This window comes from Nocardia sp. NPDC051832 (assembly GCF_040681285.1).
In the GTDB taxonomy this organism is placed as follows: Bacteria; Actinomycetota; Actinomycetes; order Mycobacteriales; family Mycobacteriaceae; genus Nocardia.
In genome coordinates this window covers 2,004,018-2,058,381 of sequence record NZ_JBFAYL010000001.1, presented here as the reverse complement: position 1 = coordinate 2,058,381, position 54,364 = coordinate 2,004,018, and the positions used below count along the sequence as shown (strand labels likewise).

At 68.2% G+C, this 54,364-nt stretch carries 60 protein-coding genes and 1 pseudogene (2 of these 61 only partly in view); 33 read left to right on the top strand and 28 right to left on the bottom strand.

Going from position 1 to position 54,364, the window contains the following annotated elements:
- The 5 genes from AB0M14_RS09190 to AB0M14_RS09170 form a co-directional block, all read left to right on the top strand.
- Positions 1-917: the 3' portion of an MlaD family protein gene (locus AB0M14_RS09190; RefSeq protein WP_364990907.1), read on the top strand. The gene continues 166 nt to the left of window position 1, outside the view; only the last 917 of its 1,083 coding nucleotides appear in the window; its start codon lies off the left edge, out of view; the stop codon is at positions 915-917.
- Positions 914-1,876, top strand: a complete 963-nt coding sequence (locus AB0M14_RS09185) for an MlaD family protein (RefSeq protein ID WP_364990905.1) — start codon at positions 914-916, stop codon at positions 1,874-1,876. Before AB0M14_RS09190 ends, AB0M14_RS09185 begins: the two co-directional genes overlap by 4 nt.
- A 188-nt stretch (positions 1,877-2,064) precedes the next feature.
- Positions 2,065-2,754 carry a hypothetical protein gene (locus AB0M14_RS09180; RefSeq protein ID WP_364990902.1) on the top strand — a complete coding sequence of 230 codons (690 nt, stop codon included), beginning with the start codon at positions 2,065-2,067 and terminating at the stop codon, positions 2,752-2,754.
- A gap of 8 nt (positions 2,755-2,762) precedes the next feature.
- Positions 2,763-3,011 carry a hypothetical protein gene (locus tag AB0M14_RS09175; protein WP_364990900.1) on the top strand — a complete coding sequence of 83 codons (249 nt, stop codon included), beginning with the start codon at positions 2,763-2,765 and terminating at the stop codon, positions 3,009-3,011.
- 448 nt (positions 3,012-3,459) lie between these two features.
- Positions 3,460-4,479 (top strand): DUF418 domain-containing protein, encoded by a 1,020-nt coding sequence (locus AB0M14_RS09170; protein ID WP_364990897.1) that lies wholly within the window; start codon positions 3,460-3,462, stop codon positions 4,477-4,479.
- A 6-nt stretch (positions 4,480-4,485) separates the two neighbouring features.
- On the opposite strand, the gene AB0M14_RS09165 is transcribed toward AB0M14_RS09170, so the two are convergent.
- The gene (locus AB0M14_RS09165; RefSeq protein ID WP_364990894.1) at positions 4,486-5,652 is read right to left on the bottom strand and encodes a cytochrome P450; all 1,167 of its coding nucleotides are present in this window, start codon (positions 5,650-5,652) and stop codon (positions 4,486-4,488) included.
- Between the two features lie 146 nt (positions 5,653-5,798).
- On the opposite strand from AB0M14_RS09165, the gene AB0M14_RS09160 reads away from it, so the two are divergent.
- From AB0M14_RS09160 to AB0M14_RS09145, 4 genes are all read left to right on the top strand, one after another.
- A complete protein-coding gene (locus AB0M14_RS09160; protein ID WP_364990891.1) occupies positions 5,799-7,379 on the top strand; it encodes a Na+/H+ antiporter in 1,581 nt (526 codons plus the stop codon).
- A 104-nt stretch (positions 7,380-7,483) separates the two neighbouring features.
- Entirely contained in the window at positions 7,484-7,885 is a 402-nt protein-coding gene (locus AB0M14_RS09155; protein ID WP_364990888.1) for a hypothetical protein, read from the top strand.
- A gap of 36 nt (positions 7,886-7,921) precedes the next feature.
- Entirely contained in the window at positions 7,922-8,077 is a 156-nt protein-coding gene (locus tag AB0M14_RS09150; RefSeq protein ID WP_364990884.1) for a DUF6131 family protein, read from the top strand.
- Positions 8,078-8,088: 11 nt separating this feature from the next.
- A complete protein-coding gene (locus AB0M14_RS09145) occupies positions 8,089-8,298 on the top strand; it encodes a CsbD family protein (protein ID WP_364990881.1) in 210 nt (69 codons plus the stop codon).
- Positions 8,299-8,369: 71 nt separating this feature from the next.
- On the opposite strand, the gene AB0M14_RS09140 is transcribed toward AB0M14_RS09145, so the two are convergent.
- The 7 genes from AB0M14_RS09140 to AB0M14_RS09110 form a co-directional block, all read right to left on the bottom strand.
- Entirely contained in the window at positions 8,370-9,047 is a 678-nt protein-coding gene (locus tag AB0M14_RS09140) for a phosphoribosyltransferase family protein (RefSeq protein ID WP_364990879.1), read from the bottom strand.
- A gap of 125 nt (positions 9,048-9,172) precedes the next feature.
- Complete coding sequence (locus AB0M14_RS09135) at positions 9,173-9,880, bottom strand: phosphoribosyltransferase family protein (RefSeq protein ID WP_364990876.1); 708 nt, start codon at positions 9,878-9,880, stop codon at positions 9,173-9,175.
- A 109-nt stretch (positions 9,881-9,989) separates the two neighbouring features.
- Entirely contained in the window at positions 9,990-10,763 is a 774-nt protein-coding gene (locus AB0M14_RS09130; RefSeq protein WP_364990873.1) for a GAF and ANTAR domain-containing protein, read from the bottom strand.
- Between the two features lie 168 nt (positions 10,764-10,931).
- Positions 10,932-11,654: a VIT family protein gene (locus AB0M14_RS09125; RefSeq protein WP_364990870.1), complete on the bottom strand. Its 723-nt coding sequence runs from the start codon at positions 11,652-11,654 to the stop codon at positions 10,932-10,934.
- 18 nt (positions 11,655-11,672) lie between these two features.
- A complete protein-coding gene (locus AB0M14_RS09120; protein ID WP_364990867.1) occupies positions 11,673-13,265 on the bottom strand; it encodes a GMC family oxidoreductase in 1,593 nt (530 codons plus the stop codon).
- A 214-nt stretch (positions 13,266-13,479) separates the two neighbouring features.
- Complete coding sequence (locus tag AB0M14_RS09115) at positions 13,480-14,016, bottom strand: YdcF family protein (RefSeq protein ID WP_364990865.1); 537 nt, start codon at positions 14,014-14,016, stop codon at positions 13,480-13,482.
- Between the two features lie 31 nt (positions 14,017-14,047).
- Positions 14,048-14,416, bottom strand: a complete 369-nt coding sequence (locus AB0M14_RS09110; RefSeq protein ID WP_364990862.1) for a hypothetical protein — start codon at positions 14,414-14,416, stop codon at positions 14,048-14,050.
- Positions 14,417-14,582: 166 nt separating this feature from the next.
- On the opposite strand from AB0M14_RS09110, the gene AB0M14_RS09105 reads away from it, so the two are divergent.
- On the top strand, positions 14,583-15,290 hold the full coding sequence (locus tag AB0M14_RS09105; RefSeq protein ID WP_364990859.1) for a hypothetical protein: 708 nt from the start codon (positions 14,583-14,585) through the stop codon (positions 15,288-15,290).
- On the opposite strand, the gene AB0M14_RS09100 is transcribed toward AB0M14_RS09105, so the two are convergent.
- Positions 15,287-16,288, bottom strand: a complete 1,002-nt coding sequence (locus AB0M14_RS09100; protein WP_364990856.1) for an AraC family transcriptional regulator — start codon at positions 16,286-16,288, stop codon at positions 15,287-15,289. The genes AB0M14_RS09105 and AB0M14_RS09100 overlap by 4 nt on opposite strands.
- A 69-nt stretch (positions 16,289-16,357) precedes the next feature.
- On the opposite strand from AB0M14_RS09100, the gene AB0M14_RS09095 reads away from it, so the two are divergent.
- Both AB0M14_RS09095 and AB0M14_RS09090 read left to right on the top strand, forming a co-directional pair.
- Positions 16,358-17,815, top strand: coding sequence for an NAD(P)/FAD-dependent oxidoreductase (locus tag AB0M14_RS09095; RefSeq protein ID WP_364990853.1), 1,458 nt, complete (start codon positions 16,358-16,360; stop codon positions 17,813-17,815).
- A gap of 105 nt (positions 17,816-17,920) precedes the next feature.
- Complete coding sequence (locus AB0M14_RS09090) at positions 17,921-18,334, top strand: nitroreductase family deazaflavin-dependent oxidoreductase (RefSeq protein WP_364990851.1); 414 nt, start codon at positions 17,921-17,923, stop codon at positions 18,332-18,334.
- On the opposite strand, the gene AB0M14_RS09085 is transcribed toward AB0M14_RS09090, so the two are convergent.
- Genes AB0M14_RS09085 through AB0M14_RS09050 form a run of 8 tightly spaced genes read right to left on the bottom strand, consistent with a single transcriptional unit; the run spans position 18,318 to position 26,676 of the window.
- The gene (locus tag AB0M14_RS09085; RefSeq protein ID WP_364990849.1) at positions 18,318-18,815 is read right to left on the bottom strand and encodes a hypothetical protein; all 498 of its coding nucleotides are present in this window, start codon (positions 18,813-18,815) and stop codon (positions 18,318-18,320) included. The genes AB0M14_RS09090 and AB0M14_RS09085 overlap by 17 nt on opposite strands.
- A gap of 53 nt (positions 18,816-18,868) precedes the next feature.
- A complete protein-coding gene (locus AB0M14_RS09080) occupies positions 18,869-19,879 on the bottom strand; it encodes a MerR family transcriptional regulator (protein WP_364990846.1) in 1,011 nt (336 codons plus the stop codon).
- A 48-nt stretch (positions 19,880-19,927) separates the two neighbouring features.
- Positions 19,928-21,217, bottom strand: a complete 1,290-nt coding sequence (locus tag AB0M14_RS09075; RefSeq protein ID WP_364990842.1) for an ABC transporter permease — start codon at positions 21,215-21,217, stop codon at positions 19,928-19,930.
- A complete protein-coding gene (locus AB0M14_RS09070) occupies positions 21,214-22,473 on the bottom strand; it encodes an ABC transporter permease (protein WP_364990841.1) in 1,260 nt (419 codons plus the stop codon). Before AB0M14_RS09070 ends, AB0M14_RS09075 begins: the two co-directional genes overlap by 4 nt.
- A complete protein-coding gene (locus tag AB0M14_RS09065; protein ID WP_364990838.1) occupies positions 22,470-23,987 on the bottom strand; it encodes an ABC transporter ATP-binding protein in 1,518 nt (505 codons plus the stop codon). Before AB0M14_RS09065 ends, AB0M14_RS09070 begins: the two co-directional genes overlap by 4 nt.
- Positions 23,988-23,990: 3 nt before the next feature.
- Positions 23,991-25,091 carry a BMP family ABC transporter substrate-binding protein gene (locus AB0M14_RS09060; RefSeq protein WP_364990835.1) on the bottom strand — a complete coding sequence of 367 codons (1,101 nt, stop codon included), beginning with the start codon at positions 25,089-25,091 and terminating at the stop codon, positions 23,991-23,993.
- Positions 25,092-25,144: 53 nt separating this feature from the next.
- A complete protein-coding gene (locus AB0M14_RS09055; protein WP_364990833.1) occupies positions 25,145-25,810 on the bottom strand; it encodes a phosphoribosylanthranilate isomerase in 666 nt (221 codons plus the stop codon).
- 32 nt (positions 25,811-25,842) lie between these two features.
- Complete coding sequence (locus AB0M14_RS09050) at positions 25,843-26,676, bottom strand: SMP-30/gluconolactonase/LRE family protein (protein WP_364990830.1); 834 nt, start codon at positions 26,674-26,676, stop codon at positions 25,843-25,845.
- Between the two features lie 349 nt (positions 26,677-27,025).
- Between AB0M14_RS09050 and AB0M14_RS09045 the strand changes: the two genes are divergently transcribed.
- The 4 genes from AB0M14_RS09045 (at position 27,026) to AB0M14_RS09030 (ending at position 31,406) form a co-directional block, all read left to right on the top strand.
- Positions 27,026-28,102, top strand: a complete 1,077-nt coding sequence (locus AB0M14_RS09045) for a substrate-binding domain-containing protein (RefSeq protein ID WP_364990827.1) — start codon at positions 27,026-27,028, stop codon at positions 28,100-28,102.
- A 73-nt stretch (positions 28,103-28,175) separates the two neighbouring features.
- Positions 28,176-28,949, top strand: a complete 774-nt coding sequence (locus AB0M14_RS09040; RefSeq protein WP_364990825.1) for an ATP-binding cassette domain-containing protein — start codon at positions 28,176-28,178, stop codon at positions 28,947-28,949.
- The gene (locus AB0M14_RS09035; protein ID WP_364990822.1) at positions 28,946-30,184 is read left to right on the top strand and encodes an ABC transporter permease; all 1,239 of its coding nucleotides are present in this window, start codon (positions 28,946-28,948) and stop codon (positions 30,182-30,184) included. The genes AB0M14_RS09040 and AB0M14_RS09035 overlap by 4 nt, the downstream gene beginning before the upstream one ends.
- A 40-nt stretch (positions 30,185-30,224) precedes the next feature.
- Positions 30,225-31,406 (top strand): ROK family protein, encoded by a 1,182-nt coding sequence (locus tag AB0M14_RS09030; RefSeq protein WP_364990820.1) that lies wholly within the window; start codon positions 30,225-30,227, stop codon positions 31,404-31,406.
- Here AB0M14_RS09030 and AB0M14_RS09025 read toward each other — a convergent pair.
- Positions 31,363-32,271: a bile acid:sodium symporter family protein gene (locus tag AB0M14_RS09025; RefSeq protein ID WP_364990817.1), complete on the bottom strand. Its 909-nt coding sequence runs from the start codon at positions 32,269-32,271 to the stop codon at positions 31,363-31,365. The genes AB0M14_RS09030 and AB0M14_RS09025 overlap by 44 nt on opposite strands.
- A 243-nt stretch (positions 32,272-32,514) precedes the next feature.
- On the opposite strand from AB0M14_RS09025, the gene AB0M14_RS09020 reads away from it, so the two are divergent.
- Positions 32,515-32,904: a hypothetical protein gene (locus tag AB0M14_RS09020; protein WP_364990814.1), complete on the top strand. Its 390-nt coding sequence runs from the start codon at positions 32,515-32,517 to the stop codon at positions 32,902-32,904.
- On the opposite strand, the gene AB0M14_RS09015 is transcribed toward AB0M14_RS09020, so the two are convergent.
- Entirely contained in the window at positions 32,901-33,395 is a 495-nt protein-coding gene (locus AB0M14_RS09015; protein ID WP_364990811.1) for a CGNR zinc finger domain-containing protein, read from the bottom strand. The two genes, AB0M14_RS09020 and AB0M14_RS09015, sit on opposite strands and share 4 nt — an antisense overlap.
- A 25-nt stretch (positions 33,396-33,420) precedes the next feature.
- Between AB0M14_RS09015 and AB0M14_RS09010 the strand changes: the two genes are divergently transcribed.
- Positions 33,421-33,588 (top strand): hypothetical protein, encoded by a 168-nt coding sequence (locus AB0M14_RS09010; protein ID WP_364990809.1) that lies wholly within the window; start codon positions 33,421-33,423, stop codon positions 33,586-33,588.
- On the opposite strand, the gene AB0M14_RS09005 is transcribed toward AB0M14_RS09010, so the two are convergent.
- Complete coding sequence (locus AB0M14_RS09005) at positions 33,585-34,865, bottom strand: sensor domain-containing diguanylate cyclase (RefSeq protein WP_364990806.1); 1,281 nt, start codon at positions 34,863-34,865, stop codon at positions 33,585-33,587. The two genes, AB0M14_RS09010 and AB0M14_RS09005, sit on opposite strands and share 4 nt — an antisense overlap.
- Before the next feature lie 35 nt (positions 34,866-34,900).
- Positions 34,901-35,710, bottom strand: a complete 810-nt coding sequence (locus AB0M14_RS09000; protein ID WP_364990803.1) for an SAM-dependent methyltransferase — start codon at positions 35,708-35,710, stop codon at positions 34,901-34,903.
- A 329-nt stretch (positions 35,711-36,039) separates the two neighbouring features.
- On the opposite strand from AB0M14_RS09000, the gene AB0M14_RS08995 reads away from it, so the two are divergent.
- Together AB0M14_RS08995 and AB0M14_RS08990 are read left to right on the top strand one after the other, a co-directional pair.
- A complete protein-coding gene (locus AB0M14_RS08995; RefSeq protein WP_364990799.1) occupies positions 36,040-36,948 on the top strand; it encodes a cation diffusion facilitator family transporter in 909 nt (302 codons plus the stop codon).
- 107 nt (positions 36,949-37,055) lie between these two features.
- Complete coding sequence (locus tag AB0M14_RS08990; RefSeq protein WP_364990796.1) at positions 37,056-37,439, top strand: hypothetical protein; 384 nt, start codon at positions 37,056-37,058, stop codon at positions 37,437-37,439.
- Between the two features lie 4 nt (positions 37,440-37,443).
- Here AB0M14_RS08990 and AB0M14_RS08985 read toward each other — a convergent pair whose 3' ends face one another.
- A complete protein-coding gene (locus AB0M14_RS08985; protein ID WP_364990793.1) occupies positions 37,444-38,106 on the bottom strand; it encodes a TetR/AcrR family transcriptional regulator in 663 nt (220 codons plus the stop codon).
- A 101-nt stretch (positions 38,107-38,207) separates the two neighbouring features.
- Here AB0M14_RS08985 and AB0M14_RS08980 point away from each other — a divergent pair, with 101 nt between their 5' ends.
- Together AB0M14_RS08980 and AB0M14_RS08975 are read left to right on the top strand one after the other, a co-directional pair.
- Positions 38,208-39,671: a cytochrome P450 gene (locus AB0M14_RS08980; protein ID WP_364990790.1), complete on the top strand. Its 1,464-nt coding sequence runs from the start codon at positions 38,208-38,210 to the stop codon at positions 39,669-39,671.
- Positions 39,668-39,859 (top strand): ferredoxin, encoded by a 192-nt coding sequence (locus AB0M14_RS08975; RefSeq protein ID WP_364990788.1) that lies wholly within the window; start codon positions 39,668-39,670, stop codon positions 39,857-39,859. The genes AB0M14_RS08980 and AB0M14_RS08975 overlap by 4 nt, the downstream gene beginning before the upstream one ends.
- Positions 39,860-39,867: 8 nt before the next feature.
- On the opposite strand, the gene AB0M14_RS08970 is transcribed toward AB0M14_RS08975, so the two are convergent.
- Entirely contained in the window at positions 39,868-40,518 is a 651-nt protein-coding gene (locus AB0M14_RS08970) for a TetR/AcrR family transcriptional regulator (protein WP_364990785.1), read from the bottom strand.
- A 52-nt stretch (positions 40,519-40,570) separates the two neighbouring features.
- On the opposite strand from AB0M14_RS08970, the gene AB0M14_RS08965 reads away from it, so the two are divergent.
- From AB0M14_RS08965 to AB0M14_RS08950, 4 genes are all read left to right on the top strand, one after another.
- Positions 40,571-41,587, top strand: a complete 1,017-nt coding sequence (locus AB0M14_RS08965; RefSeq protein ID WP_364990782.1) for an oxygenase MpaB family protein — start codon at positions 40,571-40,573, stop codon at positions 41,585-41,587.
- 3 nt (positions 41,588-41,590) lie between these two features.
- A complete protein-coding gene (locus tag AB0M14_RS08960; protein ID WP_364990780.1) occupies positions 41,591-42,925 on the top strand; it encodes an oxygenase MpaB family protein in 1,335 nt (444 codons plus the stop codon).
- Positions 42,925-43,173 carry a 2Fe-2S iron-sulfur cluster binding domain-containing protein gene (locus AB0M14_RS08955; RefSeq protein ID WP_364990777.1) on the top strand — a complete coding sequence of 83 codons (249 nt, stop codon included), beginning with the start codon at positions 42,925-42,927 and terminating at the stop codon, positions 43,171-43,173. The genes AB0M14_RS08960 and AB0M14_RS08955 overlap by 1 nt, the downstream gene beginning before the upstream one ends.
- A gap of 77 nt (positions 43,174-43,250) precedes the next feature.
- A complete protein-coding gene (locus AB0M14_RS08950) occupies positions 43,251-44,516 on the top strand; it encodes a hypothetical protein (protein WP_364990774.1) in 1,266 nt (421 codons plus the stop codon).
- On the opposite strand, the gene AB0M14_RS08945 is transcribed toward AB0M14_RS08950, so the two are convergent.
- Positions 44,517-44,837, bottom strand: coding sequence for a DUF5994 family protein (locus AB0M14_RS08945; RefSeq protein WP_364990772.1), 321 nt, complete (start codon positions 44,835-44,837; stop codon positions 44,517-44,519).
- 213 nt (positions 44,838-45,050) lie between these two features.
- Between AB0M14_RS08945 and AB0M14_RS08940 the strand changes: the two genes are divergently transcribed.
- On the top strand, positions 45,051-45,305 hold the full coding sequence (locus AB0M14_RS08940) for a hypothetical protein (protein WP_364990769.1): 255 nt from the start codon (positions 45,051-45,053) through the stop codon (positions 45,303-45,305).
- A 64-nt stretch (positions 45,306-45,369) separates the two neighbouring features.
- Positions 45,370-46,296 carry a phosphatidylinositol mannoside acyltransferase gene (locus tag AB0M14_RS08935; protein WP_364990766.1) on the top strand — a complete coding sequence of 309 codons (927 nt, stop codon included), beginning with the start codon at positions 45,370-45,372 and terminating at the stop codon, positions 46,294-46,296.
- 20 nt (positions 46,297-46,316) lie between these two features.
- Here the strand turns inward: AB0M14_RS08935 and AB0M14_RS08930 are convergent, their stop codons facing one another.
- Entirely contained in the window at positions 46,317-47,150 is an 834-nt protein-coding gene (locus AB0M14_RS08930) for a DUF72 domain-containing protein (protein WP_364990764.1), read from the bottom strand.
- A gap of 308 nt (positions 47,151-47,458) precedes the next feature.
- Here AB0M14_RS08930 and AB0M14_RS08925 point away from each other — a divergent pair, with 308 nt between their 5' ends.
- The 3 genes and pseudogenes from AB0M14_RS08925 (at position 47,459) to AB0M14_RS08915 (ending at position 49,133) form a co-directional block, all read left to right on the top strand.
- The gene (locus AB0M14_RS08925) at positions 47,459-48,124 is read left to right on the top strand and encodes a PAS and ANTAR domain-containing protein (protein ID WP_364991426.1); all 666 of its coding nucleotides are present in this window, start codon (positions 47,459-47,461) and stop codon (positions 48,122-48,124) included.
- Between the two features lie 53 nt (positions 48,125-48,177).
- Positions 48,178-48,462 (top strand): annotated as a pseudogene (locus AB0M14_RS08920) (ANTAR domain-containing protein); the annotation flags it as partial.
- The gene (locus tag AB0M14_RS08915; RefSeq protein WP_364990762.1) at positions 48,459-49,133 is read left to right on the top strand and encodes a S1 family peptidase; all 675 of its coding nucleotides are present in this window, start codon (positions 48,459-48,461) and stop codon (positions 49,131-49,133) included. The pseudogene AB0M14_RS08920 and the gene AB0M14_RS08915, both read left to right, overlap by 4 nt.
- A gap of 51 nt (positions 49,134-49,184) precedes the next feature.
- On the opposite strand, the gene AB0M14_RS08910 is transcribed toward AB0M14_RS08915, so the two are convergent.
- Positions 49,185-49,418: a CsbD family protein gene (locus AB0M14_RS08910; RefSeq protein ID WP_364990759.1), complete on the bottom strand. Its 234-nt coding sequence runs from the start codon at positions 49,416-49,418 to the stop codon at positions 49,185-49,187.
- A gap of 170 nt (positions 49,419-49,588) precedes the next feature.
- On the bottom strand, positions 49,589-50,617 hold the full coding sequence (locus AB0M14_RS08905) for a crotonase/enoyl-CoA hydratase family protein (RefSeq protein ID WP_364990756.1): 1,029 nt from the start codon (positions 50,615-50,617) through the stop codon (positions 49,589-49,591).
- Between the two features lie 75 nt (positions 50,618-50,692).
- On the opposite strand from AB0M14_RS08905, the gene AB0M14_RS08900 reads away from it, so the two are divergent.
- Positions 50,693-52,324 carry an acyl-CoA dehydrogenase family protein gene (locus AB0M14_RS08900; protein WP_364990754.1) on the top strand — a complete coding sequence of 544 codons (1,632 nt, stop codon included), beginning with the start codon at positions 50,693-50,695 and terminating at the stop codon, positions 52,322-52,324.
- 21 nt (positions 52,325-52,345) lie between these two features.
- Here the strand turns inward: AB0M14_RS08900 and AB0M14_RS08895 are convergent, their stop codons facing one another.
- Positions 52,346-53,062: a PaaX family transcriptional regulator C-terminal domain-containing protein gene (locus AB0M14_RS08895; RefSeq protein ID WP_364990751.1), complete on the bottom strand. Its 717-nt coding sequence runs from the start codon at positions 53,060-53,062 to the stop codon at positions 52,346-52,348.
- A gap of 552 nt (positions 53,063-53,614) precedes the next feature.
- Between AB0M14_RS08895 and AB0M14_RS08890 the strand changes: the two genes are divergently transcribed.
- Positions 53,615-54,364, top strand: the 5' end (the start) of a protein-coding gene (locus AB0M14_RS08890) for a hypothetical protein (RefSeq protein WP_364990748.1). 924 nt of this gene lie beyond the right edge of the window; only the first 750 of its 1,674 coding nucleotides appear in the window; its start codon is at positions 53,615-53,617; its stop codon lies beyond the right edge, outside the window.

The following is a 54,364-nucleotide window of genomic DNA, read 5'->3' as shown; positions in this document are numbered from 1 at the left end:
AGTTCGCGAATGTGCTGAATCTGCCTGCGCGGGCGAAGGTTATCGCCAACGGTGCGCAGGTCGGCACGGTCGACAAGGTCACCGTGGTGCCGGCCGACAAGGCCCCCGCCGGCCGCGGCGGTTACGTGGTGGTCGACGCCGACATCTCGAAGTCGGTGCGGCTGCCCTCGAGCACCCTCGCCGAGCTGCGGCAGAACACCGTGCTCGGTGACATCCACATCGCCTTGACCACGCCCCCGGACGGTTTCGGCGAGCTCCTGGGCTCCGAGGCCGTCATCGATCTGGCGCACAGCCGCCCGCCGGTGCAGCTCGAGGACACCATGGCCGCCATGGCGTTCTTCGTGCAGGGCGGCGCCATCGGTCAGTTGCAGGACATCATCAATCGGTTCAATTCCGTGCTGCCGCAGGACCCGCGGGAGACTGCGCGGATCTCCCAGGTGATGGGCGCCGACGCCGCCGACCTGGCCGCGAACCTTGACGAGGTCGACAAGGCGCTGGCCGGCCTGAGCACCAATGCCCAGGTGCTGCACGACATCCGGCCCGAACTCGACAACATCCTCAGCGCCGAGTCGGTGCAGCGGGTGAACGCGGCCACGCAGTCGATCGACGGCGTCACCAAGATCTTCGGCGCGCTCGGCCCGGTCGGTGATTCGCTGGTGTGGCTGGCGCCGCTGGCGCGGTCCGGCGACGCCGCGGCCCGTGCCCTCGTGCCGCTGGCCACCGGCGGTCCGCTCGATCTGCGGTCGCCCTCGAACCTGGCCATGCTCGTCGCGTTCTTGCGGGACAAGGTGATTCCGTTCGCCGAACGCGGACCCAAGGTGAATATCACCGGGGTGCAGGTGAATTCGCAGGCCACCGACGCCGAACAGGTGGACCGGATGGTGCAGGCGCTGCGGATGATCGGAGCTGTGCGATGAAGATCAAGCCGGGTTCGCTGGCCTCGCTGGCCGGCATCGCCACCATCCTCGTGCTCGGCGCGGCCTACCTCACCTTCGGTGTGGTGCGCTACGACCCGTTCGCCGACTACACCAATGCCTCGATGGTGCTGAAGAATTCGGGCGGCCTCGGCGTCGGCTCGCCGATCCTGCTCACCGGCATTCCGGTCGGCAAGGTGACCTCGGTCGACAGCACCGCCGCCGGTGTCGAGGTCGGGTTCCGGGTCGACGGCGCGCAACGGCTGCCCACCGACAGTGTGGTCACCATCGAGCATCTCTCCGCGCTCGGCGAGCCGTACGTGCAGTTCGTCCCCAAGCGGGACGGCGGACCGTACCTGCGCGACGGGCAGCGCTTGGACACCGCCGACGTGCGCACGCCGCTGTCCATCGCCGAGGTGGCGCGGATGGTCACCAAGACCATGAACCAGCTCGACCCCGGTGTGGTCGATTCGCTGGTACAGACCATGAGCAAGTCGCTGACCGGCACCGAAGCGGTCATGCCGGAGCTGGCGCGTTCCGGTGACCTGCTGGCCTCCACCATCATGACCCGCTCGCCCAAGATCGCCGAGCTGCTGAACAGCTTCCAATTCGCGGCCAAGGACATCGATTGGGCGAATCCGGCGCTGTCGGACGCGGCGCCGAATTTCGTGGAATTCGGGAAGGTGCTCGATGGGCTGGTCGAGGCGGTGGGCCGGTTGGTCGCGAGCGGAAATGCCCCGGACATGTATCTCGAGGGCAATGGCCTGGTGCCGTTCCTGGAGCAGATCACCCAGTGGCTCAACGAGGTCGGCCCGGAATTGAAGTCGCTGATTCCCGGACTGCGACCGCTCGCCGACGCGGTCACCTCGAGTGCGCCGGCCATCGATCTGAGCACGCTGATTTCGCAGGCGTTGCAGGGCACCGACGACGACTCGGTCAAGCTGCGGGTCGCCGTCAAGTAAGCCCGGCTTCTGACGACGCGGCCGTCACCGAGATTTCAGCTAATAATTAGACAACTCAATTGCGCAGCTTTGAACTGCGAAAATATAGCGTGTTAAAGGTTGCTGAGATTCCAGCAAACTTCCGGTAGCCTCCCTGGGGATCAGCTATTCGTGACGGTGTTCCCTGTTTCCACAGTGAAGGCGGTGCGATGGTGGAGTCCGAAGGCGACCCCGGACCGAGAGACGACCGGCGCGATAACACTCGCGTGCTGTCGATCGCGGCCGCGCTGGCGGCCGGTGCCGCCGTGGTCGTCTCTGTCGCCATGACGATGCGCTCGGAGGACCCCGCGGAGAACGCCGCGCGGCCCGCGCAGATCTCCACCGCCTACTCCGCCACCCCCGTTCCCGGCTCGCCGACCGTCGCGCCGCCTCCGGCCCCGCCGTTCCCCGCCCGCCAGATCGGCGACGACTGCTCGGCCGGTGGTGTGCAAGCCCGCTGGGAAATGCAGAACGGCAACTGGAACTGCACCGCCCAGAAACGTGGACCGAACGGAAAGCCGGTGGGGGAGGACTGCTCCCAGCGTGGCGTCGCCAAACGCTGGCGTTTCCTGCCCGACGGCAGCTTCGCCTGCACCCCGCCGCTCCCGGCCGAACCGGCCAACGGGGTGCCGGCCGCGCCGCCGCCACCCGCTCCGGTCCCCGGTCCGCCGCCGCCCCCGCCGGAACCGGTGGCGCCGGAACCTGTCCCCGAACCGCAGTACATCCCGGAATACGCACCGCCGCCGCCTCCGCCGCCCGAACCGGCCTACGAGGCGCCGGTCGAGCCGCCACCGCCGCCGCCGCCGCCGATGTTCCCGCTAGAGCTACCTCCCCTACCCTTCCTTCCCCCGCCGAGGTGACCGGACGCATGGCAGACCTATCGAGTGAACCCCGGAGCGCGCTCCGGCAGGTCCTCATCGCACTGCTGCTTTTCCTACTATGGCGGGCGGGGCGCCTGTGCCACGCCCCGCCGCCGCCGTTGCCCGACCCCGCCGCCCGGCTGCCTCGCCGCACCAGCGCCCACCCCTGGCAGCACCGCTTGCACGCACCGCACGCGGACCTCGACGACCTGCGACCGCCCGCGCCGACCCGGGCCTGCCGCCACATCCCGCGCTGAGCCGCGCATCGGTCACCCCGCGCGGGACGCGAACACGCTGACTGACGGTGACGCCTGGACTCGGTCCCGAAAATAGGTGGACGCGGCTGGGATCGTTGAAGGGTGATCTATGTTCCGGAGTTCTGCGTATGGCGGCTGGTCCGAATGGCGGGTGACCCGGGCCTCCTGGCCTCCTGGGCAGCCCGTTGAACCCGATGTGGTGGCGTCGCTTCTCGGCCAAGAAGCCCGAACGCCGCATTACCCGCCCGGCCCCCACCCCGTGGGGCAACCACCTCCGCCCCAACCCCACCGCCACCCGACCACCCAACCGGCCGGCTACCCGCTACATTCGCCGCCGTTGGTGACGAACTCCTGCCATTCCGGTGCGTCCCTCAATGGTGGGCGGGAGATGTGCGACATCGGCGGGCAAATGCGGCGGCGACCGGCCGCCAGTCGATAGCGTGATGCTATGGCGGCTGATCGCGACGGCTGGATGCGGATCCCTGAGCTGGATGCGGTGCGGGGGTTCGCGGTGGGTGGGGCGGTGATCGCGCAGACGTGGCAGGTGACCGGGGTGCCGGGCACGATCGCGCCCGGGGTGTGGGATCCGATGCGGCGGCTGCTGGGGGTGCTGGCGGAAGGGTGTTTCCTGCCGATTTTCGCTGTGCTGTTCGGGCTGACCTTCGCCATGGTCGCCGACACCGCCGCCGCGCGTGGGGAGCGAGCGTGGCTGGTCTCGGCGCGCCGGGTCGCGGCGCTGGGGGTACTCGGATTGCTGCACCAGCTGTTTCAGCCGGGCGAGGCGCTGTTGCCCTATGCGCTGGTGGGATTGGTGGTGCTGCTGCCGGCCGCTGCGCTGCCGCGGTGGGGCGTGCTGCTGGTCGGACTCGCGGCCACGGTCGGGGCGGCGTTGACGCTCGGCGATGGATTCGGGCTTGTTCCTGGGCTTTTCCTGCTCGGGATGGCGGGGGCGCGGTACGGAGTCGTCGAATCGCTGCGCGCGCGACCGTGGTTGGTGGCGCTGGTGTTCGCGCTGGCCTTGCCCGCGGCGGTGCTGGCGGGGGAGTGGGAGTTCCGGACGCCTTACCTCGACATGGCCAGCTCGGCGCCCGCCGTCGCGGGTGTCCTCGGCGGGCTGGTCTACGCGACGGGCCTGCTTCTGCTGCTGCGCACCGGTTTCGGCGCGCCGGTCGGCGAGGTGCTGCGCCCGATGGGCCGGATGGCACTGAGCAACTATCTCGGTGCGACGGTCCTGATCCTGGCGGCCGACGCCCTGCTGCGGCTTTCGGACGCGAACAGCTATGGGGCGCTGCTGCTGCTGGCCATGGTGATCATCGTGACCCAGGCGGTCGTCAGCACCGTGTGGTTGCGGTGGCTGCGCTACGGGCCGGTGGAGTGGCTGTGGCGATGCGTGACCTGGTGGGAGTGGGTGCCGGTCTGGCAGCGTCCGCCGCGCTCGGCGAGCCTGGGCCTGCCGCACCTCGGTTAGCGCTGGTCAAGCCAGCCGGACCGGCAGGGTGAGGGGGCCCCGGTGCCGGAAACCGGAGCGCCACGGGATTTCCGACGGCTCGGTGCGCACCGTGGCCGCGGGCCAGCGCGTGCAGACGTGATCGAGGGTCGCCGCGGCGATGGTGCGGAGCAGAGCGGTGCCGAGGCAGGAGTGCGGTCCATGGCCCAGGCTCAGGTGCGGGTTGCGTTTGCGGCCCAGGTCCAGGGTGCCGGGTGCGTCGAACTCGGCCGGGTCGTGGTTGGCCGCGGCCAGGCAGAACAGTACGGTTTGACCGGCCCGGATGGTGTAATCGCCCACGTGCAGGTCGGTGCCGGCGAAGCGCGGAGTCGCCAGCACCTGCGGGGACAGATAGCGCAGCAATTCGTCGACGGCGCGCATGGGTGCGGTGCGCAGCAGGGGGATCTGCTCGGGGTGGGTGAGCAGGGTGAGCAGCGCGCCCGCCACCAGGTCGGCCAGCACCTCGTACCAGACGAACAGCAGATAGAAGAGCACACCCTGTAATTCGCCGGCGCTCAGTGCGCCTTGCTGGTGGGCGGCGACGAGCCGCCCGAGCACGGTGTCGGTGTCACGAGTGCGCTCGATCGTGCCGGTGACGATCGAACCCATCGCCCGCAAGGTCTCGCGCGCTTGCCGCAGCGGCTGACCGGCCGCGGGCAGCAGCGTCGAATTCGCCCATGCCAGCAGTGCTTCGCGGTCCGGGCCGGCCAGGCCGAGGAGTTCGCCGAGCACCGCGGCGGGCAGCGGGACGGCGAGCCGTTCGACCAGATCGACGGTGTCCGCCGAATCCAGGTCTTTCAGCAGCGATTCGAGCAGCTGCGGTGCGCGCCCGGCCCATTCGTCCAGGCCGCGCGGCGACAGTTCCGCGGTGATCACCCGCCGGAGCCGGGCGTGCTGCTCGGGTTCGCTGTCGAAGAGGACGCCGAAGGCCGGCGGCACCGCGAATCCGCGATAATCCCGCGCGCCCGCGTATTCGGTGCTGGTGGCCAGCCGCCGGTCGAGCAGGCCCGCCCGCACGTCGGCGTACCCCGTGACCAGCCAGGCCGGGGGGCCGTCGGGTGTGCGCACCCGATGCACGCCGCCCGTACGGCGCAGCCGATCCAGCACCGGCCATGGATCCGCCGCGAACCCGCTGTCGAAGATCTCCAGCACCATGCCCCCATTCCCGTTGTCTGCCAATAGGTCTCGCCCCCGACCGGTGCGCACCAAACTACCCCGCCCGCGCCGAACCGGCACGTACCCGAGGTGTCGTCGGCGCGGCTGGGTGGAAAACGGGGCTGAGCACCGCAGACTGGTCGGTCATGGACCAGTTGGTGCTGATGCTCACGCTGCTGTTCGCGACGATTCTGGCCGAGCCGCTGGCGCGGCGGATCGGGGTCGCGGCACCGGTCCTGATGACACTCTTCGGCTGCGCGGTGGCGCTGATTCCGATGGCGCCGCGCATCCACCTCCCACCGGATCTGATTCTGCCGCTGGTGTTGCCGCCGCTGCTGTACGCGGCCGCCCGCCGGACCTCCTGGCAGCAGTTCGCCGAGAACTGGGGGCCGATCGCGCTGCGTGCGGTCGGGTTGGTGGCGGCGACGGCGGTCGCGGTGGCCGCGGTGTTCCATCGGTGGTATCCGGGGGTGCCGATCGCGGCGGCGATCGTGCTGGGTGCGATTGTCGCACCGCCGGATCCGGTCGCGGCGACGGCGCTGGCGAGCCGGCTGGGATTGCCCCGCCGCTTGGTGGTCGTGCTCGACGGGGAGGGGCTGTTCAACGACGCCACCGCCATCGTCATCTACAGCGCGGCCGTCCAGGCGGTGCTGACCGGGCACTTCTCCACCGCGCACGCCGCGGGCGAGTTCGTGGTCTCCGCCGTCGTCGCCGTGCTGGTGGGCCTCGTATTGGGCTGGGCGGGCACCAAATTGACCGCGTATCTGGCGGAGGCGTCCTGGCAGGTGGCGCTCAGTCTGCTGTTGCCCTTCGCCGCTTATGGTTTCGCCGAAGCGTGGCACGGGTCGGGGGTGCTCGCGGTGCTGGTGTGCGCTCTGTATCTGACCGACGCCGTCACCGATATCGGCGATCGGGACTACCGGCTGGTCGGGGATTCGTTCTGGGAGATCACCGAAATGCTGCTGGCCGGTTTCGCTTTCGGCCTGATCGGGCTGGAGCTGGGCACGGTGCTGGAGGCCACCGGCCACGATTGGCCGCGGCTGCTCGGTGTCGCGGGCGCGGTGATCACGGTGGTGGTGCTGCTGCGGCTGGTGTGGCTGATGGCCACCTGGGCGCTCGGCCAGGGCTGGTGGCGGCGCTTGGACGCGGACGAGCCCTATACCTGGCGGGAAACCATCGTCACCTGGTGGGCGGGCATGCGCGGGGTCGCCAGTGTGGCGCTGGCACTGGCTATTCCGCTGCTCACCGAACCCGGCGCGCCGTTCCCCGGGCGCACCGAGATCCTGTTCACGGCGTTCGCGGTGGTCCTGTTCACGCTGCTGGTGCAGGGGCCGACCCTGCCGCTGGTGGTGCGGCTGACCGGCGTGCACGCCGACACCAAAGCCGAACGGGAGCTCGAACGGCAACTGTGGGATCGGGTGATGCGCGCGCAGCTGACCAAGCTGAAAGAGCTTGCCGCGAGCGAGAATCTGCCGGATGAGCTCTATGAGGGATTGCGCGAGCAGTTCCGTCAGCGCATGGCGCGCGCCGATCCGCAGGCCGCCGACGAAGAGGACGCCCGGGCCCAGGCGATGCAGGACATGCAGTTGATGCGGAAGGTGCGGGAGGAGATCGTCGACGCGGGCCGGCACGAGGCGCTGGCCGCCCGCCGGGAACCGGGCATGCCGCCGGACGTGGTGGATCGGGTGACCCGCCGCCTGGATCTGGGGCGGGCCAAACCCGTCTAGCGCCGTGCGTGCTCGAAAAACAGCTGGTCCAAACGTTGTTTGGGTTGGTATTTGCCGGGAATAGCTTCCTGTGTAATGCACACTCCAGCAACCACGGGATTGTCATGATCATTCTCATCGGGCTGCTCGTCCTGATCGCGGCGGTCATCGTCGGCGCCGCCGGCGTTGCGGCGAACAGCGGCGAATTCGACGCGGCCACCGGAAAATTCGAAGTTTTCGATTACAGCTTCACCGCGTCGGCCGGTGAACTGTTTCTCTACGGCATGGTCGTCGGGGCCGTCGGAATGCTCGGACTAGCGCTGCTGCTGGCCGGAGGCTGGCGTGCATCCTCGCGGAGCCGGGCCACGCGCCGGGAATTGCGGCAGACACGCCGCGAAGTGGCGGCCGCACAGCGGGCCACACAGCCGCAACCTGCGGCCAAGCCATCGACCGAGACGAAGCCGGTGTGGAGCATGAACCGCTTCATGCCCAAGTCACGCGGTTCGGTGGACGTCACAAAAGCCTGACGATCAACGTTCGATCGTCGAGAAAGGGATAGCACCATGATTGTTCTCGGACTGGTTCTTCTGGTAGTCGGCTGGCTGCTCGGAATTCCATTGCTCACCACGGCAGGCATCATTGTTTTGATCATCGGCCTGGTGCTGATGATCGCCGGCTCGGTCGGCCGTCCGGTCGGCGGCCGCCGCCACTATTACTAAAAGGTTGTGCGATGTCAGGGTTTAACGACCGTCCCCAGGGCTCCGGCCCGCGACGGGAAAATCGGTTCCAGCATCAAATCCAGGCGACCACAGGCAAACTCAAGAAATTCCTCGGACAGGCGACGAACAACCGCCGCCTCGAGGCGGAGGGGCGCCGAGATCAGTCCCGCGGCAACCTCAAGCGTGCCGTGGACAAACTGAGGGATGCCTTCAAACGCTGACCTGGTCGCAACGATGCCGGCCGACGGGCACCGGGCCCGTCGGCCGGCATCGGCGTATGCGGCTCGAGCGGCTACGAGACCGGGTCGATTTGCGGGAGGGTGGCCGGCGGGATGGGTGGGATGGATCGGGCCAGCAGGTCGAGAACGGTGGCGTCGGTGACATCCTCGAAGCGCTGGTACCACTGGGCGATGGAGTGGAACATAGCGGGGGTTTCCAGGCAGACGACATTGTCGGCGGCGCGGCTGAGGCTGCGGATGGCACGCGGGGAGCCGACCGGGACGGCGAGAACGACGCGATCGGCGCCGCGGGAGCGGGCGACCTCGATCGCCGCGCGGGCAGTGGCGCCGGTGGCCACGCCGTCGTCGACGATGACCACGGTCTTGCCGTCCAGGGGGGTGGGGGTGCGCTCGCCCCGGAAACGCAGGATGGTGCGGGACAGGGTGTGCTGGGCTTCGCGTTCCACGCGGAGCCGTTCCGGGTCGGAAACGAAGGCGCGCAACAGGATCGGCTCGTCGATGACCTTCACGTCGTTGGACCCGATCGCGCCGAACACCAAGCCGGGCTGGAACGGCACTCGAAGTTTGCGCACCACTTCGACTTCCAGCGGCAAACCGAACGCGGTAGCCACCTCGTAGGCCACCGGTACGCCACCGCACGGGACGGCCAGCACCACGACATCGGAACCGCGGAATCCCCGTAGCCGCTCGACAAGTCGCCGTCCGGCATCACGGCGATCATGAAATGGCATCTACGGGACCTCCTGAGTCGATTGCGCCACGGGTCGAGCCGCGCTGCTGGACTCGGAGAATGTCTGTAGCTTACGCCCGAACTGGACGGGTCGCGAGCGCCGGTGGGCGCATCGGGCACGCGGCCTCATCCCACGCGGTGCCGGCCGGACCGGGGTTCCCCGGGCGGCCCGGTGCCGACTCCGGATGCCTGTAACCACCGGTTGTTCGCCCGATCGACCAGGTCGACGACCTTGTCGTCGAGCACCTTGTCGAATACCCGGTACCACTGCCCGATGGAGTGGAACAACTCCGGTGTCTCGAGGCAGACCACATTGTCGGCCGAGCTCGCCAGGTGCCGGATCGGCCGGCACGGGCCGACCGGTACCGCGAACACGATACGGACCGCACCGCACTGCCGGGCGCTCGCGCAGGCGGCCTGCGCGGTGGCGCCGGTGGTGACGCCGTCGTCGACGATCACCGCGGTCTTGCCCGCCAAACCGATCGGCTCCCGCTCCTTGCGGTAGCCGAGTACCTTGCGTCCCAGCTCTTCTCGCTCCGCCAGTAGCACCCGCTGGCCCACCTGCTCGGAAACGAAGGCCCGGACCAAGGGCTCGTCGTCGATGACGCGCACGCCGTTCTCGCCGATGGCGCCGAAAATCAGCGGCGCCTGAAACGGCACCCCCAGTTTGCGGACGACCACGACGTCCAGCGGCACCCGCAGGGCGATCGCCACCTCGTAGGCGACCTCGACTCCACCGCCCGGCACTCCGAGCACGACCACATCGTCGCCGCGGAACGCGCGCAGGCGTTCTACGAGCCGTCGGCCCGCGTCGCGACGGTCGAGAAAGGGCATGGGAGTCCTCCTGAGTGTGGGTGATCACGAAGGGTGAGCCGCGCTTCGGGACTCGGGAGAGGACTCGAATTCTAACCACCTGATCAGCTGATCAGGGATCTAAACGGCGTTATTGGCCGTTGCCTTCGGAGAAGTGCGGTCGGCCCTCGGGTTCCGCGCCGGTGACGGTGCGGATGACATCGCGGGCGATCGCCACGAGTTTGACGTTGCGATGCTGGGAGGCGCTGCGCAGAATGTCGAAGGCCTGCGCTCGGGTACAACCCCGTTGCCCCATCACGATTCCCAGCGCCTGATCGATCAGGGACCTGGACGCCAGCGCCGCCCGCAACTGGGCGGTGCGGTCGTTCTGGCGGGCCACCGTCAGCGCCGTCGTGAGCAGCACGCTGGTGTGCTCGCCGGTCAGCTTGATCGCCCAGCGGGTCTGCTCGTCGAATCCGTTGGGCGTGGTCGCATAGAGGTTCAGCGAGCCGATCGGCCGCCCGTCGGCGAGCAGCGGCTGGGAGTAGATGGACCGGATCCCGTGCGCCATCACTCGCGCCGGGTAGTCGCCCCAGCGCAGCTCCCGCGCCACATCGGGCACCGAGACCGGCTCGGCGGTGTTCATGGCTTCCAGGCAGGGGCCGGTGCGCTGCTGGAATTGGATCTCGTCGACCCGGCTGGCCTCGGCGCCGGTCGCGCCGACGGTCACGGTGTCGCCGGCCCGTTTGAGCGAGACACCGGCCATGGGCCGGCCGGGCAGCATCCGGGAGGCGACCGCCGCCAGTTCGCGGAGCGAGGCTTCGATATCGCTGGTAGACAGCAGCAGTGCGGTCAGTTCCGACATTCCGGAGACGAGTTCGTACGCGGTGCTCTCATCGTCTCGTTCTCTCAACTCCTCCGACATGGCTCACTACCTCCGTCGGTCAGCAAGGTGCGCCACCGGTGCGCCGGGACGGCTGCGGGGGGAGCGCCCGCGGTCCGGCGCCGTGGGTCCCGGCTCGATGCTGGGCCTTAGCGGTGGTCTCGAACTTGGTTAGCGGTTACCCGCTCGACGGCGACGAAAACGGTTCCGTCAGATTCCGGAAAGCCCTGCCAGTTGCCCGATTCCATAGGTCACGGCCATCGCGAGCGCGCCGCCCAGCACCACGCGCAGTACCGCCCGGGCGCGGTCGCTGCCGCCTAGCCGGGCGCTCACCGAGCCGGTCAGCGCCAGCGCGATCAGCACCGCGACGAAGGTCACCGGGATGCGCAGGTGCACCGGGGGCAGCAGGATCGCCAGCAGCGGCAGCAGCGCGCCCACCGTGAACGACACCGCCGAGGACGCCGCCGCCTGCCAGGGATTGGTGAGTTCTTCTGGGTCCAAACCCAATTCGGCCTCGGCGTGCGCGGTGAACGCGTCGTGGGCGGTGAGTTCCTCGGCGACCTTGCGGGCGGTCTCCGGGGTCAGGCCTTTGGCGGTGTAGATGCCCGCCAGTTCTTCGAGTTCGGTCTCGGGTTCCTCCCGGAGCTCGCGGGCTTCCTTGGCCAGCAGCGCGCGTTCGGAATCGCGCTGGGTGCTGACCGAGACATACTCGCCGACCGCCATGGAGATCGCGCCCGCGCTGAGTCCCGCGACGCCGGCGGTGAGGATCGCCGAGGTGCTGGTGGTCGCCGCGGCCACGCCGACCACCAGACCGGCGGTGGAGACGATGCCATCGTTCGCGCCGAGCACGCCCGCGCGCAGCCAGTTCAGCCGCGCCGAGAGTCCTTCGGCGTGCGGTTCGTGCGGGTGCGTTCCGTTCGTCGGCTGGGCCATGCTCCGGACACTATCCGCTCACGCCGGGACTCCGGCGGCAGCGCGCAGTGTGTCCGCCAGCCGTACCGCGAGCGCGACGATGGTGAGCGTGGGATTCGCGTGCCCGGTCGTCGGGAATACCGAACTGCCTGCGAGGTAGAGGTTTTCGACCCCGTGCACCCGGCAGTCGGGGTCGACGACGCCGTCTTGCGGCCGCGCCGCCATCCGGGTGGTCCCGGTCGGGTGTGCCCAGTCGGTGAGCTGCACCGGCAGCGTGCTGCCCACCCGAGCCCAGTCGTAGAGCGCCGGTTTCGGGTAGCCGAGGCGCGCGAACTCCTCCACGGCCAGCACCGCGGCCCGCCGCACGGTGCTGTCCTCCTGCTCGTGCACCCGCCAGTCGATGCGGGCCAGCGGCATCCCGAGCCGGTCCACCCGGTCGCTCAACGTGATCCGGCTGTCCGGGTCGGGGACCTGTTCGACCATGCAGCGCAACTCGATCCGGTCCAGCTTGTGCGGCAGCCCGGCGTGCTGAATCAGCCGGCGCCGGGCGCCGGCCAGCAGCAACCCGGAGTTCGCGAGCGCCACGCGCGCGTCGTGCCGGGTGCCGCGCCCGCGCATCAGCTGCTTCACCGAATCCCACGGGTCGTCGTCGGCGGGCACCTCCTGCAACCAGAGCGCGCAGTTGAGCAGCTGCTCGGTGCGCTGCACCGCCGGCGCGAGCGCCAGGCCGTGCAGGAAGGTATGCCTGCCGTGCGCGCTCTTCACCACGTACTTGCCGAACCGGTCCAGCGCCGCGGCGGCCTGGGCGGGCGCCAGCGCGCCGACCGCACCGCAGCGGTGATCCATCAGATAACGTCCGACCAGGCCGTGCCGGTTGCCGACGCCTTCCGGGCGGATCCGGCGCGAGGCCAGCAGCAGGCGCGGACTGGTGATCCCGCCCGCCGCGAGGACGAACCACTTGGCCCGGACGGTACGGGGATTGGGGTCCGCGACCTGGAGCGCTTCGACCCGGGTGCCCGCCGGGTCGGTGTCGATATGGGTGACGGTGGCGTTGATCAGGATCCGGACATTCGGCGCGGCAAGGTCTTTCATGTGCTTGCCGAAGCGTTTGCAGTCGAACGGATCGACCGGGTCGCGACTGATCTGCCAGAAATAGGGACGAAACCAGCTCGGGTCCAGCGATTCCCGGGGCTGTGGGCGTCCGGCCAGCTGCCAGAACGCGTCGTCGGTGAAGCCCGCGCCGCGCCCGATGCCGATGTGGCGGGCGGCGCGTTCCAGGTACGCGTCGAGGTCGGTGATCGGCCAGCCGGAGCCGGGAACCCAAGGGCGGCTGCCGAAATCGAGCTCGTCGAGCAGGCCGCAGCGCCCGCTCCAGGTATGCGAATTGCCGCCCAGGATCCGATCGCCGGCCACCCGGCCGGTCCCGGCCCGGGGCGCCCCGGCATTGTCGATGTCGTCCAGTGCGTTGGCCGCCTCGGTGGCCTCCCGTCCGCCGCTCTCCAGCACCAGCACCCGCAGTGCTGTCCCGGCGAGCTCCGCGGCGAGCGTCGAACCGGCGGGGCCGGAACCGATCACGCAGATGTCGGCGGTCAGTTCCTCGTCGGCGACCATGGATAGCTCATCGATGCGCATCAGCGTTCCTCCCTACGCCGCGGCCATAGCGGACACGGCATACTCCGATGCCCGTACCGGCATGGTTTTCGGCGAGTTCGAGAGCCGCCCGGGTGCAGACGTCGGCATGTGTGTGATCGGCGGAAAGCCGTTGATCGATACGCGTCTGCCCCCGTTCCACCCCGGACTCGCAACTCTCCCACTTTAAGAGGGGTGAACGCTTTTCACTCGGGGTTCAGCAACCGCGGTGCAGGAACGCGCGAATATAGCCGCCGGACTGGCGGATATACATCCAGGTCCAGAACTTGACGCCGGACTCACTGGGGCTGGCCACCATGGTCAGTTCCCCGTCGAAACACTTGGACACGATGTAGCGGGCGCGCGAGACGTGCGGGGTGTAGGTGACCACGATGATGTGCCGCCAGCCGAATCGCGCTGCGCGGCGGCGGATCTCCTGCGCCTCGCCGTCGGTGGTCCACGGGTCCGGGATGAAGCAGTGCACGGTGAAGTCGAACCGCCCGGCGCAGTACTTGTCCATCACCGTGTCGTCGTTGCCCGTGGACCGGGAGATCAGCAACTCCGGCGCATATCCTTGCCGCGCCAGGTCCAAGCCGAGGTCGAAGCGCTCGTAGGCGGTTCCGCCGAGCACCACGATGGCGTCGGCGGGACGCAGCGGATCGGTCTGCGGATGAATGTAGACCGGGACTCCCGCCACCCCGAGGAGGGCGACGAGCGCGATCAACAGCAGTCCAGCTCGTCGCAGGCCCGGCACCTTTTCGACGATACGTGAAACGGTGTGCGGCCTAGCGGCGCACCTTCCGGACCGGAGTGGGATGCGGCATGAGCTTGCGGTGGATGAGTTGCAGCGCCACCAGCAGCAGCATGGACAGGGTGGCGGTCAGCAGGTCGCCGAGCAGCACGGCGAGGATCGCGAAACCGCCGAACAGAGGTAATTCGAGCATGGCGCACCAGCCGAGAATCCGTAGTCGGGTGGCGTTGGAATCCAGCCAGCGCACGCCGTCGTCGATGATCTCGCGCGCCGTCACCGGGCACACCATGCCGTCACCGACCTGGATGAATCGGTGGATCGCCTCGTCTCGGGACAACTCACCGAGCCAGGCTCGATCGATCAGCCGCTTGCCCTCCTCGGCAACCTCTCTGACCGTGTCCATCCGGCCCCTTCCTCACCCGTCCTCCCGGCGAACGCCAGGATCCGCGGCAGAAGTCTAGGGGCCGCCCAGGGCAGTGCCTAGAGGTGATTCGCGCCGCCTGCACCGTGTCCGCACTCATGCCGGACCGGTGCGCGGGACCTGGTGCGCGGCTGGCATGCTGACGCCCATGATCAATCTGCGGGGTGCACGGTGGATGGCGGGTTTCGCGGCGGGTGCGCTGCTGCTCGCCGGTTGTAGCGAATCGAAGTCGCAGGGCAGCACGGCGGCGCCGAGCACGCCGCGCGATCAGCTGCTGCTGACCCAGGACGAATTCCCGGCCGGCGCAAAGAAAGTCGACGTGCCGAAGGACAAACTGGAAGCGGCCGCGGCGGATATGGCCGGCATGCAGGACACCGCGACGCTCACCCCGGTCGAATGTGCCGCCACCACAAAGGATCTCAACAACGCCAGCAAGGCACTGCTGGCCGACTCCGCCGTCGCGGCGGCGACCGACACCAAATCCGGTGTCATGTACATCGAGTTCGTCGCCGGGCGCACCGGCGATCTGGCGGCCGTCACCGCGGGCAACAAGACCTGCGGTGAGGTCTCGATGACCAGCTCGGTCGAGGGCAAGCAGATCAGCACTGTCGCCAAGGTCGAAAACCTCAGCGCGCCCGCGGATTTGAAGAGCATCGACGCGATCGCCTTCCGCACCACCACGACCTCGACCGTCGGCGCCGGCAAGCCGCTCACCTCGGTCGGGTACCAGGGCATGGCCGTGCTGCGCGGCACCACCGTGGTCGTGCGCGCCAGCGCGCTCAAGGATTCGCTGGACGAGGCCGCGTTCCAGCAGCTGTTCGTGGCCGCGGTCCGCAAGGTGGAGAAGGCGTCCTAAGCCTCGCGGCGCACGGCGCTGGGGGTGCTGCCCCACCAGCGCCGGCAGCTGCGGGTGAAGGTGGCCTGCTCGGAAAAGCTGAGTAGCGCGGCGATTTGCGTCATCGGCATGTCGGTGGTGGTCAGATAGCGGCGGGCTTCGGTGCGGCGAACCTCGTCCAGGATGGCCGCGAAGGTGGTGCCCTCCGCGCTGAGCCGCCGTTGCAGCGTGCGCGGGTGCAGCGTGAGCAGCTTCGCCACGACGCCGATCTCGGGCGGTGTGGTGCCGAGCAGCTGCTGAATGGCGGTGTGCACCTGCGGCACGATGGAAACGCCCGCGCGCCTGGCCTGTTCGGCCAGGAAGGCGATGGCCAGCCGGTGCAGGTTCTCGTCACCGCCGGTCAGTGATCTGCCGGTGAGGCTGCCCGGCACGCGCAGGACGGCGGCGGGGCGGCCGACCCGCACCGGCGCGCCGAAGAAGTCCTCGTAGGCTCGCAGCGGGGCCTGCGGGTGATAGGGGAGTTCGACCGAGCGCAGGCCGTAGCGTTCGCCGGCCAGGCGCTGAATGGTGCGGTGCAGGAAGCCCAGGCCCAGGTCGGTGCCCTGCACCGGGGTGGGCTGGCCCGGCGGGACGCCGTACCGCAGGGCCACGACGCCGCGGTCTTCGTACGGGTCGGGTTCCACGGTGAGGCTCAGCGAGCGCGCGTGCACGAACAGATAGCGCGAGGTGCACTCCAGCGCGTCGGCCAAGGTGGGCGAATTGCGGATGGCCAGGGCGAGCGGGCCGAGCATGTCCAGATCCTGCCGATAGGCGATGCGCAGGCCCAGGTCAGGACAGTCCAGGCGGTGTGCGGCCAGCTCCAGGATGGCGGCCATGGCTTGATCGGGGACCAGCAGGTCGTCGGCGTCGAGTGCCGCGACGGGCAGTCCGACGGCGGTGGCCATGTCCTCCGCGTCGGCGCCGAGTTCGGCCACGACCGCGCGGAAACCGCGCAGCCCCGCGGACCTGATCACCGACATGTCGTTCAGAATCAAATACTTGTCGCGCAAAGTCAAGAATCTGGTCGGCCGCTTTTTCACACTGGAGGCATGAACGCTGAGGTTCGGGACCATGTCGATGTCGTGATCGTGGGTGCGGGTCTGTCCGGGATCGGCGCGGCCTACCGCCTGCAGACCGAATGCCCGGGTAAGAGCTACGCGATCCTGGAAGCTCGCGACACCCTCGGCGGCACCTGGGATCTGTTCCGCTACCCCGGGATTCGTTCGGATTCCGACATGTTCACTCTCGGCTACCCGTTCAAGCCCTGGCGCGACGCGAAAGCCATCGCCGACGGCCCCTCGATCCTGCGCTACATCAAGGAGACCGCCGCCGAGTTCGGGATCGATCAGCACATCCGATACCGGACCAAAGTCGTTGCCGCCGAGTGGTCGTCGGATATCTCGCGCTGGACGCTGACGGTCGAGACCGAGTCCGGCGAGCGCACTCTGACCTGTAACTTCCTCTACACCTGCGCGGGTTACTACAACTACGACCAGGGGCACGCGCCCGAATTCCCCGGCGCCGCCACATTTTCCGGTCAGACCGTGCACCCGCAGTTCTGGCCGGAGGACCTCGACTACACCGGCAAGCGCGTCGTTGTCATCGGCAGTGGCGCGACCGCCGTCACGCTGGTGCCCGCGATGGCCGACGCCGCCGCCTCGGTCACGATGTTGCAGCGCAGCCCGACGTGGATCAGTGCCGTGCCCGGCCGCGACAAGCAGGCCGACAAGATCCGCGAGCTGTTGCCGCCGGACCTGGCGCACCGGGTGATCCGCACCAAGAACATCCTGTTCAACATCGGCTTCTACCAGTACTGCCGCCGCCGCCCGGAATCGGCGCGCAAACTGCTCACCGGCCTGACCACGCGAATCCTCAAGGACGAACAGGCGGTCGCCGAGCACTTCACGCCGTCCTACAACCCGTGGGACCAGCGGCTGTGCGCGGTGCCCGACGCCGACTTCTTCAAGGCGATGAAGAAGGGTCAGGCCGAGGTCGTCACCGATCACATCGACACCTTTGTCCCCGAGGGCATCCGGTTGAAGTCGGGCCGGCTGCTGGCCGCCGACATCATCGTCACCGCCACCGGCCTGCAACTGCTCGCCTTCGGCGGCATCACCCCGATTGTGGACGGCCGCAAGGTCGAGTTGTCGGACCAGTTCGTCTGGCAGGGCGCCATGCTCACCGGCATCCCCAACTTCGCCGTCTGCCTCGGCTACACCAACGCCTCCTGGACGCTGCGCGCCGACCTCACCCACCGCCTGGTGTGCAAGGTCTTGCGCCACATGGACCGCAACCGCTTCGCCGCGGTCGTCCCGGAACCCGAGGGCAATCTCTCCGAGCGCCCCCTACTCGACCTGGCCTCCGGCTACGTCCAGCGCTCCATCGCCGACTTCCCCCGCCAGGGCGACCGCCATCCCTGGAAGGTCCGCCAGAACTACCTGCTCGACACCGCCACCACCATGCGCACCAACCTGCACAAGACGCTGGCGGGCACCCGCGCGCGCTGAATTCCGGCCGGCGGGACATGGTGGCGGGGCCTTCTCGTGTGGCAGCCGGGAATTGTGCGACCAGGTCGATAGGTTTCTACGGACATCTGCCCCGAAAGGAATCGTATGGCCGGCGACTGGAACGCGAACATCATCGAGGAATTCCGAACGAACTCCGGAAAGGTCGGCGGCCCCTTCGAGGGGCGCGACTTGCTGCTCCTGACCTCCGTCGGAGCGAAATCCGGTCTACCGCGCACCAATCCGCTGGCGTTCATCCGGGACGACGGCCACATCGTCATCATCGCCTCCGCCGCCGGAGCACCCACCAACCCCGACTGGTTCTACAACGTCCTCGCCAACCCCGAGGTCACCGTCGAAATCGGCACCGACAAATTCCAGGCCACCGCCACCCCGATCACAGGCGGCTCCGAGCGCGACCGCCTCTACGCCGCCATGGTCGAGGTCATGCCCGGCTTCGCCGACTACGCCGCGAAAACCACCCGCGTAATCCCCGTCGTCACCCTCACACCAACCTCCTGAACCCAAACCCGGTCGAGTGGGCGTGGATGGCTGACTCGATGTCGTCGACTGCCTGGCGAATGGTGGCGCCGTAGGGGTCGTCGTTGAGGGTGTGTAAACAGGCGCGGGTGGAATCGATCTCGCGTTGGGCCGCTTCGAAGGAGCCGAGCTGCCGGTAGTTGTCGGCCAGGTTGAGGTGCAGCGATGGATAGAATCCGGCTACGTCGAGGGTCGAATGATGTTGTTGGACACGCTTGTTCGACAGGCTGCCGGCGGCGTCCAAGGCGCGGATGTCCCAAGCCAGCGCCTGGGCGGGATCCGGTTGCAGGTCGGCCATGAAGTGCGCGAGCGTGCACCGGTGTAGTGGATCACCCTGGGGGCCGATCGTTTTCCAGATTTCAGCGAGGCCGGTGCGGGCGCGCTCTGGATCGCCGGCCCGTCCCAGCGCCACCGCTTGCATGATCGCGTCCATCGTCGGGTCGGGGGAAACGTCGGTGCTCATAGCAATGCTCCTTGGTTGATTACTGTGATTGGTGTGATGACGCTGCTGGGTAATCAGGGCAACTGAACCGGCATGACCAGGGTGGTGAGGTCGCCGTCGGTCGCGGACCGGACCACGACCGGTTGGTCGGGCGCGGAAATGTCGAGCATGACGTCCGGGCCGACGGCAGTGGCGAGCGCTGAGCACAGGACGTCTGGCGCGAAGGCGATGTCGAGAGGAGAGCCGGTGACTGCTGCGGGCACCTGCCGGCCGCCCTCGGAACTGCCGACGGTGAGCCCTGATTCGTCGATGGACAGAATCAACGGCGTCGCGTCGTCTGCCGTGACGAGTGCTTCGCGCGCCGCTACGACTCGGGTTCGTACCGGTGTCAGACCTTGGAGCACCGCCCGATAGTCCGGGAACGGCTCATCGATCAGCGGACAGCGCCGATGGTCGCCGCCGGCGGTCAGGATCAGGAAGTCCGCCTCCGGCGACAGGCGCACCTCGCCGGCCTTCCGGAGCCAATGATCGAACACCGCGAGCTCTTCGGCGACCGCCACGGCCGACCATCGACTCGTCGCCTGGCGCGGCACCAGTGTTCGCGTCGACAGCCGGTACCGATCAGTCGCGGTCAGCACCAGGGCGGATTCTTCGGCCTCGATGAAAATGCCTGTCAGGACCGGGAATTCAGCATCGGCCGCCGCGGCCGATCGCACCTGCCGTACTGCTTCGGCCAACGTCGCCCCAGCCACGACGACTCCGCCGAGCCCCTGCTTGATCGCGGCCGCGACTTCGGCCGCCTCCCGGGCCCGCTGTTGCAGATCCCGCACATGTTCATCCAGCAGCTGCGCCGCCTCGGCGGAATCGCCGCTCAGAATCCGGCCCACCGCCTCCAACGGCACGCCGATTTCGCGTAGCCGCCGAATCGCTATCGCCCGCTCGCACTGCTCCCCGCCGTAATACCGGTACCCGGACACCGGATCCACCCGGGCCGGCGGCAGCAGCCCGCAATCGTCGTAAAACCGCAGCGCACTGGCGGTAACCCCGGTGGCTCGCGCCATCGCGCCGATCGTCAACTCAGTCACCCGGCAATCATGGAGCCTCAGGTAACTCGAAGGTCAACACCGCGGCGGCTACTTGCTCCCGGGCGTGTAGGGAATGCCGTCGGCGGCCGGGGCGACGGCTCGTCCGATGAACCCGGCGACCACCACCAGGGTGACCGCGTAGGGCAGCATGCCGAGGAACTCGGTGGGGATCGGGTTGCCGGGCATGGTGTTCAGGAACCGCTGCAGCGCGCTGGAGAAGCCGAACAGCAGGGCGGCGGTGAGCACGCCGAACGGGTGCCAGCGGCCCACGATCATCACCGCCAGCGCGACGAACCCGAGCCCGGCGGTCATGTTCTTGCTGAAGGACACATTGTTGGCGATGGTGAAGAACGCGCCGCCGAAACCGGAGAGGGCGCCGGCGAGGGTGACATTCCAGAAGCGCAGCCGGTTGACGTTGATGCCGGCGGCGTCCGCGGCGGCCGGATGTTCGCCGACGGCGCGGGTGCGCAGCCCCCAGCGAGTGCGGAACAGCAGGTAGGAGACCGCGAAGACACAGATCAGCGCCACGTACACGAAGATGTTCTGGTCGAACAGCACCGGTCCGAGGAGCGGGATGTCGGCCAGGAAGCCCAGCGAGTCCCCGACCTTCTGCACAGTGGCGGGCTGGTTGAGCGAGCCGTCGGCGCGCATCAGCCGCTCGTAGAGGAATCCGGTCAGGCCCAGCGCGAGCAGGTTCAGGATGATGCCGGTGACCACCTGGTTGACCTGGAAGCGGGTGGCCAGCCAGGCCAGCAGCAGGGTCGAGCAGACGCCGCTGAGGGTGGCGGCCAGCATCCCGATGTACGCGCTGCCGGTGACCGAGGCCACCAGCGCCGCGGTGAACGCACCGGTGAGGAACTGCCCTTCGATGCCGAGGTTGATGACGCCGGAGCGTTCCGAGACGACGCCGGACAGCGCGCCGAAGATGAACGGCAACGCCAGGAAAAGCGTTGTCGCCAGCACGAATTCGACCGGAAAGCCGACGCCGGGGGTGACGGTCCAGGACAGCGCGGCGAGGACGAGCGCGGCGACCGCGCCGCCGATCAGGACGCCGTCGAAGCGCTGCGCGAGCACCTTCGGCAGGGTCAGGAGCGCGACCCCGGCCAGAGCGGCGACCACACTGAGCAGCGCGAGCACCACGAGCGTCCCGACCGTCCAGCCGGCATCGACGGTCTGGTCCAGCCGGTAGGTGGTGGTTCGCTCGGAATCGATGAGCAGCAGCCCCAGCCCGCCCAGCAGGACGCCCGCCCCGATCAAGCCATATCCCGCCGCCGTCCGCCGCCGGAAGACCTTGTCGGACACCGCAACCTGCGGTTCGGTGCCGGTCGATGCGTTCACCAGCCCCTCGCTTCCAGAGTGTTGAGCCCGCCGCGCGGTGTCCGCAGCCGCAGCAGGGTTTTGACCAGCGCCGGTGCGGCGATGAACAGCACGATGACCGCCTGCAACAGGGTGGACATCTCCACCGGGATGGCCGGCTGCATATGCAGCGTGCCGGACTTCAGCGCGCCGAAAAGCAGTGCGGCGGCGACAATCCCGCCCGGATGTGCGCGACCCAACAGCGCCACGGTGATGCCGTCGAAGCCGTATTCCACCGCGGTGCCGGGGTTCACGGTGTACGGGTTCAGGCCGAGCACCAAGGCCGCGCCGCCGAGTCCGGCCAGCCCGCCGGCCACACCCATGGTGGTGGTGAAGGTGCGCCCGATATCCATGCCCGCGGTCTCCGAGGCGTGGGCGTTGGCGCCGACCGCGCGGATCCGGAAGCCGAACGTGGATTTGCTGAGCAGCCACCAGGTTCCGGCGGCCAAGGCGATCCCGAGCAGCAGGCCGATACTGACGCGCAACCCCGAACCGGCCCAGCCGAGCAGTTGCGGCAGCCGGGCCGAGGCATCCACCGGCTTGGAGACCAGCTCCTGCGAGGTCACCGAGTGAATGAACGTGGTGCCCAGCGCCCACATCAGGAAGTAGGCGGCGATGTTGTTCAGCATGATCGACGAGATGACCTCGTGCGCACCGGTTCTCGCCTTGAGATACCCGGGTATCGCGCCGAACAGGCCGCCCGCGAGGCCGCCCGCCAGCAGGGCCAGCGGAAGATGCAGCAGCGGCGGGAGTTCCACCGCGAAACCGACGATCAGCGCGCCGAGCATGCCGAACACGAACTGGCCTTGCGCCCCGATATTGAACAGGCCCGCCCGGAACGCCAGCCCGACCGCCAGGCCGGTGAACATGAGCGGAGTCGCGTAGGTCAAGGTCTCCGAGAGCGGCCGCAGCACCTGGTTCAGCGTGGCATCGCCCGCCAAGAACTGTTGCAGGCGGCCGAAATCGAGGATGGAGCCTTCGAAAAGATCCTGGTATGCCGTGCTGACGGCGTACCAGGAGGAACTGACCGCGTCGCCGGGCCGCGCGAACAGGTAGCTGAAGGTGCCGCGCACGCCGGGGTCGGAGACGATGATCAGGACCGCGCCGATGGCGAAGGCCAGCAGCAGCGAGTAGATCGTCACCATCACGCTGTTGGCTTCGGTCAGGTAGCGAACGAAGGTGGGGCCGAAGCCCTTTCGGCTCGGCTCGGTGTCCGGCTTGGTCGTTGTCGTATTCACGCGTCGCCTGAGGAGGTTTCGGGTCGGTGACCGATCATGAGCTGTCCGATCTCGGACCGGGGACTGTCGGGTGCTACCTCGCCCACGATCTGGCCGTTGTAGATGACGGCGACGCGATCGGACAGGGCGAGAATCTCATCCAGCTCCGCGGAGATGAGCAGCACCGCGGTGCCGGTGTCGCGTTCGGCCACCAGCCGGGCGTGGATGAACTCGATGGCGCCAATATCCACACCGCGGGTCGGCTGGGCGGCCACGAGAACCTTGCGCGGACGGGAGAACTCGCGCGCGATGATCACCTTCTGCTGGTTGCCGCCCGACAGCGCGGACACCAGCTCCTCGGGCCCCTGAGTGCGAATGTCGAACTCCGCGATGGACTTCGAGGCGACGGCCCGCACCGCCTTGTCGTCGACCACGCCACGCCGGGACAGCGGGGCCTCCCGGTACTGATTCAGCGCGATGTTCTCGGCGACGGTGAAATCGCCGACCAGCCCGTCCCGGGCGCGATCCTCCGGGATGTAGCCGAGCCCGGCGGCGATGCGCCGGTACGGATGCCAGCGGGTGACCTCGGTGCCGGTCATCTCGATGGATCCGGCCACCGGTGCGAGCGTGCCGAGAATGGCGCGGGCCAATTCGGTCTGGCCGTTGCCTTCCACACCGGCCAGGCCGACGATCTCACCGGCGCGCACCGTCAGGTTCAGCCCGTCCAGTACCGGGATGCCCCGATCGTCGAGCACCGTGAGATCCTGGATGGCCAAGGCATTTTCGGCCGGCTGAGCGGGCGACTTGTCGACCGTGAGCGATACTTCACGCCCGACCATCGCGGCCGCCAGCTCCGCCTCACCGTCGTCGGGCGAGGCTTCGGCGACCACTTTGCCGCGCCGGATGACCGTGATGGTGTCGGCGACCGCCTTCACCTCCTTCAGTTTGTGGCTGATGAAGATGATCGACATGCCCGACTTCGCCAGATTCCGCATGATCGCCAGCAATTCGGCGACCTCCGGTGGGGTGAGGACCGCGGTGGGTTCGTCGAGGATCAGCAATTCGGTATGCCCGGACAGCGCTTTGACGATCTCCACCCGCTGCTGCACGCCGACGGGCAGGTTTTCGCAGATCGCGTCCGGATCCAGCGCCAGCCCATAGCGTTCGGACACCTCGCGCACGGCGTGCCGGGCGGCGGCGCGGTCGAGAATCCCCGCCTTGGCGTGTTCGCGTCCGAGTTGGACGTTGTCGGCCACGCTGAACGGGCCCACCAGCTTGAAATGCTGGTGCACCATGCCGATTCCGGCGGCGATGGCGTCGCCGGGCGAACGGAATCGCACCGGCGCGTCATCGATCAGGATCTGCCCCTCGGTGGGTTCCAGGATCCCGTACAGCATGTTCATCAGCGTGGACTTGCCCGCGCCGTTCTCGCCGAGGATGGCGTGGATCTGCCCCGGCTGTACCACCAGGTCGATCGCGTCATCCGCGACGAAATCGCCGAACTTCTTGGTCAGTCCGCGTAATTCGAGGCGCATGCGCTACGGCTTCGGGGCGGCCGGTGAGGAGACCACCACCGTGCCCGCGACGATATCGGCCTGCAACTGCTTGATTTCCTGCTTCAACGGCTCGGGGACCTTGCTGTCGAACTCGTAGAACGGGGCCAGCGCGACGCCCTTGTTGTTCAGCGTGCCGACGTACCGGCCGTCCTTGGCGCCCTCGTTGAAGGCGTTGTCGATCGCGACCCGGATCGCCGAGGAGATGTCCTTCATCGAGGAGGTCAGGATGATCTGCTTGTATTCCGGAACCGCTTGGTAGCCATCGGAATCCACCCAGATCATGGTGGCGTTGCCGGCGTCCTTGATGGCCGAGGCGCCGCCCAGCCCGACCGGGCCCGCCACCGGGTGGACGACGTCGGCGCCCTGGGCCAGGAAGTTCTCGGTCAGCGACCGTCCCGCGCTGGTGTCGTCGAAGTTGCCCGTGAACGAGCCCTTCTGGGCCTGGGTGTCCCAGCCGAGGACGACGGTGTTGGTGTTGTGCACCTGGTTGTACTTGGCGACGCCGGCGGCGAAGCCGTCCATGAAGATGGTGACCGCCGGAATCTGCATGCCGCCCCAGGTGGCGACCTTCGCGGTCTTCGTGGTGCCGGCCGCGAGATAGCCCGCGAGGTACGAGGATTGGGCCGCGTTGAACTCCATCGAGTACACGTTGGGCAGATCGACGTGCGAGTCGACGATGGCGAACCGCTTCTCGGGGTTGTCCTTGGCGACGGTGGTGATCGCGTCCGCCATCAGGCCGCCGACGCCGATCACCAGACCACACTTGTCGTCGTCGGCCGAGGCCCGCAGGTTGGGCTCGTAGTCGGCGGTGCTGTTGGACTGCCGATAGCTGCCGGAGACCGCCTTGTTGGCGTCGACCGCCGCCTTGACGCCGTTCCACCCGGATTCGTTGAACGACTTGTCGTCCACGCCGCCCGCGTCGGTCACCATGCAGGCCCGGAACTTCGCGTCCGCGGCGCCGTAGGTGTTGCCGGATCCTTTGCCGTCCTTCTCGGCCGGCGGAGAACCGCAGGCAGACAGTAGTGCGAGTGCGACGGCGGCCCCGCCGGCGACGATGGTCTTCATGGCAGTGGCAGATCTCATCTGCTCACATTTACCCCATCCGCGGTTGGCGCGAATGAAATTGAAACATTGCTTTACACAATTTCGATTTCCGCGCCGAGATGCGCCGCCCGCACGAAAGCCGCGCAGGCATCAGGGTGTTTGCCGCCGCCCTCGTCCTCCACCCCGCTGTTCACATCGACCGCGAACGGTGCGACCACCGAGATCGCCGCGCCGACATTGCCGGGCGCCAGCCCGCCCGCCAGGATCACCGGGCAGCGCAGGTCGGCCACGATCTGCGCGCTGATCGCCCAGTCGTGGGTCTGCCCGGTCCCGCCGAGCCGGTCCTCGGTGCGCGAATCCAGCAGCACCGCGTCGCAATCCACCGCGACCTCACGCGCCACGTACAGCGCCTCCGGGCCCGTCACATGCACGGCCTTGATCACCCGCCGTCCCCGGGCCTCCTGCTTGACCTGCCGGACGGTCGCGCCGTCGACCAGGCCGTGCACCTGAATCGTGTCCGCGCCCACCCGATCCGCCAGCTCGAGGATCGCCGCGGCCTCCTCCAGATGCGTCACCAGCACCCGGTCCACGAACGGGGGCGTCAGCCCCGCCAATCGCACCGCCTCCTCGGCGCTCAGCGCGTCCTCGCTGAAATGGGTTACCCCGGAGATGAATCCGACCGCATCCGCTCCGGACTCGACAGCGATCCGCAGATCGGATTCGGACCTGATCCCGCAAATCTTCGCCCGTATGCTCATGCGGCCCGACGATAGTCTCGGCACAGGTTCGGTCAAGGGCGGCCCGCACCCGGCGCGGGCGCGGGGAACGCCACCACTTGCCCGCTGGGCGCCTCGGATTCGCCGCCCCAGTGCTGGCCGACGACGTAGAGCCGCGGGTCAGGCCCCCGGCTCAACGCGCACGCGAAGGCCCCCCGGTCCAGTTCGTGGGCGGCGAGCACCTGGCCGCCTTCCGCGACCCGGACGCACCGCTGGTTACCGACGTCGGCGTACCAGACATGGCCTTCGGCGTCGAAGCAGATGCCGTCCGGATGATCACCGGGCGTCTTCGCCCACACTCGCCGGTCGCCGAGGCTGCCGTCCGCTGCGATGTCGAACGCGGTGAGCTGGTTGCCGTAGGACTCGGCGACCACCAGGGTCCCGCCATCCGGACTGATCGCCATCCCGTTGGGAAAAGCGAGGTCGTCCGCGACCTGCCGGACCGCTCCGTCCGCGCTGACGAGCGCGACGATTCCCGGCGCGAATTCCCCGCCGGGAAAATCGAATCCGATGTTGTCGACATAGGCGTTGCCGCGCGCGTCCACCACGATGTCGTTCCACGGCCGCTCGGAGATCGCGGAGAGATCCGCGTGCTCGACCAACTCCCCGGAACCCTCCCGCCGCACCAGCCTCCGCCGCGCCGAATCGACCACCAGCAACCGCCCATCGGGCAGGAAGTCGATGCACATCGGAAACGACTGGACCGTTGCGACCACCTCGTGCCGCCGATCGTCCCCGACCGCGATCACCTGCCCGGCCCCCCAATCGGAAAACCACAGCCGCCCGTCATGCCACCTCGGTGACTCTCCGAACACGATCCCTTCCAGCAAAACCTCACCTGCGGCCACGTCGGAACCACCTTTCTCGTCGATGGCAATTCAGACGGATCCCACCCCGAATACTCATCGCACCGCTGCGAATCTTGTCCGGCCCGGAAAACCCACACACCGCCCCGACCTGCGAATTCCCCCGAAATCTGCACAGTCTCACCAGCTGAACGCCCCGGCTGCTCCGTAGCGTTCAACCCAGCCCACCGAGGCGGGCGGGCCGTCCGGGCACTGGAGGAGGGGAGTGCCCGGGCGGCCGATTTGCCGAAAGTGGTTGTGCGCCAGGTCACAGTGGAATATGTTGCATCGAACAACATTCGCTCGACTCGACCGTCCGGAGCACCCGGGGCGGTCCGATGAAAGGCCCACCATGCGTAAGGGCATTCTCACCATCACCGCTGTTTCGGCCGCGCTGCTCACCTCCCTCACCGCCTGTGGCGAGGACGAGAGCAGCAAGGGTTCCGGCGCCAAGATCGGGGTGATCCTGCCGGACAGCAAGACCTCCGCCCGCTGGGAGACCGCGGACCGGAAGTATCTGCAGGAGGCGTTCGACAAGGCGGGGGTGAAAGCCGATATCCAGAATGCGCAGGGGGACAAGGGCGCATTCCAGACCATCGCCGATCAGATGATCACCAACGGCGCGAATGTTCTGCTGATCACCAACCTGGACAGCGGCACCGGCAAAGCGGTGATCCAGAAGGCCCGCTCGCAGGGCGTGACCGTGATCGACTACGACCGGCTGACCCTCGGCGGCGGCGCGGAGTATTACGTCTCCTTCGACAATGTGAAGGTCGGCAAGCTGATCGGCGAAGGCCTGGTCAAATGCCTGACCGAGAAGAACGCGCCGAAACCCACCGTGGCGTACCTCAACGGCGGCCCCACCGACAACAACGCCACCCTGTTCCGCAACGGCTACGACGGCGTGCTGAAGCCGAAGTTCGATTCCGGTGAATACACCAAGGGCCCGGATCAGGCCGTGCCGGAATGGGACAACACCGAGGCGGGCACCATCTTCGAGCAGATGCTCACCGGCACGCCGAATCTGGGCGGCGTGGCCGCGGCGAACGACGGTATGGCCAACGCCGCGATCGCGGTGCTGAAGAAGCAGAAGCTGAACGGGCAGGTCCCGGTCACCGGGCAGGACGCGACCGTGCAGGGCCTGCAGAACGTGCTGGCCGGTGATCAGTGCATGACCGTGTACAAGGCGATCAAGCAGGAAGCCGCGGCGGCCGCGGAGCTGGCGATCGCGCTGACCAAGGGCGAGAAGGGCACCACCAACGGCACGGTCGCCGATCCGGAATCGAAGAAGGATGTGCCGTCGGTGCTGCTCGAGCCCAAGCCGATCTTCAAGGCCAACGTCAAGGACGTGATCGCCGACGGCTACGTCACCAAGAGCGAACTGTGCACCGGCGAGGTCGCGAAACTCTGCGCGGACAACGGAATCTGACGCGCACCACCGGCACCAGCGCCTTCCGCGGTTTCGATGAGGGGACCGCGGAAGGCGCACTAGGAGTTTCCCGATGACAGAAACCCCGATCATCGAATTACGGGGCATAGACAAGAGTTTCGGCGCGGTACAGGTGCTGCACGATGTCGCGTTCACCGCCCGGTCGGGCGAGGTGACCGCGCTGGTCGGCGACAACGGCGCGGGCAAGTCCACCCTGGTGAAATGCATCGGCGGCACGCACCCGATCGACGCGGGCGAGTTCCGCTTCGAGGGCACGCCGGTGCACGTGCACAACCCCCGCGACGCCGCCGCCCTCGGCATCGAAATCGTCTACCAGGACCTCGCGCTGTGCGACAACCTCGACATCGTGCAGAACATGTTCCTCGGCCGGGAACGCCGCCGCGGCCTGGTCCTGGACGAGTACGGCATGGAGGAGCTGGCCGGAAAAACCCTGGCGGGCTTGTCGGTTCGCACCGTGAAGTCGGTCCGGCAGCAGGTGTCGAGCCTGTCCGGCGGCCAGCGCCAGACCGTCGCGATCGCCAAAGCCGTGCTCTGGAACAGCAAAGTCGTGATCCTGGACGAGCCGACCGCCGCGCTCGGCGTGGCCCAGACCCAGCAGGTCCTGGAATTGGTGCGCACGCTCGCCGACCGCGGTCTGGCCGTGGTCCTGATCTCACACAACATGAATGATGTTTTCGCGGTGTCGGATCGGATCGCCGCGCTGTACCTGGGCCGGATGGCCGCCCAGGTGCGCACCTCCGATGTCACCCACGCCCAAGTCGTCGAACTGATAACCGCCGGACGCAGCGGTGACCTCGGCATCAGCACGAACGGAGCCGGCCGATGAGCGTGGCGCTCACCAAAGAACCAGCCGCCGCGGCGCCGTTCAAAGACCTGGTCACCGCCTACGTCGATCGGGTCCGCAGCGGCGACATGGGCGCACTGCCCTCGGTGCTCGCGCTGGTCGTGCTGTCGGTGATCTTCTCCGTCGCGCGCCCGGTGTTCCTGACCCAGGCCAACTTCGCGAACCTGCTCACCCAGGGGGCGGCCATCGCGGTCATCGCGATGGGCTTGATCTTCGTGCTGCTGCTGGGCGAGATCGACCTGTCGGCCGGGTTCACCAGCGGGGTGTGCGCGGCGGTGCTGGCGGTACTGCTCACCGACAAGGGCTGGCCTTGGTATGTGGCCGTGCTCTTTTCGCTGCTCACCGGCGTCGCGATCGGGTTGACGCTCGGTGCGGTGGTGGTACGGATCGGCATCCCGTCCTTCGTGGTGACCCTGGCGGCTTTCCTTGCGCTGCAAGGGGTCGCGCTGAAGATCATGGACAATGGCCGCAACATCTCGATCGCCGATCCGACCATCGTGGCGATCGCCAACAAGAACGTGCCGCCGCTGCTCGGCTGGATCATGTACGCGATCCTGCTGGCTGGATTCGCGCTGATTCAATTCCGAAAGCTGCGGGCGCGCACCAAACTCGGGCTGACCGGGGAGACACTTCCGGTGATCGCCCTGCGGATCGCGGCGGTCGCGCTCGTGGTCGGCGTCGTGGTGGGTGTGCTCAACGACGAACGCAGCCGCAACCCGGCGATGAACTCCTTGCAGGGCATGCCGATCGTGGTGCCGTTGATCGCGGCGCTGCTACTGCTGTGGACTTTCGTCCTGCGCCGCACGGCATTCGGCCGTCATATCTACGCGGTCGGCGGCAACGCGGAGGCCGCCCGCCGGGCGGGCATCGCGGTGGACCGCATCAAGATCACCGCATTCGTGCTGTGCTCGACGATGGCGGCGGTCGGCGGTCTGATCGCGGCCTCGCGCGCCAACTCCGTCGACCCGAACACCGGCGGCAGCGATGTGCTGCTCACCGCCGTCGGGGCCGCGGTGATCGGCGGCACCAGTCTGTTCGGCGGCCGCGGCCGGATGCTCGACGCGGTGCTGGGCGCCGCGGTGGTCGCGGTGATCAACAACGGCATGGGGCTGATGGGCTTCAGCGCGGGCACGAAATTCGTTGTGACAGGATTCGTGCTGCTGTTGGCAGCGGGTGTGGACGCGTTGTCGCGCAAACGAGCTCAGTTGCACAGCTAGGAAAGGCCACCGATAGGCGCACGGAGAGGGGACGATCACTGTGCGAGCCGCCCCCGCGCCCGAAGAGATCCGACGGCGGAATCTCGCCGTGCTGCTGCGGCACATCCATCGCGACGGACCGATGTCGCGGGCGGTGCTGGCCGAGCGAATGGGGCTGAACCGCAGCACCATTCTGGCGCTCACCGCGGACCTGGCCGCGGCGGGCCTGGTCTCCGAGGAACTGCCCGGCCAGACCGGTAAGGCCGGGCGGCCCTCGCTGGTCGTGCGCCCGTCCGAACAGGTCTACGTGGTCGCCCTCGACGTCGGCGCGGACCGGCTCGCCGCCGGCCGCGTCGGCCTGGGCGGAGCCGTGCTCGACCACACCGAAATTCCGCGCACCAGCGGTACTTTCGATCCGGACGAGGTCATCACCACGCTGGCCGCGATGGCGCGCAGCATGATCGACCGCGCGGGCCCGGACACCCGCTGTGCCGGAGTGGGTGTCGCGTTCTGTGGCATGGTCCGCGAATCCGACGGCGTCGTCCGCTACGGCCCGAACATCGGCTGGGTCGACGTTCCGGTCGGCGCCCGGCTCTCCGCGGAGCTGGGCCTGACCGTGACGGTCGGCAACAACGCCAACCTCGGCGCGCTCGCCGAACGCGAACGCGGCGTCGGCGTCGAGGCGGAAAACCTGATCTACCTGCACGGCGATGTCGGCATCGGCGGCGGAATCATCCTGGGCGGCAATCTGATCGGCGGTGAGGGCGGCTACGGCGGCGAGGTCGGTCACATGATCGTGAACCCGGGCGGACGGCCCTGCGCCTGCGGCTCGCGCGGCTGCCTGGAGGCCGAAGCCGGCGAGCTGGCACTGATCGCGGCGGCGGGCCGCACCGACCCGCCCGGCAGGGCGGTGGTCGAGGCGATCGTGGAGGCGGCCGCACGCGGTGACGCCCGGTCCCGCGATGCCCTGCATCAGGTCGGTGACTGGCTCGGCTACGGCGTCGCCAACCTGGTCAATATCTTCAACCCCTCGATGGTCGTGTTCGGCGGCGTATTGCGCGAGGTCTACCTGGCCTCCGCCGCGCAGGTCCGCAGCCGCCTCGCGGTCGACGGCCTGCTCGCGCTCCGCGAGCGGGTCCGCCTGCGCACCTCGGCCCTGGCCGCCGACGCCACGTTGCTGGGCGCCGCCGAACTGGCGTTCACCGACCTGCTGACCGATCCGCTGCGGTCACCGGGCCAGTAGCGTCGGCGGCGCGCGTGCGTCGCGTCATCAACCAGCCCGCTGCCAGCGCCAGCGGCAACATGTTCACCCCGTAGACCCCGGCCGGCACCGCCATCCGCACATCGTCGAGCAGGCTGATCGCGATGGTCATCGCCAGCGTGCTGTTGTGGATGCCGACCTCCATCGAACACGCGATGGCCTGTGCGTGCCGCACCCCCGCCACCTTCGGCACCCAGTACCCGATGGCCAGGCTCGCGATCGCGAACAACAGCATGACCACGCCGACCTGCAGCAGGTAGTCGAGGATATTGGCGCGCTCGGCGAAGACCGCGGCGAGGGTGATCAACGCCAGGAACGCGATCGACCCGATCCGCACCGGCCGGTCCATCGCCCGCGCGAACCCCGGCGCCCACCGCCGCGTCAGCATGCCCGCGACCACCGGCACCAGCACGATCAGGAACACCTGGAGCACCTTGCCGAATTGCAGACCCAGGCCGCCCCCGCCGTCAGGCGCGAAATGCGCCAGCGCGAAGTTGGTGACCAACGGCAAAGTCACCACCGCGATCACCGAATTCACCGCCGTCAGCGTCACATTCAACGCGACATCGCCGTGGAATAGATGGCTGAGCAGATTGGCCGTGGCGCCGCCGGGGGAGGCGGCCAGCAACATGACGCCCACGGCCAGTTGCGGGGCCAGATCGAGCAGCAGCACCAAACCGAAGGCGATCGCGGGCAGCACCACGATTTGGCAGCTCAGCGCCACCACCACGGCTTTCGGATACTGCACGACGCGGGCGAAATCGGCGACCGTCAGAGCCAGGCCGAGCCCGAACATGATGAGCGCCAGCGCAATCGGGAGCGCCACGGTGACCTGCCAGCCGTCCATGCGTCACCTCGCGGAGTCGAACGTGTCAACCACAGTAGCGGGTGTCTCGGACGTTACCGTTGTTCACACGAATATGGCTGCACCGGAACGTGTTTCACCACAGGAATCGGCACCAAGATCAGCGGCGGGAACGATACACTCATTTGCAGGTCAGTTCTCCTGCGAATTATCGAATTGGCCTCGAGCGCAAGAATGTTAGACCGGGAGGCCTCGCCTCCCCCGGGCAGCAACCGGAGGTGCAAGATGATCGACAACACGTATTCAGACGCGGGAGACACCACCGATCCTCAGCAGCACCCAACCGGCAATCGCATGTGGACCGTCTCGGCGGTCGTCGTGCGCGACGAGGATTCCAGGCCGTGGAGCGGTGTCGTCGCCGCCGCGCATCTCGGCGACGCGGCCGAGCAGCTCTGTGAATACCTACCCGAGCCCAATGACGAAGGCGACTACTACCTTGTGGCGCAACAGGTTCCGCTGATCGGGCGGGGCCAGCGGGCCGCCGCCATGCCGCGCCCGACCTGGGTCAGCCCGATCCGCCGCGACGACGACACCGGTGTGAAGACCTACGGCCGCTGGATCGTCGCCGACCAGCTACCCGGCTTCCGCAAAGCCGGCCAGCGCAGCGCGAGCTAAGCCCGCCGCCGGTGCTCCGCCACATGAACGCGGTTGGAGCACCGGGTGGTGCAGAACCGCCGCCGCCCATTGCGTGAGGTATCCACGAACACCATCGCGCACCCCGCCCGGGCGCACCGTCCGATCCGTTCCGGCGCTTCGCAGAACAGTTCCGCCAGCCCCATCGCCGTGTACGCCTTGACCCGTTCCACCGTCGGCAGGTCGATGCGCGAGAAGTGCAGGTGCGGCGCCCGCCCGTCGTGGGTGGAGATGTAGGGCTCGCTGGTGGTCTCGGCCAGCAATTCGTTGAGCAGTCGCACCGACGGCGCGCGGAACGCCGCGTCGAGTCTGCGGATCCATCCGCGCAATTCGCCCACCTGCCGCGCGTCCAGTGAGCCCAGCGGTTTGTAGTCGGCGTCGTCGAGCAACTGCTGCAGGTCGGTCGCCGCGGTCGAATTCACCAGGCTGGCGGCCAATTCCGCGGCCGCGCCGCCGTAAGGGTTGAAATGCACTGAACCATTACATCAGGCTGGGCACATGGATACCAGCTGCCCCACTTGCCACTGGCCCTCGCCCACCCTCGTCTCGGCGCACGGCACCACCCGCTACCTGCGCTGCGTCTGCGGGCAATGGCTGATCAGCGAACACGCCGCGGTCGTCGCGACCGCCGGCGCCAGCGACTTCCTGCTGGCCGAAGTGGACTAGCGGTGCCGGGCCTGCGTACCGCCGCCGGCGGCCTTGTCCCGGTACATCGCGGTGTCGACGGTGTGCATGAGGCCGTCGATGTCGCGGGGCTTCTCCTCGGCGAACACCGTGCCGATGCTGGCGCCCACGGTCACCGGCTGCCCGGCCACTTCGATCGGCGCGGCCAGCGCCACCCGGATCCGCCCCGAGATCGCCGACAGCTGGTGCTCGCCTTCGCACCTGTCCACCAGCACGATGAACTCGTCGCCGCCGATGCGGGCCGCGAGCCCGCCGACCGGCTCGACGGCCGCGCGCAGCCGATGCGCGACATCGCGCAGCACCCGGTCACCGACGGTGTGCCCCCAGCGGTCGTTGATCTCCTTGAACCCGTCCAGGTCCAGGTAGCAAACCCCCAGAGGCGCGGTCGCGTTCGCGAGCCGCTCGAAGAACAGCACCCGGTTCGGCAGGCCGGTGAGGTTGTCGTGATTGGCGTCGTGCCAGAGCTGGTTGGCCAGCTGCTGCCGCTCGGTGACATCGACGGCGACGCCGATCAGGAACCTGATCTGGCCGCTGGTGTCGCGCACCGCCGACATCGATAAGTCGATGTAGGCGAAACCCCCGTCGGGGCGTACATGTTCGGTTTCCAGCCGGAACCGGTCGATCCGCCCGGACAACATCAGCTGCATCTGCTCGAAGGCGTAGCCGATATTGTCCGGGCCGAGTAGTTCCGCCACCGAATGCCCTGGCATGAGATCGACTGGTAGACCGAGCATTTCGGCGAACGCGCGGTTGACGTCGAGCACCTGGCCCATGGTGTCCAGGGTGCCGATGCCGACTGAGGCGCCCTCGAACACGGCCTGAAACCTGGCTTCGGACAGTTGTCTTCGCGCCTCGGCCTCCTGGGCCGCGGCCAGCGCCGCCGCCAGGGTGGTTTCCTGCTCGCCGAGCGCGGCGGCGCGCAGCGCGGCGGTGAAGCCCGCCGCGAACTCGGACGCGACGGTGATGGCGCGTTCGCGGACCCGTTCGTAGTCGGGACCGGTACGGCCCGGGCAGATCTCGGCGACCATGTCCCGGCAGATGATGCCGATGGTCCGGCTCACCGCGACCGGATCGCGGTAGTTCGCCGCCACCAGCACGGCGGCGGCGTCGTAGGCGACCTGCGCGGCGGCTTCCTCGCGCAGCGTGGCGAGCAGGACTTCGGCCAATTCGGCGAGCAGGACTTCGATCTGGCCGCGGGTGAGGGTGGGGGCGACTACGCCGTCGAGCGCGTCGGCCCAGCGCACCGCCAGCTCACCCACTCCAACTCACCGTCCCCCTGCTCCTAGAGCAGTTTTCAGTTCTTCCGGCCGACGCCCGCCAAGCCCAGCGATCGGCCGGGTGCCTCGTGCTGGTCGCGCTCGGATTCCGGCCGCCAGGCGGGCAGCTCGACGACGCCGGGTTCGACCAGGTCCCACCCGTCGAACATAGTCTCGATACCCGCGCGGTTGCGGAAGTGGATGCCGATTCGATTCTGATTTGCCGCGTTTTCGCCCAGCTGGGCGGCATCTTCGGGCCGCAGCTCGGAGGTCAGATGCGAAATCGCGACATAGCTGCCCGCCGGAACAACGGCGCGTAACGCGGCGACCTTCTCGCGGGGCTGGTCGTCGTCGGCGACCAGGTGCAGCACGGCCACCAGCAGCAGACCCACCGGCTGCTCGAAATCGATCAGACCCGCCTGGCGGACCTGGTCGAGCAGCGGCTCGGCCTTGCGCAGGTCGGCTTCGGTGGCGGTAGCGCGGTCATTGCCCAGCAGAATGGCATTGGCGTGCGCGACCGCGACCGGATCGATGTCCACGTAGTGCACGCGGATCTCCGGGTCGATGCTCTGCGCGACCTCGTGCACGTTGCCCGCGGTCGGGATGCCCGAGCCGATGTCGAGGAACTGCTTGATTCCGGCGTCGGCCATGAAACGCACGGCCCGGCGCAGGAAGGCCCGGTTGCTCAGCGCCACTCGCGGCAGGTCGGGGACCAGTTGCTTGCCCATCTCGGCAGCCTGACGGTCGATCTCGAAGTTGTGCGAGCCGCCCAGTAGCGCGTCGTACATGCGTGCCGGGCTCGCCTGCTGCATATCGACACCCTCGGGAGCCCACGCCGGCCTATCCATTTCAACCCCTTACGACCTCAGCTGAATGCCCCGGAAGGCAATGCCCGAATAGTAGCCGGGTGAGTGAATCCCGGTGTATCGCAGAAGATCACGATTGCGCAGCCGGCAACCTCTGAGACAGTTGCCCGAAGTCACAGATGCAGACATGCGCATGCTTGCACTCTGAGCTAGGCTGTGGCGCGGAAGCCATACACACGAAACGAGGGCGCTGGGCAATGGGTGGAGATCACTGCGGGTCGGAGCAGCCGGAGGCGACGGCCGTCATCGTGCCGCCGTCGACCCATAATCACAGCAAAGGCGCAGATCACGGGCATAGTCACGATCACGGCGTGTCCGCCGACGCGGATCGGCGCTGGCTCGGTATCGCGCTCGCGCTGATCGCCACGTTCATGGCGGCCGAGGTGATCGTCGGCATCCTCGCGCACTCGCTGGCCCTGATCTCCGATGCCGCGCACATGCTCACCGACGCCGCCTCGATCGTGCTCGCGCTCATCGCGATCCGGCTGGCCAAGCGTCCCGCCGGCGGCAAGTACACCTACGGCTACAAGCGCGCGGAGATCTTGTCCGCGCAGGCCAACGGCATCACGCTGCTGCTGCTGGCGGTCTGGTTCGTCTACGAGGGCATCCAGCGGTTGATCGATCCGCCCGATGTCGAGGGCCCGCTGGTGCTGATCACCGCGCTGTTCGGAATCGTGGTGAATATCATCGCGGCCTGGTGCATCAGCAAGGCCAACCGCACCAGTCTCAATGTCGAAGGCGCGTTCCAGCACATCCTCAACGACTTGTACGCGTTCATCGGCACGGCCATCGCCGGCGCGGTGGTCTGGCTGGCGGGCTGGCCGCGCGCCGACGCCATCGCCGCGCTCGTCGTCGCCGCCCTGATGCTCAAGGCCGGCTGGGGCCTGGTGCGCGAATCCGGCCGCATCTTCCTCGAAGCCGCCCCCGCCCACCTCGACCCCGACACCATCGGCACCCGCCTGGTCGCCATCCCCCAGGTAGCCGAAATCCACGACCTCCATGTCTGGGTGATCACTTCCGGCCAGCCCTCGCTCTCCGCCCACGTCCTGGTCGACGACGGCGCCGACTGCCACGCCCTCCGCTCCGCCATCGAATCGGTCCTGCACGACGAATTCGACCTGGAACACACCACCTTGCAGGTCGACCACGTAGGCGAAGCCGCCCTCCCCGCCGACGACCTGCACTGCGCCGACTCCCACGGCCCGGTCCACCGCTCCTGAGCCGCCGGATCGGTTGCCGCCTATGCGAATTGGACGGTAGCGTCAGCCGGTCCGCCGTGATCCAACGGTCATGGCGAAAAGGCCGGCAGGGGTGGGTGACAGATCAGATGACCGAAGACGATGCGGATGGCCCGTTGATTCGTGCGGCGTATCGGCAGGCCGAGGCTATCGATGCGGAACCCGGGCGTAGTAGCGCCTCGGCGAAGGTCCGCCTGGTGGCGTGGGCGGCCGGGGCGATGGCCGAAGGATATTTGCGGTCCAGGTTGTTTGTCGGGGGCATGCTCTTCTCGATCGTCGTTGTGGTGATGGGTGTGGCCTCCGATAGCTCGGTGTGGAAAGCCGGTTACATCACGGTCGGTCTGCTCGGGGTGTCGTTGCTGATCGGCACCTGGACGCGCCCGGTGTCCTTCGGGCGGCAGTGGGCGGTCGGCGTCGGAGTCTTCGGCGTTGATGTGATCTTGCTCGCGACTTCGAGCTCGACGGTGCTGTAAGTCTTCAGGCGTCCTGGGTGGGGCTCAGGCGGGCGCCGACCGCGGGCAGGCGGTTGATCATGTCGATCGCGTAGTCGGCGAGCAGGTCGATGAGGGTGGGCTGGTCGACGGGGAGGTGGCCGTCGATCCAGGTGAGGACGAGTTCGGCGGCGCCGCCGGAGATGAGCTGGGCGACGGTGGCGACGGCGGTGTCCTGGCCTTCGGGGAGGTCCAGGACGAGGCGGGTTTGTTCGATGATGACCTCGGAGACGCGGTGCATGCCCGCGAAGCGGGTGCGCATCAGGGCTTCGTTGCCGTAGGCCTGGGCGAAGACCAGTTTCGCGCGGCGGGGGTCGTCGGTCAGGTCGGTGATGAGGGCGGCGACGCCGGCGCGAATTCGATGGGCGGGCGCACCCGGGGTGTCGGCGACGGCGGTGCGGGCGCGAGTCAAGGCCGAATCCTGGATCTCCACCAGTAGTTCCGCGGCGAGGGCGTCGAGATCGGGGAAGGCCTCGTAGAAGAAGCGCGGGCCGACGCGCGCCTGTTCGCACAGCCCGCGGACGGTCAGGGCGGACAGGCCCTGGGCGCCGATGATCTCGAGCGCGGCGTCGAGGAGGCGCCGACGCCGATCCTCGCGGCGCTCCTCGGTGGAGGTGCCGCGGTAGGTGCCGGTGAAAGCTCTGCTCACCCTGCCCAGCTTGGCACGGACCAAGTTGGGAAACAACTGTTTACGGAAACCTCCGTTTCCGATATGGTCGAGTGACTCGCATCACACGAAGGGTGCTGCTCATGAGTCTTCTCGCGCCGCCGGCAATCAACGACGTTTCCGGAGCAGTGCGCCAGGTCAGAGCACGCGTGGCGGGGGAGGTGCAGCGGGTCGGCGCCCGCTGGACCGAACGGTATCCGGATACCGCGCGCCCGTTGGCCGTACCGCCGCCCGGCAGCGGATTACGCCCGGTCATGGGCAATTTCGGCCCGCCCGGCATCGGGTACACACTCAGCACACTGGCCGACCCGATCCCCTTTGCCCGCAAGCGCTTCGAGAGATTCGGCCCGATCCAGTGGTTCGGGATCCTGGGCCGCCCTGTGGTTTCCGTCGGTAGTCCGGCGGCGCTGGAAGCGGTGCTGCTGGACCGCGGCAAGGTGTTCTCCGCCCAGCGCGGCTGGGAGTTCTTGATCGGCCCCTTCTTTCACGGCGGACTACTGCTCCGCGATTTCGACGAGCATCTGTTCCATCGCCGGATCATGCAGCAGGCGTTCACCCGGCCGCGGCTGGTCGGCTACTTGGACCTGACCACTCCCCGCATCGCGCAGGGCGTCGCGGCCTGGGAGCCGAGCCGGAACTTCCACGCCTACAGCGCGATCAAGCGACTACTGCTCGAGCAGGCCACCGCGGTATTCGCCGGAGCCCAGCTCGGACCGGAGGGCGCCCGCCTGGCCCGCGCCTTCGAGGACGCGGTCGCGGGCGGCAAAGCCCTTGTCCGGGCCAATGTTCCGGGCGGCGTATGGTCCCGCGGACTACGCGGGCGCCGCGTGCTCGCCGACTACTTCCGGCGTGAACTGCCCGCCAAACGCGCGGGCTCCGGTAACGACCTGTTCAGCGTGCTCAGCGGCGCGACCACCGAGGAAGGCCACACCTTCACCGACGACGAGGTGGTCGAGCACATGATCTTCGTGATGATGGCCGCCCACGACACCAGCACCATCGCCGCCTCGATGCTGATGTACGAGCTCGGCCGGCACCCGGAGTGGCAGGACCGATTGCGCGCCGAATCCGTCGCGCTGGGCAAAGATTCGCTCGCCTACGAAGACCTGGATCGACTACCCGCCCTGGACCTGGCGTTCCGCGAGGTGCTGCGGCTCTACGCACCGGTGGCGCAGCAGGCCCGGGAAACCATCGCCGATACCGATCTCCTGGATTACTTCCTGCCGCGGGGCACACTGATTATGTGCAGCCCCTACGCGATGATGCACACCGACGAATACTGGCCGGCGGCCCACGTTTTCGACCCGGAGCGCTTCGCCCCCGACCGCCGCGAGGACAAATCGCACCGCTTCACGTGGGCCCCGTTCGGCGGTGGCGCGCACAAGTGCATCGGCCTCTACTTCGGCGGAATGACCGTGAAAGCCGTGCTGCACCAGGTACTTCTGCGATACCGGTGGAGCGTGCCCGCGGACTATCGGGTGCCGCTGGTGGCGGGCACCGGCCCGACGCCGGCCGACGGGTTGCCGATCCGGTTGGAGCGCCGGTGAGGATCGTGGCCGACCGCGCCCGCTGCGCGGGGCACGGCATGTGTGAAGCCGTGGCGCCCACGCTTTTTCAGGTCGGCGCCGACGGCATCACCGAGCCGCTGGTCGACACTGTCGACGAGGCGGATAAGCAACTGGTCGCGCTCGCGGTCGACAGCTGCCCGGTGCAGGCCCTGCGCCTCGAACCCTGAGCAAGGCGCTACTCGCGTTCTGCTCGCGGAGCGCTGACCTGGGGTTCCTGAAAGAAATTGAGCACCAGCCGGGTGATGTCGGCGAGAAACCGCTCGCGGGTGATCGGCGGATCGTCGAGCACATAGCGGGTGCTGAGATGTTCCACCGTGCGCACCAGCATCCAGGAGGCGGCGTCGAAATCCAGGTCCTCGGGCAGCAGATGCCGCCGCATGACGAGCGCGGCGCGCGCGAGCTCACCGATCTGCTGTTCGAACGCGAACACCGCGTTGCTGGTGCTCAACCGCGGTGTCTGCTCCAGCACGGCGCGCAGCAGCGCCGGATGCTCCCCGAGTGCGTCCAGTAACACCGAAATCGCCTCGGGGATACCGATTTCCGGCGGTGCGCTCAGGTTGGCCAGCGCGTGCCGCAGCACCCGGGTCGCGACCTCCTCGTTGTACCGCTCGATGACGGCGCTGACGATCGCGTCCTTATTGGGAAAGTACTGGTAGAGCGACCCGGGGCTGATCTCCGCCGCGTCGGCGATCCGATTGGTGGACGCCCCCTCGTAGCCGTGCGCGATCAGCACCTGCTGACCCGCGTCGACGATCCGCGCCACCATCGCCCGCGAACGGGCCTGGCGCGGAGCCTTTCTCGGCGCGACCCGGCGTCTAGGCGGCATGGACGGCAAACGCGAATTGAATGCGAGTAAAAGCTCGTGTCAGCATCGATCCATGGTGTCACAGACAGTTGTCCCCCGCGAGCGGTCCGAAGCTGAACCGCTCGGCCCGGACTCGTTGACGTGGAAGATCTTCGGCTCCCTGTATTTCGCGCCGACGGGCTTGTTTCTCGGCATGGTGCAGAACATGCACCCCGGCCTCGGCGCGGGCGTGGAGTTCCATTCGACCCTGAGCGCGGAGTTCTACCAGCGGGTTTTCCGCTCCGCGTACCCGATCACCGGCGTGGTCTTCGACGGGCCGCGCGCCGCGGGCACGGCCCGCGAGATCGTCGACTACCACCGCACGATCAAGGGCGTCGATGGCCAGGGCCGCCGCTATCACGCGCTGGACCCGGGCACCTTCTACTGGGCGCACGCGGTGTTCTTCGTCCAAACCCTGCGCGCGGGAGAGCTGTTCATGGGCGGGCTCACCGAAGCGCAGCGCGAACGACTCTGGCGCGAGCAATACCAGTGGTACGAGCTGTACGGCATGAGCATGCGGGTGGTGCCGCGGAGCTGGCCGGAGTTCCAGGAGTACTGGCGCGAGATGTGCGAGAAAGTCTTGGAGCCGACCAATGCCGCATGGGAGGTTTACCACCTGGCCGAGCAAGTGCCGGTGCCGATCTTCCCGATCCTCCGGTCAACGCCGAAGCCACTGTGGGACAGAGTTATTCGCCCATTCGGCGCCCGGTTCTATCAGTTTCTCACCATCGGGCTGTGTGATCCCGCGATTCGCAAGACCATGGGCTTCACCTGGTCCGAGCAGGATCAACGCCGATTCGAGGTCTGGTGCCGGGTATTCGCCGTGCTGAACAGATGGACGCCGGACGAGGCGAAATACTTCTTCCCGCGCATCCGAGCCGGCCGCCGCCGCGCGAACGGCCGCCGCCCCGCCGATCTCGCACCACCCGAGGCGCCGGAACTGCTCTGGCCCGCACCGGAATTGCGGGACCGGCCGCAGCACTACTGCCCGGTGCACGCCGACCACGGAACGGACCTACCGTCCAAATTCCGTCAGCTGACGGGATTCTGAGCGATGTCGGCACTGGAAACGCACAGCAACGACTACTACTACCGGCCGGGGATGCCGCTGCGCCCGCCGCCGCCCCGGGCGGTCGCCTCGGACCTGTGGTACGAACCGCGCAAGAACATGCTGGCGCGGTGGATCGAGGTGCGGCCGGTGCCGGCCGAAACGCCGCGCACCCGGCTGATGGCCGACCATCTGTGGCAGGGCGATGAGCAGATGGACGCGGTGGTCGCGGCATTCCGGCGGATCGGCACCGCCGCGGGCCGGCGCATGCTCGAGCTGGCGCTCGAGCATGGCATCGAATCCGTCGAGAACCCGCCGCCGGAGCTGGTTACGCTGTTCGAGCAGCTGGACAACCCGCCGGAGTGGTACGACCCGGACCGGTGGGAGTACGGGCGGCAACTGTGGATCAACGTGTCCACCGCCGGGAAACTGGCGATGGGCGTGCAGGACTTCATGGGCACCTTCGTCGGCGCGGAAGTCGCCGCCGCGACCGGGGCGACGGGACGGTTCGTCAACGATCCGTATCGCCGCAATCTGGAGACCGCCACCTGGTTCCGCAATGTCACCGTGGCCGGCGGCATGGATCGCTGGTCGCCGGTGTTCAAGGACACCGTGCGGGTCCGCCTGATGCACTCCCAGGTTCGTGCCGGACTCCGAAAGTCCTGGGGCGATGAGCATTTCGCGCGGCACGGCAATCCGATCTCGAATGCCACCATGATGGGCGCGGCCGTCACCTTCGGCATCTCGCCGATCTGCTTCGACCACACGCACGGCCGTCCCTGCACCGACGCGCAACTCGACGCGGTCATGCACTACTGGGCCTACATCGCCTACGTCTTCGGCGTCGCCGACGAACTGATCCCGCGCACCGCCCGCGAAGGAATGGAGATGGCCGACTATATGGTCGCCACCGCGGGCGTCGCCCCGGAGTGGACCGGCCTGATGGCCGGCGCGGCCACGCGCCGATTCGCGGGCGCCCGCCTGCGGGATCGAGCCACGATCCTGGCCGCGGCACCGGCTCTCGGCCTGCTGGCGTACTTCAGCAGCGCGGGACTGGTGCGCGCGCTGCTCGACAGCACGCCGCTGCGCCGGGTCCCGATCTGGCCGTGGGATCGAATCGTCGGCGCGGCAGCCACTTTCGAGGTGCGACTGCGCGCGCTGGATGACCGGCTGCCCGGCGCGGAAGGCAGGATGCGCTGGCGGGCAAGGGGTTACGACCCGGCCTGGCGGCGCAATACGCGAATCGCGCAGGCGCTCGCGGCCCGGGCCGGTATCCAAGGCACGCCCTACGACCAGCACGACGCCACGGCCGACGGCGTCGCCCGCTGTCCGATGCACTGATGAATCGCCTCGTGGTGGAACTGCGCCGTTCCGGCGTGACGGTGACCGTGCCGCCGGCGCTCACGGTTCTGGAAGCATTGGCGGACAACGGGATCGAGATTCCATCGCTGTGCCGGTCGGGTATCTGCGGCACCTGCGAAACCCCGGTACTGGCAGCCGAGTTCGCGCCCCCGGGCCGCGCACCGGCGACGCTTCGGCTGTGCGTCACCGAAACCGGGACGATGACCCGGCTGGCGCTGGACCTGTAGCCCCCGATTTAACTCGCGCACGAGGCATATGCGCGCAAATGAGCGGCAATTACCGCCGCCTCGGCTAGCGTGAGCTGGTGCGACGCACTGGTCCGCTCGAACTGGTCACGGCATTCATGGCCGCCGTGATCGGTGGACTGGCGCTCACCACACCGATCTCGCTGGCCTGGGCCGAGGGCACCTCCACCTTGCAGATGGAGCTGCTCGGCTACAGCATGCCCCGCGCCACCGCCATCGGCTGCGTGGCCGCGGTGCTGGTCGCCTGCTTCGCGAGTACCGCGAACTCGGCCGTGGTGGCCTGGTGGGTAGCCGCGGCCGGCACGGTGATTCTGCTGGCCAACCACATCCTGGGCAGCTTCTCGGCCACGATGGCGCCGCTCACCACCCTGAACTACGTCGACTCGCTGGCCGGCGGGGTGCTGCTGGGCGGTGTGGCCGCCGCGGCCTCGGTCCGGCTGCTCGCCGCCGCCGTCTTCACCCTGGGCGCGCTGTTCAGCATCGCGCTCGGTGACGTCAGCGTCTCGGAGACCGAGTACGGCGAGCCGGACCGGCACTCGCCGGTGTTCGGGTTCATCGTCGGTTCGCCGCCGATGTGGCTGATCTGGCCGGTCGCCATCCTGGCCGTGCTGTGCGCACTGCGCGGTCAGCGCAGCGAACCGGCGGAGCTGTCGGTCGAACTGCCGCTGCGGCCGATCGTGGCGGCGCTGGTGACCACGTCCGTGCCGCTGTTCGGTTCGGAGTGGCTGGCCCGGCACGGCAGCACCTTCCTCGATATCGCCCTGGTCGCCGTGGCGACGGTGGTGGCGGGCACGGTCGCGGCGTTGCTGCTGCCCGGCCGGGACGGCCTGCTGCTGACCCAGGCGGTGGCGCTGTCCGCCGTCGGCGGGGTGATCGCGTTCACCGCCCAGACGCCCTGGCTGGTGCCGGCCCTGTTCGTGGCCTGCGGCGGCGGGTTGTGGCTGGGCGCGCGGTGGTCGCGGCCCCCGCTGGGCATGGCGGCGGTGCTGGCGCTGGCGGTGCTCGCCGCGCTGAGCGGGGTGTCGCACGGCACGGCGCTGGCCGTGGCGGGCGTGGGGCTGGCCGCGATCACCGGCTACTGCTTCACCGCGGCGCTGCCCACCCACAGTGCGAGCCTGATGCTCTGCATCGCAACGCTTTTCGTGCCCGGACTGGTGGTGGCGATGCGTGGGCGGGTGTTCCAGGAGAACGGCCGGCCGCAGATGTTCGCCGAGCCGGGCCTGCTCAGCGAGGTCGCGCCGGGGGTGGCCGCGTTGCTGGTGACCCTCGGGTGCGTCGGCGGCTTCCTGCTGGTGCGCAAGCTGCGGCCGCCCGGCGTGGAGTAGTCAGCGGAACGGAATGCGGGACCGGGTGGCGGGCGGAATGACCCGCAGCACGATCTTGGCGCCGTCGATGCCGAGGATGTGGACGATATTGCCCAGCTCGAAGCGCTGGGGGACCAATTGCACCGTGCGCTCGCCGGCGCGCAGCATGCGGGGGGCGCCCAGCGTCCAGCCGTGCGGGTTGTAGGCGACCCGCCACGGCGTGCCCACATGCGGTTTCAACGCCTCCAGCAACAGGGGGAGCTCTGCGGTCAAATGCCGGGTTCGTGGCCACCACACACCGTCTATCCCGCCGAACTGCGGCGGGGTAGGTGTGAATTTCACCTGCGCGGTATTGACCGTAGGCAAATGTTGGCGGCCGCAGAGCAGCCGAAGGTGGTTTGGCGCCATGTGACGGCTCCTTTTTCCGACGAATCCACCCTACACACGCACGCTTACGATGCTTTGTAGTAGTCAGTGCTCACACTGTCCGGGCGTTCGCGGTCGTGCTTTCGCGATCGGGTTTGCCCTCGCGTGCCGACGGGTAACCAGAGTAAGTTGCTCTATACCCCGGTCATCGCACAACAGTGCAGTTGGGTGCTGGCCCATACCCGGGGAGAACGCGAGGCGGCTATGTCCGGCCCGGCTGCACATTCTCATATCGAACCCACCACCGACAAACGGCGCGCGAGCGAGCGTCCGCCGTTGTTGACGCTGCTGCGAATTTGGTTCGACGGTAGCGATATTCGGCAGCGGCGCGTGCCGTTCACCGGCTACCAGCCGGCGCATCCGCGCGGTCGGGACGACAACTGACCGGCGACGCGCCCGCTCCGGCGATCTTCGCCCCGATTCCCGTGTGCCCAGGAACAATCGAAACGTGAACCTCAAAGAACGGGCGGCGGATCTCGGGTACGCGGCGGGCTGGCGGCTGGTACGCGCCCTGCCGGAGCGCTGGGCAGTCGGTTTGTTCGACGCCGGCGCGGACTACGCGGCCCGGCGCGGGGATTCGGGACAGTTGCGGCGCAACCTATCCCGGGTGCTCGGGGTGCCGCCCGAGCAGGTGCCGGACGAACTCGTGCGCGCCAATCTTCGTTCCTACGCGCGATATTGGCGGGAGGCGTTCCGGCTGCCCGGTATGGATCCGGTGGCGCTGGCCGCGGAGATCGAAAGCGCGGCGACCGGTATCGAGTACATCCTCGACGCGAAAGCCCATGGGCGCGGCATCATTCTGGCGTTGCCGCACAGCGGGAACTGGGACCTGGCCGGGATCTGGGTGGTGCACCACGTCGGCACGCCCACCGTCGTCGCCGAACGGCTGCGCCCGGAATCGCTGTACCAGCGTTTCGTCAGGTTCCGCGAAGGGCTCGGTTTCGAGCTCATTCCGCTCACCGGCAGCGAGGTTCCGCCGTTCGATCGACTCACCGAACGCCTGCGCGCGGGCCGTCTGGTGGGCTTGCTCGGCGAACGGGACATCACCGGCACCGGCGTGCCGGTCAGCTTCTTCGGCGAGTCCATGCGCATGCCCGCCGGACCCGCCCGCCTGGCCATCGAGACCGGCGCGGACCTGCTCCCGGTGCACTGCTGGTTCACCCGCGACGGCTGGGGTTTCTCGGTCGGCGCACCGATCGACACCTCGGGCGGTGTGGACGGCGCCACCCAGCTCCTGGCCGATCGCTTCGCCGCGAACATCGCCGCGCACCCCGCGGACTGGCACATGCTGCAACCGCTGTGGACCGCCGACTTCTCCGCGGACCGCCAGGCCAAGATGCGCGCGCGCAGGCAAGCCGCCGGGATGCCGGACTGAACCGCGGCACTGGAGCGGCGTTAGAACAGCGTCATCGGTTCGGTCGGCTCGGGCTCGGGCAGCGGCGCCAGCTCGGGTAGTCGCGCCCGCACTTCCGCGTGGAAGCGGCGCGCCAGCGGCAGGGAGCTCCCGTTGTCGGGGGTGTGGATGAACACCGTGGGGGAGCGGCCCTCGCGCAGCCAGCCGGTGACGGTATCCAGCCAGGGCTGCCAGCCCGCGATGGTGCGCTCGGGATCATCCCGCCCGTGGTAGCGGACGACGGGAAACTCGGTGAGCGCCAAGGTTCTTCGCGGCACCCGCGGCTTCTTCGACCACGCCTCCTGCTCGGCGGCGCTCTGCGGCAGGCCCTCGAAAAGCGTTGTGGTGTCGAAGGTTACCCATTCCGCGCCGACCCGGCCCAGCACGTATTCCAGCTGGCGGGCGGCGCGCTCGTCCTCGAAGAACGCCGGATGGCGGACCTCCACCGCGGAACGGGACGGCAGCTCCCGCAGGAATCCGGCCAGCGCCCCGAGTTCGTTGGGTCCGAACGAGGCGGGCAGCTGCACCCACCAGGCATGCACCCGCGGGCCGAGCGGCTCCATCGCGGTCAGGAACTCGCGCAGCGGGCCCTCGCTCTCGACCAGCCGGCGCTCGTGCGTGATCGGCTTCGGCAGCTTCACCAGGAAGCGGAAATCCGGCCCGGTCTGTGCCGCCCAGGATGCCACCGTGCTGCGCGAGGGTGTCGCGTAGAACGTCGTGTTTCCTTCCACCGCAGTGCAATTGCTCGCGTAGACCCGCAGCGCCTCGCTCGCGGGCAGCTGCCCTTCCTGCCACGCAGCGTGCCGCCACATCGCACATCCCACGTGAAGCCGCATGTCATCGACGTTATCGCACGTCCGCGGGGCCGCCCGGCGCGGACCGCCGAGTGCGTCGCCGAAGCGTTGCCCGTACCCGCCGGGTGTGCCGATACTTCAAGCCGCGGAGCGGAATTGGTGGCGCGTTCGTACGTTGCCACGCCAGGTATCCGCAATATCCGCGCACCGATCCGTGCGGCGTGGCACGATCCCGCCATGTTTTCACCGCGATACCGCACGCCTGATTGCGGGTCGGCCACAATCGAGTGGCGTGTGCGCCCAATGCCGTATGTCGCCCTCGCGCAGCGGATACTTGTCCGGTGACCGAGATCGGGCAGCTCGACCCAGACCGTGCGAGCGTCGTCGAACGAGTGATTGCGGGGCGCTCGCAGAGCATCGGCAGTTTTCGTTTCTGGTCCGCTGATCAGCGCTGGGAGTGGTCCGACGAGGTCGCGGTCCTGCACGGGTACGAGCCGGGCAGTGTCCTGCCGACCACCGAGCTCATGCTGTCGCACAAGCACCCGGACGATCGCGACGAGGTGGCGCACACCCTGGACGCGGTGACCACCACCGGTGAGCCGTTCTGTTCGCGCCACCGCATCATCGACACCGGCGGCGAGATCCACGAGGTGCTTGTCGTCGGCGATCAGCTGCTCGACGATCTCGGCCAGGTGCTGGGCACCACCGGCTACTACATCGATGTCACCGAAACCCTCCAGGAAAACCGCCGCGCCACCCTCGACGAGGCCCTGCCGGACCTGATCGAGGCCCGTGCGGTGATCGAGCAGGCGAAGGGCGTGCTGATGCTGGTCTACGGGGTGGGCCCGGAGCAGGCGTTCAAGGTGCTGCAATGGCGGTCCCAGGAGACCAACGTCAAGCTGCGACGGGTGGCGGAACTGCTGGTGGGCGCCATCGGAGAGCTCGGCGGCGCGCCGGTCGGCTTCCGGTCCAGGTTCGATCATCTGCTGCTCACCATGCACGAACGAGAGCGGTAGATTTCTGTACGTGTGTACCCGGGTTGCCTGGGTAGTGCGTAGGTATGACAGGCGTGGATGGGGAGCTATCGGACCCGGAGGCCTCGCGGGCGGTCATCGAACAGGCCAAAGGTGCGCTGATGCTGGTGTACGGCTTGACCGCGGAGCAGGCTTTCGACGTACTGCGAAAACGTTCCCAGGAAACCAACACCAAGTTGCGGGTGCTGGCGAGCAGACTGGTAGCGGAGTTGCCGGAGATGTCGCGCTCGCGAGCCGCGGTGGCCTTTCTACGCGCGCGATTCGATCAGTTGCTACAGCACGAGTTCCTATGGGTGACGTCGGAAGCGAGAATGCGATGAACGAACGAGCTGGGCACCGATCACTCGGCGTGGTCTGCGCGGCCGCCGCGCTCACCGTGGCCGCGGCGGGCGCGGCGCAGGCGGGCAGCGGCGAACCACCGGTGGTGGGCGGCGGGTCCGGCATCATTGTCGACAACCAGGCGCAGTGCACGCTGACCACGGTCGGCTACGACCGCTCCGGACGGCTGCTGGGGCTGACGGCCGGGCACTGCGGCGACGCCGGGGCCAAGGTGGTGACCGAGGCGAACCCCAATTTCGGTGTGGTCGGCCGATTCGTCTACTCCAATCCGAACCTGGATTACGCGCTCATCGAGTTCACGCCCGGGCGCATCAATCCCGTTGCCCGGGTGGGGGATACGACGATCACCGGGATCGGCGCGCCCGCGCAGTTCCCGGCGGTGGTGTGCAAGAAGGGGCGGACCACCGGAACCAGCTGCGGTGTGGTGTGGGGCAACCTGCGGGCGGCCCATCATGAGACCTGGACCCAGATGTGTGTCCTGGAAGGCGACTCGGGCGCGCCGGTGCTGGCCGGATCGACCCTGGTCGGCATGGTGAACGCCTACCTGGGGGTCGGCTGCCTGGGCCCGGAGGTGGGCACGAATATGGCCGCGATCAGCGCCGATCTGGATGCCCGAGACGAGACCGGCGCCGGTTTCCACCCGATCCCGTAAAACGAGACGTGGCGTGCGGAATGATCCGCACGCCACGCGAGCCCGCCGGGGCTACTTCTTTCGATCCATGGCGTCCTTGGCCTTGTCGACCAGGCCGCCGAGGGTTTGCTTCACGTCGTCGAAGCCCTCCTTGGCGCCTTCGACGGCGTCGTGGGCCAGACCGCGCACCTTCGCCTCGGCCTGATCGGCCTTGCCCTCGCGCGTCATGCGGTCGTCCTCGGTGGCCTTGCCGACCGACTCCTTGGCCTTGCCTGCTGCTTCGTCGATTTTGTCGCGAAGAGACATCGAAGAACCTCCGATCGTTTCCGCGCCCGCGGTGGGCGCGCCTCCTCGATACTGCCCCGGGAGACAGCAGCGCGCATTCGGCAATCTGTGAGTTCTCAGCACTCAGCGCCGTTGGAGCCGGTATCAGAGGCTGATTGACGCTCAACGGCGGCCAATCTGTTACATCATGGCTACTCCGGCTTCGGCTGCTCGAACTGGCCGCGCTTCCAATCGCCGTACGGTTCGTCGCGTTCGCGCACCGCCTCCCGGAATCCGGTGGTCGCCGCCCGCAGCTGGAAGGCGTAGCCCTCGCGGGTATGCCGGGAGATGCCGTCGAAAACGGTGCTGATCATGCCGGAGTTCTGCACGCCCTGGGCCAGCAGCGCGCTGTTGAGCGCGAGTTTGGCCATGATCAGCTGGTTGACCGGCATCCGGGCGATGCGCTCGAGCAGTTCCTCGGTGCGCGCGTCGAGCTGGTCGGCGGGCGGCGCCTCGACTGCCAGGCCCCATTCTTCGGCCTGCTTGCCGGACAGGCAGTCGCCGGTGAACAGCAGGCGTTTGGCGCGCTGATCGCCGAGGCGGTGTGCCCACATGCCCGCGGCCGGGATGCCCCAGACGCGGGTGGGCGGATAGCCGATCTTGGTGTCGTCGGCGCAGATGATCTGATCGGCGTACAGGGCGATGTCGGTGCCGCCGGCCACCGCGAATCCGTGCAGTTTCGCCACCGTGGGCTTATTGGCGTAGAGCAGGCTGGCGAAGCCCCGGTTGAACCGGCTCATCATGGCGTAGTCGACCATGGGATCCCAAGTGCCCCAAGGGTTGTGGTTGGCGGCCTGGATGCCGGGATCGAGCACCGTGCCAGCCGTGTCGTGGGTGCCGACGCCGAGGTCGAAGCTGTTCTCGGCGAAGATCGACAGGTCGTAGCCGCCGCAGAAGCCCTTGCCCCGGCCGGAGACCACCATGACGTGCACCCGCGGGTCCAGATCGGCGCGTTCGACGGCGTGCGCCAGCTCGATCGGGGTGTCGGAGGTGATGGCGTTGCCGTGCTCGGGACGATTGAAGGTGATGCGGGCGATCCGGCCGTCGACCTCGTAGGTGAGTGTGCGGTAGGTGGTGTCGTCGCCGGGTAGCGGGCGACCGGCCCAGGGCGCGTCGGGCCCATCGGTGAGGCCCTCGTACCAGGCCGCGGGGCGGGTGCCGGAGTGCTTCTCGGAATCCATGCCGCCATCGTATTACATACTTGTGTCGAGTGATCATGTATTGTAATACTGAAGTCCTCGGTGTTAGGAGTTCCCATGAGCACGCACGCGGTGACGAATCAGGTTCCGCCTCTTGTCGGCTACGACCTCGCGGAGCAGCCGGTGCTGCTGGAGGCGCTGGCCCGGGCGGGCGCAGAGCACGCCCTCGACGAATTGCACGCGATCGGGCGGCTGGCCGGCAGTGCCGCGGCCCAGGAGCTGGGTGACCTGGCCGAAGCGCACCCGCCGGTGCTGAAGACGCACGACCGGTACGGAAATCGCGTCGACGAGGTCGGCTACGACCCCAGCTATCACCAGTTGATGACGCACGCCGTGAGCTTCGGCCTGCACGGCGCGGTCTGGGCCGACACCCGGCCGAACCCGCACCTGACCAGGGCCGCGAAGCTGAGCGTATGGGGTCCGGTGGATGCCGGGCACGGGTGTCCGATCTCGATGACCTACGCCGTGGTTCCGGCCCTGCGGGCCGCTCCCGACCTGGCCGCGCAGTACGAACCGCTGCTGACCGCCCGCGACTACGACCCCGGCCTGCGCGCGCCGCTGACCAAGCGCGGATTGATCGCGGGCATGTCGATGACCGAGAAGCAGGGCGGCTCCGACGTGCGGGCCAACACCACCACCGCGGTGCCGCAGCCGGACGGCAGCTACCGGATCACCGGGCACAAGTGGTTCACCTCCGCGCCGATGTCGGATCTGTTCCTCACCCTCGCGCAGGCCCCGGGCGGCCTGTCCTGCTTCCTGGTGCCCCGGGTGCTGCCCGACGGTTCGCGCAATCCCTTTGCGCTGCAACGACTCAAGGACAAACTGGGCAATCGCTCCAATGCCAGCAGCGAGGTCGAATACGACAACACCGTCGGCTGGCTGGTCGGCCCGGAGGGCCGGGGCGTGCCGACCATCATCGAGATGGTCAACCTGACGCGGCTGGACTGCACCCTCGGCACGGCCACCGCCATGCGCACCGGTGTCGCGCAGGCCGCGCATCACGCCGCGCACCGGAAAGCCTTCGGCGCCAACCTCTCCGACCAGCCGTTGATGCGCAACGTGCTGGCCGACTTGGCGATCGAAGCCGAAGCCGCGACCACGGTCGCGCTGTGGCTGGCGGATCTCACCGATCAGGCCGTCGCCGGGGCGGAGGGCGCGGATCTGCTGCGCCGGATCTCGTTGGCGGTCAGCAAGTACTACGTGTGCAAGCGCGGGCCGATCCATGCCGCCGAGGCACTGGAATGTCTGGGCGGCAACGGCTACGTCGAGGAATCGCGGATGCCTCGGCTCTACCGCGAAGCGCCGCTGCTGTCGATCTGGGAGGGCTCGGGGAACGTCGCGGCCCTGGATACCTTGCGCGCCATGGCAAAACAGCCGGAAACCCTGGCCGCCTACTTCGACGAGGTGAAACGAGCCACCGGGGCCGACAAACACCTCGACGCCGCGATCACCCGCCTCGAGGGCCAGTTCGCCGACTTCGACACCATCCAGCACCGCGCCCGCCGCGTCGTCGGCGACATGGCGCAGGTGCTGCAAGCCTCGCTCCTGGTCCGCTACGGTCACCCAGCCGTCGCCGACGCCTTCACCGTCAGCCGCCTGGGCGGCGAGCACGGCGACGTTTTCGGTACCCTGCCCACCGGCCTGGACACTGCCGCGATCATCGACCGCGCCACCCCCAAGATCGGCTGACCCCATGCCGTCCGCACGGGATTACGGTGCGAAATTCCGCTCGGCGAAGGCGATGAACTCGGTCCGGAATCCCTCGTATTCGGTGCGCAGCCGCAGCCCCGGCCAGTCGGCGGGCAGCAGCGGCTCGGGCAGCAGCGGGTCGTCGAGAATATGGCGTACCGCGGCGGCGGCCACCTCGAAGCGATCGGCCATCGTTTTCCCGGACTCGAAAGCCCGCAGCAGCCGCTCCGCGTCCCGGGCCCAATTCTTGGTCGCGAAAAGGGATTCCGCGAGTTTGACCGGGGCGCGCTGAGGCTCCGCGGTGAACTGGACGATGCGGCGGGTGGCGTCCCGCCCGAGTGTGATGTCGATATTGTCCGGCCGGGTCCACACCCCCTCGCGCAGCTCGGCGATCTTGTTGGCGCGCATGGTGTCCCGGAACGCGATGCGGGCGCTGGCCTCGGCCCCGACCGCCGTCACCACCGCCATGTACCAGCGCCCGTCCCACTCCTTTGGCACCGGCCGCAGCGCGGCGTCCTGCCGCCGTTGCCGTTCGATCAATCGCTGCGAGAGCCGGTAGACGCTGTTGCTGCGTTCCAGATCCCCCGCGGCGACCATCCGGGTCAGCGCCACCCGCACCGCCGACTGCTGTAACCCGAGCTCTTCGGCCACCGTCACGATCCAGCTGACCGGCGCCTCGGCCGGGTGCGCGCCCAGCAGCGCGCTGAGAATCGCCGACCGGGCGGTCAGCTTCCGCATGCGCATCGTCAGCGACTGCTTGCGGGTCGCTCGAATGGGTCAGCCACAGCCGGAAAGTCTACAGAGCTGCACCGATCGTGCGTGCACCGCGATGTCAGGTTGTTGAAGCGCGTTATGTCCCAGACAGCGAAGGCGCACCGTGTGCGACAACTATCGCGATAGTGGGTGTTTCACAGGGGTGAAATCTGATCTGGGCGATGCGGGTGCGTTGCTGGGTTCGGGCGCTGCCGCCGGCCGCGCACAGCCCACCCCGGTGATCTTGGGCGGCGCGCGGTATGGCAATCTGGGACACGTCATTTTGGTTGCTGCCCAGGGGCTTTCGATCAGACTTCGTTTCACTTCCGAATTATGGAAAGTGTCCGCAATGCGCCGCCGTAATGGTCGTTCCGTATACCGCGACGGACCGTGTGTCGCCGCGCGCCACGCCGAGTTTGGCGTGCCATTGGCAAATCAACGGTTTCGCAGGCGGCGGCCATCGACTATGAATGCTTGGGTGCCGAACCCAACCGCGACTACAAGTCTCCCCCCGAGCGTCCGCAGTGGGGGGCCTAGATGACCATCGAGCATCCCATCGAGGACGAGGTGACACAGCTGGCAAGGCGGGTCGAGAAGGCCCGTGGCCGGCTGGCCTGGCAATTCGATCCCGCGCTCACCGAAGCGCTGTCCGAGGACGAGCTACACGCCGAACGCGAACTCGCCGAGCGGATTCGGGAACAGGACCGGGGTCAGCGCTGGAAGGAAGTGCAGGCACTGGCCGGGGCCGCCGATCGCGCCAGGCAGACCACCGAAGCAATCGAGAAGGCCGACATGCGAGATCTTCTGGTCGCCCGCAAGGCAATTGCCGCGCAACGCCGGGAATCCAGCCCGCATGCCCGGCTGGCCTCGCTGTACCGGCATCGGGCCTGGTCGCTGCGCGCACTGGCCGGCGTGGTCGGCGCGGGCATGCTGTGGTCGGCGGTGAACGTTCAGCACAACATCGCGCCCGGTGGGCCCTCCGACCCGCTGTTCTGGTTCAGCTATCTGCTCGAAGGCATGATCAGCGTCTGCTTGATCATCATCATGATCGGCACCAACAAGGTGTCCGAATGGGGGGTAGTCGACAATCGCGGGCAGGTCGCCCTCGCCGAGCTGGCGCTGCTGGGTCTGACCGTCTGCCTCAACACCTATCCCTATCTGCGGGTCGGCGAATGGTACGAGGTCGCCGTGCATGCCATCGCGCCGGTGATGATCGGTGTCGCGCTACTCATTCACGACGCGGCGAGCGCGCGCTACGGGCTGGCCATCGCCCGGGCCACCGAGCAG

Coding starts and splice junctions, on each gene's coding strand:
- AB0M14_RS09140 (WP_364990879.1), bottom strand. CDS start 9,047: ATGCCATTTCATGATCGCCGTGATGCCGGACGGCGACTTGTCGAGCGG.
- AB0M14_RS08980 (WP_364990790.1), top strand. CDS start 38,208: ATGAGTCTTCTCGCGCCGCCGGCAATCAACGACGTTTCCGGAGCAGTG.
- AB0M14_RS09145 (WP_364990881.1), top strand. CDS start 8,089: ATGTCAGGGTTTAACGACCGTCCCCAGGGCTCCGGCCCGCGACGGGAA.
- AB0M14_RS09175 (WP_364990900.1), top strand. CDS start 2,763: ATGGCAGACCTATCGAGTGAACCCCGGAGCGCGCTCCGGCAGGTCCTC.
- AB0M14_RS09100 (WP_364990856.1), bottom strand. CDS start 16,288: ATGTCGGTGATCAGGTCCGCGGGGCTGCGCGGTTTCCGCGCGGTCGTG.
- AB0M14_RS08970 (WP_364990785.1), bottom strand. CDS start 40,518: ATGCCGCCTAGACGCCGGGTCGCGCCGAGAAAGGCTCCGCGCCAGGCC.
- AB0M14_RS08955 (WP_364990777.1), top strand. CDS start 42,925: ATGAATCGCCTCGTGGTGGAACTGCGCCGTTCCGGCGTGACGGTGACC.
- AB0M14_RS09020 (WP_364990814.1), top strand. CDS start 32,515: ATGATCGACAACACGTATTCAGACGCGGGAGACACCACCGATCCTCAG.
- AB0M14_RS08900 (WP_364990754.1), top strand. CDS start 50,693: ATGAGCACGCACGCGGTGACGAATCAGGTTCCGCCTCTTGTCGGCTAC.
- AB0M14_RS09085 (WP_364990849.1), bottom strand. CDS start 18,815: ATGAGCACCGACGTTTCCCCCGACCCGACGATGGACGCGATCATGCAA.
- AB0M14_RS09090 (WP_364990851.1), top strand. CDS start 17,921: ATGGCCGGCGACTGGAACGCGAACATCATCGAGGAATTCCGAACGAAC.
- AB0M14_RS08895 (WP_364990751.1), bottom strand. CDS start 53,062: ATGCGGAAGCTGACCGCCCGGTCGGCGATTCTCAGCGCGCTGCTGGGC.
- AB0M14_RS08930 (WP_364990764.1), bottom strand. CDS start 47,150: ATGCGGCTTCACGTGGGATGTGCGATGTGGCGGCACGCTGCGTGGCAG.
- AB0M14_RS09105 (WP_364990859.1), top strand. CDS start 14,583: ATGATCAATCTGCGGGGTGCACGGTGGATGGCGGGTTTCGCGGCGGGT.
- AB0M14_RS08990 (WP_364990796.1), top strand. CDS start 37,056: ATGACCGAAGACGATGCGGATGGCCCGTTGATTCGTGCGGCGTATCGG.
- AB0M14_RS09155 (WP_364990888.1), top strand. CDS start 7,484: ATGATCATTCTCATCGGGCTGCTCGTCCTGATCGCGGCGGTCATCGTC.
- AB0M14_RS09180 (WP_364990902.1), top strand. CDS start 2,065: ATGGTGGAGTCCGAAGGCGACCCCGGACCGAGAGACGACCGGCGCGAT.
- AB0M14_RS09000 (WP_364990803.1), bottom strand. CDS start 35,710: ATGGATAGGCCGGCGTGGGCTCCCGAGGGTGTCGATATGCAGCAGGCG.
- AB0M14_RS09040 (WP_364990825.1), top strand. CDS start 28,176: ATGACAGAAACCCCGATCATCGAATTACGGGGCATAGACAAGAGTTTC.
- AB0M14_RS08910 (WP_364990759.1), bottom strand. CDS start 49,418: ATGTCTCTTCGCGACAAAATCGACGAAGCAGCAGGCAAGGCCAAGGAG.
- AB0M14_RS08905 (WP_364990756.1), bottom strand. CDS start 50,617: ATGGATTCCGAGAAGCACTCCGGCACCCGCCCCGCGGCCTGGTACGAG.
- AB0M14_RS09060 (WP_364990835.1), bottom strand. CDS start 25,091: ATGAGATCTGCCACTGCCATGAAGACCATCGTCGCCGGCGGGGCCGCC.
- AB0M14_RS08915 (WP_364990762.1), top strand. CDS start 48,459: ATGAACGAACGAGCTGGGCACCGATCACTCGGCGTGGTCTGCGCGGCC.
- AB0M14_RS09135 (WP_364990876.1), bottom strand. CDS start 9,880: ATGCCCTTTCTCGACCGTCGCGACGCGGGCCGACGGCTCGTAGAACGC.
- AB0M14_RS08960 (WP_364990780.1), top strand. CDS start 41,591: ATGTCGGCACTGGAAACGCACAGCAACGACTACTACTACCGGCCGGGG.
- AB0M14_RS09010 (WP_364990809.1), top strand. CDS start 33,421: ATGGATACCAGCTGCCCCACTTGCCACTGGCCCTCGCCCACCCTCGTC.
- AB0M14_RS09125 (WP_364990870.1), bottom strand. CDS start 11,654: ATGGCCCAGCCGACGAACGGAACGCACCCGCACGAACCGCACGCCGAA.
- AB0M14_RS09165 (WP_364990894.1), bottom strand. CDS start 5,652: ATGGTGCTGGAGATCTTCGACAGCGGGTTCGCGGCGGATCCATGGCCG.
- AB0M14_RS09065 (WP_364990838.1), bottom strand. CDS start 23,987: ATGCGCCTCGAATTACGCGGACTGACCAAGAAGTTCGGCGATTTCGTC.
- AB0M14_RS09170 (WP_364990897.1), top strand. CDS start 3,460: ATGGCGGCTGATCGCGACGGCTGGATGCGGATCCCTGAGCTGGATGCG.
- AB0M14_RS09185 (WP_364990905.1), top strand. CDS start 914: ATGAAGATCAAGCCGGGTTCGCTGGCCTCGCTGGCCGGCATCGCCACC.
- AB0M14_RS09130 (WP_364990873.1), bottom strand. CDS start 10,763: ATGTCGGAGGAGTTGAGAGAACGAGACGATGAGAGCACCGCGTACGAA.
- AB0M14_RS09110 (WP_364990862.1), bottom strand. CDS start 14,416: ATGGACACGGTCAGAGAGGTTGCCGAGGAGGGCAAGCGGCTGATCGAT.
- AB0M14_RS09160 (WP_364990891.1), top strand. CDS start 5,799: ATGGACCAGTTGGTGCTGATGCTCACGCTGCTGTTCGCGACGATTCTG.
- AB0M14_RS09120 (WP_364990867.1), bottom strand. CDS start 13,265: ATGCGCATCGATGAGCTATCCATGGTCGCCGACGAGGAACTGACCGCC.
- AB0M14_RS09045 (WP_364990827.1), top strand. CDS start 27,026: ATGCGTAAGGGCATTCTCACCATCACCGCTGTTTCGGCCGCGCTGCTC.
- AB0M14_RS09055 (WP_364990833.1), bottom strand. CDS start 25,810: ATGAGCATACGGGCGAAGATTTGCGGGATCAGGTCCGAATCCGATCTG.
- AB0M14_RS09035 (WP_364990822.1), top strand. CDS start 28,946: ATGAGCGTGGCGCTCACCAAAGAACCAGCCGCCGCGGCGCCGTTCAAA.
- AB0M14_RS08965 (WP_364990782.1), top strand. CDS start 40,571: ATGGTGTCACAGACAGTTGTCCCCCGCGAGCGGTCCGAAGCTGAACCG.
- AB0M14_RS09025 (WP_364990817.1), bottom strand. CDS start 32,271: ATGGACGGCTGGCAGGTCACCGTGGCGCTCCCGATTGCGCTGGCGCTC.
- AB0M14_RS09150 (WP_364990884.1), top strand. CDS start 7,922: ATGATTGTTCTCGGACTGGTTCTTCTGGTAGTCGGCTGGCTGCTCGGA.
- AB0M14_RS09095 (WP_364990853.1), top strand. CDS start 16,358: ATGAACGCTGAGGTTCGGGACCATGTCGATGTCGTGATCGTGGGTGCG.